Genomic DNA, 55,429 nt, shown 5'->3' with positions numbered 1-55,429 from the left:
CCTCCGCGCCGAAGCCGTACGCAACGCGCCCCACGCGCCCCATCCCACCCCCACCCCCGTCAAGGCGCAGACCGAGGACGAAGAGGCCCACCACCAAGAGAAGCCCGGCCAGGCAGACCGCTGACCCCCATCCACTGACCCCCACCGGCGCAGACGCGGACGCCCACCGGCCTCAGCGTCTGCGCCGGGCCGTTCCGAACACCGACCGCGAGATCTCCCGCCCCAACTGCGTCCCGAGCGACCGCGCAAGCGACTTGAAGATCCCGCTACCCACCACCTGGTCCACCACGGACCCCCGCTCCTGCCCCGCAGGCGCAGGAGCAGGCGCAGCCTTCTCCGCCTCAACCTCAGCGGCCGCCGCAACAGCCTCCGCCTCCCGAGCCGCCAGCTTCTCGAACGCCGACTCCCGGTCCACCGCCTCCGCGTACCGCCCGTACAGCAGCGACCCCTTCACCGCCCCGTCGAGCGCCCCCGCCTCCACCGGCCCCATCAGCGACTCCGGCGCCCGCAGCCGCGTGACGGCGACCGGCGTCGGCGCGCCCTTCTCGCTCAGTACGGTGATCACCGCCTCGCCGGTGCCGAGAGTCGTCAGCGTCTCCCCGAGGTCGTACGCCGAATGCGGAAACGTCCGGACCGTGGCCTTCAGCGCCTTCTCGTCGTCCGGGGTGAACGCCCGCAGCGCGTGCTGGACCCGGTTGCCCAGCTGGGCGAGCACATCACCCGGTACGTCCTTCGGCGTCTGCGTCACGAAGAAGACGCCGACGCCCTTCGAGCGGATGAGCCGCACGGTCTGGGTGATCGCCTCCAGGAACGCCTTCGACGCCCCGTTGAAGAGCAGATGCGCTTCGTCGAAGAAGAAGACGAGCTTCGGCTTCTCCAGGTCGCCCACCTCGGGCAGATCGTTGTAGAGATCCGCGAGGAGCCACATCAGGAACGTCGAGAAGAGCTGCGGCTTGTCCTGCACGGCGGGCAGTTCGAGGACCGACACCAGGCCCCGCCCGTCCGGCGCCGCCCGCAGGAACTCGCTCGTGTCGAACTCCGGCTCCCCGAAGAAGTCCCCCATGCCCTGCGCCTCGAAGGCGGTGAGCGCCCGCAGGATGACGCCCGCGGTGACCGTGGAGAGCCCGCCGATGCCCTTGAGCTCGGGCTTTCCCTCGTCCGACGTCAGGAACGTCACCACGGCCCGCAGGTCCTTCAGGTCGACCAGTTCAAGCCCTTTTTGGTCGGCGTAATGGAAGATCAGGCCCAGCGACTGCTCCTGGGTCTGGTTCAGCTGGAGCACCTTCGAGAGCAGCACGGGGCCGAAGCTCGTGATCGTCGCCCGCACCGGAATCCCGGTGCCGATCCCGCCCAGCGCGTAGAACTCGCTGGGAAAGCCCGTCGCCTCCCAGGTCTGCCCGACCTCCCGCGCCCGCTCGGCGACCTTCTCGCCGGCCTCCCCGGGGAGCGAGATCCCGGAGACGTCGCCCTTAACGTCGGCGAGGAACACCGGCACGCCCTGCACCGCCAGCTGCTCGGCGATGAGCTGGAGGGTCTTGGTCTTTCCCGTGCCGGTCGCCCCGGCGACGAGCCCGTGCCGGTTGAGCATGGCCAGGGGGATGCGGATCTGGGCGTCGGGCAGGCACTGCCCGTCCCACAGGAGCGCGCCGAGGTCGAGCGCGGGCCCGGCGAAGGCGTATCCGGCGACGATCTCCATGGCCTCCGCGGGCAGCGCCGCCCCCGGACCGCTCGCCCCCGGACCGCTCGCCCCCGCGCCACCGGAATCCGCACCACCGGAGCCCGCACCACCGGAATCCACGCCTCCGGGCGTCACCTCCGCGACAGAAGAAGACTCGTTAGAGGGGTTCGCGCCCCCCGTGGTGGACGGCATCGGCCGGCTCTCGCTCACTTCTGCCCCTGTTCCCGGCTCGGGTCTTTCCGAAATGCCCTCATTTACGGCGTCATTTCCCAGACTCGCACTCCGTCGCCATGGCTGCGCCCGGAGAGCCTTGCCCGGTAGGCTTTCCGTGTGATCTTCAAGCGCATCGGAAACGGCCGGCCGTACCCCGACCACGGCCGGGAAAGCACCCGGCAGTGGGCGGACGTCGCGCCGCGCCCGGTCCGCCTCGATCAGCTCGTGACGACCAAGGGCCAGCTGGACCTAGAGACGCTCCTCGCGGAGGACTCGACGTTCTACGGCGACCTCTTCGCGCACGTGGTGAAGTGGCAGGGCGACCTCTACCTCGAAGACGGACTGCACCGCGCGGTCCGCGCGGCGCTCCAGCAGCGCCAGGTGCTGCACGCCCGCGTCCTCGAACTGGGCTGACCCGCGGCCGGCAGCGGTGCCGCCGGGCGCCCGTGCCCTCATTGGCCCTTTTGGGTTGGACTGAGCCCGAGTCAATGATCATTTAGTAGGCATCACGGCGTCGCCGCACTACGCTGCGCCCATGAGCATGCTCACTCCCCCCGGCATGGGCGGCAAGTACCGCATCACGGGTTCCAAATATCCCCGTATGCGCCGGAACCGCGGCCGTCGCCGGATCGTGCTCGCGGTGGTCGCCTCCGTCGTGGCGGTCGGCCTGATCGGCTGGGGAACGCTTCAGCTCATCGACGTCTTCACGGGCGGCGACAAGGCCAGGGCGGCCGGCTCGCGCGACGACTGCGCGGCCAAGCGGCCCGGCCCCTCGACCGGGCCGTCCGCGCCCAAGGCCCTCCCGAAGCCCGGCGACATCAAGGTCAACGTCTACAACGCCACGCCCCGCGGCGGCCTCGCCAAGGACGTCGCCGCCGAGCTCAAGAAGCGCGGCTTCACCGTCGGCAAGGTGGACAACGCGCCCAAGGAGTACGACAAGAAGGTCAAGGGCACCGGGATACTGCTCGGCCCCAAGTCCGCCACCGAGTCCGCGATGCCGGTGCTCGGCACGCAGCTCGCGGGCACCGAGAGCCGCACGGACGCCCGCAAGGGCGGCGAGGTGGACCTCATCCTGGGCACGAAGTTCAAGGATCTGGCAAAGAAAGAGGACGCCGACAAGGCTCTGGCGGTACTCGCCAAACCCCAGCCGACGCCCTCGCCGTCCGACGGCAAGAAGGACTGCTGAGCCGTCCTTCCGCCCTGCTCCCCGCCCTACTCCGCGGTGCCGTACATCCGGTCGCCCGCGTCGCCGAGACCCGGCACGATGTAGCCGTTCTCGTTGAGCCGCTCGTCGACCGAGGCCGTCACGACCGTGACCGGCGTGCCCGCGAGCTCGCGCTCCATGACCTCGACGCCCTCGGGGGCGGCGAGCAGCACCACGGCGGTGACGTCGTCCGCGCCGCGCTTGATCAGTTCCTGGATGGCCGCGACGAGCGTGCCGCCGGTGGCCAGCATCGGGTCGAGGACGTACACCTGGCGGCCGGAGAGGTCCTCCGGCATGCGGGTCGCGTACGTCGACGCCTGGAGCGTCTCCTCGTCGCGGATCATCCCGAGGAAGCCCACCTCGGCGGTCGGCAGGAGCCGCACCATGCCGTCGAGCATGCCGAGCCCGGCGCGCAGGATCGGCACGACCAGGGGGCGCGGGTGGGACAGCTTGACGCCGGTCGTCGGGGTGACCGGGGTCTCGATGTCGACCTGCTCCGTGCGCACGTCCCGCGTGGCCTCGTACGCGAGCAGGGTGACCAGCTCGTCGGCGAGCCGCCGGAAGGTAGGGGAGTCGGTGCGCTTGTCGCGCAGCGTGGTGAGTTTGTGCGCCACCAGCGGGTGGTCGACGACGTGGATCCGCATGCCTTCAACAGTAACCGCGCCGCGAACCCCCCGGTCTCCCCCGCGACCGGCCGCTCCCGCCCCCGCCCGCACCTCCGGAAACACCCCGCGCTCGCATCAAACCCGCCGTTCGGGGGAAAGTGGACGTACGACCTGGGGTGGTGATGCCCATGCCGGACAGAGATCCGGGCGGCCGAGAGCCGGACCGCGAGACCGATGCCGAGCGCCGTCGCCGACGCGCCCAGTTTCTGCACGAGAGGGCCGAGGCGATCGAGCTCCGCGAGCGTGTGAAGCCGCGCCGCGCCCGGGCGGCACGCATGCGTCAGCAGATGCGCATGCGCACGTTCCGCTGGTAGCGACCACCTCTCAGGCAGGCATCGGGGAGGTGTCCGGGGAAAGCGACGCGGACACAGCGGGCGGAAGACCTCTCCTTGAGCCGTGGTTTCTGCCACGATTCCGAGTGGGCGGGGCTTGGAACAGCAATTCCCCCGCTCCCCGAACTCGCCGGGGGGACACCCGAACCGTCAACCGGCACTGTCTATGACCAGTGGGAGAGTCACGGTGTACTTCGCCGCACTGCTCGCGCGCACCGAAGACGGGTGGGAAGCGAGCGACACGGAGCTCGACGATGTGGAGACCCTGTCGGATCTCGCAGACCTGGCCCGCGAGGCCACGGCCGGGAGCGCTGAGGACGACACCGTCCTCGTCTTCATCGAACAGGAGGACGCCTGGTTCGGCGTCGTCCGCGTCGACGGTGAGGAGGACCCTCGTATCTACGTCTCGGACGCGGCCGCTGCCGCCCGGAGTTCGTACGGCGAGATCCTGCTCACCGACGAGATGCTCGGCCGTGAGCCGGGCGACGACCCGGGTGTCGACCTGGACACCCTCGACCTGGACGGCACGGAGGACGGCGAACCGACCGACTCCGACGCCGCCCCCGATTCCGCCGCCGACGACGATGCGGGGGACGACGCGGACGACGCCGTGCCCGCGGGTCCGCTCGGCGACCCGGAGCTCCTGACGGACCTCGGCGTGCCCGAGAAGGAGCTGCTCGGCCTGGAGCCCGGTGACGCCCTCAGCGACATCGCCGAGATCCTCGGGGCGGCGGAGGTGCTCGAGACCGTCCGCTAGGGCGTGCGGCCGTGCGGTCCGCCGGATCAGTGCGGTCCGCGCGGTGACCGATAGGTTCCCGGTGTGACCGACCGGAACGACCGCATCCCCCCACCCGAATCCGAACCGGAACCCGATCCCCTGCGCGACCGCTGGCGGGCGCCCATGCGGCTCGCCCTGGCAGAGGCCGAACTGGCCGCCCGGGGCGGCGATGTGCCCGTCGGCGCCGTCGTGCTGTCCCCGGACGGCACGACGGTCCTCGCGGCGGGCCACAACGAACGTGAGGCGACCGGCGACCCCACCGCGCACGCGGAGGTGCTCGCCGTCCGCCGGGCCGCCGCCGCGCTCGGCGAGTGGCGCCTGACCGGCTGCACGCTGGTGGTGACCCTGGAGCCCTGCACGATGTGCGCGGGCGCGCTCGTCCAGTCCCGGGTCGACCGGGTCGTCTACGGAGCGCGGGACGAGAAGGCGGGCGCCGCGGGCTCCGTCTGGGACGTCGTACGCGACAGAAGGCTGAACCACCGCCCCGAGGTGATCGGGGGCGTCCTCGCGGAGGAGACGGCGGGGCTGCTCACGCGCTTCTTCCGGGGGCGCTGAACCGCTCTGTCGCGGGGTCGTGAGGGGTTCCGCGGGGGGCGCTCGGAGGCCCTCGGACAAACGGATTTCTGACCACGGCCCTCTTTGGGCTAGAGTTCCTCTCGGTAGCGTGTCCGAGCGGCCGAAGGAGCTCGCCTCGAAAGCGAGTGTGGGGAAACTCACCGTGGGTTCAAATCCCACCGCTACCGCTCTTACAACGAAGGCCCCGTCCGCGAGGACGGGGCCTTCGTTGTGTTTCGGCGTTGTTCGGCGTTCTTCGGCGCTGTTCCGGCCTTGTTCCGGCGGCGACGGATAGGTCGGGGGAAGCGGCATCGGGGGGACAAGCCGCTCCCCCCGATGAGGACTGGAACCCTCAAGCCGGCGCCGTCGTCCGGGGGGAAGCAGACGGCGCCCGGCCCCGCAGTGGGGCCAGTCCCTTGCCCGCGGATTCCTGCCAGATCCGCTGGGGCACATCACCAATCCTGCCGCCCGCGCAACCGGGAGCGGCCCGGCAAAGGGCCTCTGCTGCCGGGCCGTTGGTCCTTAAAGACCTTGTGAGCACTGACCGGGTTAGACTCACCGCCGTCACAGGGGTCACACGGCGCAGCAGGTAAGGGGAGGCCGGGAGCATGGCGGTGCAGGGCAAGAAAATCGGACTCTTCGCGGTGGTCGTCTTCATCCTCTACGTGATCATCACTGATCCCGCCAAGGCTGCCGATTACGTACAGATAGGCTTCGAGGCGGTTTCGGACGCCGCCCGGAGCATAGGTGACTTCATGACGTGGGTCGCCAACGGAGGCAAGGACTGAGCGGAACGTTCCGCCACCGTCCGCCCCTCCTCACACCGCCTTCTCAGGAGTGCGCATGATCCGCCATCTGGTCCTCTTCAAGCTCAACGACGGTGTGCGGCGCGACGAGCCGCGTGTCGTCGAGGGCGTCAAGGCCTTCCGCGCGCTCGGCGACCAGATCCCGGAGCTGACGTTCTGGGAGTGCGACTGGAACATCACCGACCGGCCCATCGCGTACGACTTCGCCATCAACTCGGCGGTCGAGGACACCGATGCGCTGAAGCGGTACATCGAGCACCCGGCCCACCAGGCGGGCGTCGCCCTGTGGCGGGAGTTCGCCACGTGGGTGATCGCGGACTACGAGTTCTGACCCACCGCGCCAAGCGGCCCCTCACCGGACGGTGAGGGGTTTTTCTGCGTCTTATGGGTCAACTTGCCACTCAACACGTAGTTATCGGGTGCTTGCACACAGTGCACATGTCTTGTGATGCTATGACCGCTTTTGACGGATGAGTTGACCAGGGTCGGCTGATCTTGACTGAGCTCGACAGGACTTGATTGCGCTTGACCGAGAAGGGGTGGCGTTGACCGTGCCGGCCAGTACTGCGCCCGAAGCACCACCCGTGACCCCGCAGGCGAGCCTCCCGCCCGCCACCAGCGCCCCCAGCACGCCCAGCACCCCCAGCAGCAGGGGCGCCGACACCAGGGCCCTGACGCAGGTGCTCTTCGCCGAGCTCAAGGACCTCGAACCGGGGAGCCACGAGCACGGCCGCGTCCGCGGTGCGCTCATCGAGGCCAATCTGCCGCTGGTGCGCTACGCCGCCGCCCGCTTCCGCAGCCGCAACGAACCGATGGAGGACGTCGTCCAGGTCGGCACGATCGGCCTGATCAACGCCATCGACCGCTTCGACCCCGAGCGCGGCGTGCAGTTCCCGACCTTCGCGATGCCCACCGTGGTCGGCGAGATCAAGCGGTACTTCCGCGACAACGTACGAACCGTCCACGTGCCGCGCCGCCTTCACGAGCTGTGGGTGCAGGTGACCGGGGCGACCGAGGACCTCACCACGACGCACGGGCGCTCGCCCACGACCGCGGAGATCGCCGAGCGGCTGCGGATCACCGAGGAGGAGGTCCTGGCCTGTATCGAGGCCGGACGTTCCTACCACGCAACGTCGTTGGAGGCGGCCCAGGAGGGCGACGGGCTTCCCGGCCTGCTCGACCGGCTCGGCTACGAGGACCCCGCGCTCGACGGCGTCGAGCACCGCGACCTCGTCCGGCATCTGCTCGTCCAGCTTCCCGAGCGCGAACAGCGCATCCTGCTCCTGCGCTACTACAGCAATCTGACGCAATCACAGATCAGCGCCGAATTGGGCGTTTCCCAGATGCATGTGTCAAGACTGCTGGCCAGAAGCTTCGCGCGACTTCGATCCGCAAACCGTATCGAGGCGTAACCGTATCGAGTGGACTGCTCCGCGAGCAGTTTCCGACTGCTTTGCGAGCAGAAAAGCCCCAGACCCCCTCTTTCCTGCATCGATGTCACTCTTCTTTGTCGACATGTAACTACAGCGTGTTGCCGACATGTGACATTCTGCTGGAACCGCGTTTGCCGGAGCCCCACGTCCGGTATTCAGGTGGAGGCTGCGTTCCTCCGACGGGAACGTGTGCCGCGACCGTCCGCGACCCAAAGGGGGTGGCATGTCCGCAGACCAGGGCAGCTCGAAGGTGCTCACGCTCACGAAGAGCGAATCAGCGCCCGACGCGCTTGTGAGTTCCAGTGTTACCGGAGCTTCGAGTGCCATCGACACCCGCACCCTGTCCCGCTCCCTGTTCCTGCGGCTCGCCGCACTCGACAAGGACAGCCCGGAGCGTGTCTACGTAAGGGACACGCTGATCGAGCTCAACCTCCCGCTCGTGCGGTATGCGGCGGCGCGCTTCCGCAGCCGCAACGAACCGATGGAGGACATCGTCCAGGTCGGCACGATCGGCCTGATCAAGGCGATCGACCGATTCGACTGCGAACGGGGCGTCGAGTTCCCGACGTTCGCGATGCCGACCGTCGTCGGCGAGATCAAGCGCTTCTTCCGCGACACGAGTTGGTCGGTGCGCGTCCCGCGCCGCCTTCAGGAACTGCGGCTCGCGCTGACGAAGACGAGCGACGAGCTGGCCCAGAAGCTGGACCGCTCGCCCACCGTGCCCGAACTCGCCAGGGCGCTCGGGGTCTCCGAGGAGGACGTGGTCGACGGCCTGGCCGTCGGCAACGCGTACACCGCCTCCTCGCTCGACTCCCCGGCCCTGGAGGACGACGGCGGCGAGGGCTCCCTCGCGGACCGTCTGGGGTACGAGGACAGCGCTCTGGAAGGCGTCGAGTACCGCGAGTCCCTGAAGCCGCTGCTCGCCAAGCTGCCGCCGCGCGAGCGCCGCATCATCATGCTGCGCTTCTTCGCGAACATGACGCAGTCGCAGATCGGCGAGGAGGTCGGCATCTCCCAGATGCACGTCTCGCGGCTGCTCACGCGGACGCTTTCGCAGCTGCGGGAAGGGCTCATCGCGGACTGATCGCGCTCCCCCTGTGGCCCGGGATTCCCAGGACGCCGCAGGGGGACCGGAGTTACCGGCGGCGGCGGAGTTGCTGACGTGGTTCCTAATTGACGACCCGTCAGACACACTGGCGCGATGCGACGTGGCATACGGAACGTACTGAGCGCGTCTACGGCTGCCCTGTGCCTGGGCGGGGTCCTCGCCGCCTGTGGCGGCGGGAGCGGCGACGACGGCTACGTGGCCACGGGTCCCGCCGGCGCGGGGCCTGAGCGGGCTGCGGGCAAGGGTGTTGCCCCTACCGGGGACGTGGAGTTGATACCGCTGGACGGCGAGTCGCCTTCCGGCGAGGGTGACGGTGACGGCGGCAAGGGTGGCTCTCCCGCGCCGTCGGAGTCCGGCTCCGGCGACTCCTCCGGCAAGTCCGCCGACAGCAAGGCCGGTTCGAGCTCACCGGCCGACCCGGACGCGGGCGGATCCTCGACCGACGGCGCCAAGCCCGGTCGTACGGGCAGCAGTTCGGGAAGCGGCTCTGCGGGGCCTTCTGAGGGCGGGGCGAGCGGTTCTCCCTCCGCGCCCGGCGGCGGCTCCAGCGAGAAGCCCAGCGGGCCCGCGAAGCTCAGCGTGGGCGATCCGAAGCGTGCGCCCGCCGACGACCGCTGGTGCGAGAAAGTGACCGTCTCCTTTCGCAACACCGGGGGGTCGGCGGTGCGGTCGGGAACGGTCACCTTCGAGACGCACATCATCGGGGCGCTCGGCGTGGACTGGGCCACGATCAAGTCGACCGAGAAGCTGCCCGCGCCCATCGCCGCGGGGAAGACCGTGAAGAAGACCTGGCCTGTTTGCGTCGAGGCGTGGCGTGTGCCGCTGGGCATGCATGTGGAGACGCAGGACGTCTCCGTTAAGTGGGAGTAGCGGGTTTTTCGACTGCGGTCCGGCCGTGGCTGGTCGCGCCCACGCGGCGGAGCCGCATATGTCACAGCCCCGCGCCCCTAAGCGCCCCTCCGGGGCGCTCCGGAGCGCCCGTCCCGGCCGGGAGGTCTACTTCAGTGCCAGCCAAGCCACCCCCGCCACCACCGCGATCGCGAGTACGACACCGATGATCAGGCCGATGCGCGGGCCCGCGGGGGCTGCGGCCGGCTGCTGGGCTCGGCCCTGGGGGGTCTCGTCGACGAACGCACGGAACATCTGCGTGCTGCCGGCGGGGTCGGGGTTCTGGGGGCCCTGGGGGTTGTGTGCCATAGCGCAGGACCCTAGCGAACCATCGGGGGTCGGCCCAACCCCCGCTGACCACGGACTTTACTGGCGCGGTCCCAGAGCTTTGCCGACTCTTTAGGCGGTTGGTCCAGTTTTAGTTTGCCTGCGGCAACCAACTGTCTCTATCGTTGCCCTAAGCAACAACATAGGAGGTGTCGTGGCCGCGCAGCGTCATTACGAGGACCTGGCCCGACAGCTCAGCGCGATCGGTGCCGTGAAGCGCGGCCTCGGACGAGGCTTGCCGCACGACTGCCCGGGCGGGTCCGCCGCCGTACTCATCCTGCTCGACCGGCACGGAGAGATGCGGATGAGCAGGCTCGCCGAGCTGCTCGCCGTGGACATGTCGGTGACAAGCCGCCACGTGGCCCACGTAGCCGAGAAGGAGTGGATCCTGCGGGATCCCGACCCCGCCGACAAGCGCTCCCGGATCCTGCGCCTGACCCCCGAGGGCAAGGCAAAGGTCGATGAGCTGTCAGAGCTGTCCATCAGGACACTCACCCACTACTTGCATGACTGGTCGGACGAAGAAGTCGTCCAGCTCAGCACGCTGCTCGCGCGACTGCGCGACAGCTTCGGGGACTGCCGCGCGGCTTCGGCCCGGCTCCCCTTCGAAGAGACCACCCGTACACCCGCGTAATGAAGAGGAAGCCCATGGCAACAACCACACCATCCGGTGTGCGGGGCAGCCACGCCAAGCACGGGGCGACTCATGACGAGAACGCTCCGATGACGCACCGGCAGATCATGGAGGCCCTTTCCGGCCTCCTGCTCGGCATGTTCGTCGCGATCCTGTCGTCGACGATCGTCTCCAACGCCCTGCCCGAGATCATCGGCGACCTGGGCGGCGGCCAGTCCGCCTACACCTGGGTCGTGACCGCCTCGCTCCTGGCGATGACGGCGACCACGCCCCTGTGGGGCAAGCTGTCGGACCTCTTCAGCAAGAAGGCCCTGGTCCAGATAGCCCTGATCATCTACGTCGGCGGTTCGATCGTCGCGGGTCTCTCGCAGAGCCCCGAGATGCTGATCGCCTGTCGCGTCGTGCAGGGCATAGGCGTGGGCGGTCTCTCCGCCCTCGCACAGATCGTGATGGCCGCGATGATCTCCCCGCGCGAGCGCGGCCGCTACTCCGGCTACCTCGGCGCGACCTTCGCCGTCGCCACCGTCGGCGGCCCGCTGCTCGGCGGCGTCATCACCGACACGTCGTGGCTCGGCTGGCGCTGGTGCTTCTACGTCGGCGTGCCCTTCGCGATCATCGCGCTGATCGTCCTGCAGAAGACCCTGAAGCTCCCCGTCGTGAAGCGGGACGTCAAGGTCGACTGGGGCGGCGCCTTCTTCATCACCGCGGCCGTCTGCCTGCTCCTGGTCTGGGTGACCTTCGCGGGCGACAAGTACGACTGGATGTCCTGGCAGACCGGCGCCATGGTCGGCGGTTCCGTCGTCCTCGGCCTGCTCTTCCTGCTCGTCGAGTCCAAGGCGAGCGAGCCGATCATCCCGCTGCGCCTCTTCCGCAACCGCACCATCACCCTCGCCTCGCTCGCCTCGCTCTTCGTGGGTGTCGGCATGTTCGCGGGCACGGTGTTCTTCAGCCAGTACTTCCAGCTGGCGCGCGACAAGTCGCCGACGATGTCCGGTGTCATGACGATCCCGATGATCGGCGGACTGTTCATCTCCTCGACGGTCTCGGGCCAGATCATCACCAAGACCGGCAAGTGGAAGGCCTGGCTGGTCACCGGCGGTGCGCTCCTGACCGCGGGCCTCGGCCTGCTCGGCACGATGCGCTACGACACCGAGTACTGGCACATCGCGATCTTCATGGCGCTCATGGGTCTCGGTATCGGCATGATGATGCAGAACCTGGTGCTCGCCACGCAGAACCAGGTCGCTCCCCAGGACCTCGGCGCCGCGAGCTCGGTCGTCACCTTCTTCCGTTCCCTCGGTGGCGCCATCGGCGTCTCGGCGCTCGGCGCCGTGATGTCGACCCGCATCACCCACTACGTGAAGGACGGCCTGGCCGACCTCGGCCCGAAGGCACAGGAGATGGGCCACGGCGGCACCGGCGGTGGCGGCATCCCGGACCTGGACAAGCTCCCGGCTCCGTTCCGCACGGTCATGGAGAGCGCCTACGGGCACGGCATCGCCGACGTCTTCCTGATCGCCGCTCCGCTGGCGTTCCTCGCCTTCCTGATCACGATCTTCATCAAGGAGGTTCCGCTGCGTACGTCCGGAGCCCTTGCCCAGGCCGCCGAGTCCGCGGACGCCGGCACCCCGGCGGCCACCCCGTCGGCCGCCGCCGCCACCGCCCCGGCCACCGACGAGCAGCCGGTCATGGCCTCCGTCGGCGCGCACACCGAGACGGGCCCCGAGGGCACGCAGAAGCTCGCCGCGGTCGCCTCGTCGGCCGCCGGTGAAGCCCTGCCGCAGACCTTCGGCGGCGGCACTCCGGTCCACGGCTTCGTCCGCGGCGCGGAGAGCACCCCGGTCCCGCGGGCCGCGGTCACGCTGATCTCCCTCGCGGGACGGCAGCTGGGCCGTGCGGTCGCGCAGGGCGACGGGTCCTACGCGGTGGACGCGCCGGGCGCGGGCTCGTACGTACTGATCGCTTCGGCCGACGGCTTCCAGCCGCAGGCCTCCACGATCGTCGTCTCCGACGAGGCCCTGAACTACGACATCCTGCTGAGCGGCACGAGCGGCCTCAGCGGTGTGGTGCGGGCCTCCGACGGCAAGCTGCCGGTGGCGGGCGCGATGGTCATCGTGACCGACGTGCGCGGCGATGTCCTGGCCACCGGGCTCACCGGCGAGCAGGGCGAGTTCACCTTCGCCGAGCTGGTGCCCGGACAGGTCACCATCGCGGTGAACGCCGCGGGTCACCGCCCGATGGCGCTGCCCGTCGAGGTCGGCGCGGTCGGCGTCACCCGGGTCGAGGTCGAGCTGAACTCCGGTTCGCAGGTGCTCGGCACCGTGCGCGCCAAGGGCGGCCCGCTGAACGACGCCCGCGTCACCCTGGTGGACGCGGCGGGCAACGTCGTCGCCACCGCGACCACCGGGTCCGACGGCGCGTACGCCTTCAGCGACCTGGACAGCGGCGAGTACACGGTCATCGCGACCGGCTACCCGCCGGTGGCGACGGGTCTGACCGTCGCCGGTGAAGGTGTCGGTGACCACGACATCGAACTCGCCCACCCCGGCGAGTAGTTGCCCCCGGCCCGTGCGCGCGCTTCGAGCGGATGAGCGCGCACGGGCCGGTTGTGGAAGGGCCCCCGGACCGGCGGTGACGCACACGGCAGGGGACGGCCGTGTCACCGCCGCCGGGGGCCGCACACTTTCTTTTGAGCTTTGAGCCTTTTGAGCTCTGAGCTTTGAGCTTGGCAAGGAGTAAAACGGGATGGGACTCAGCGCTCGGATTCGGACGCGGGACGGGTGGGCGGTATCCCACGCCGTCGTCACCCTCACCGACATGACCGGTACGCAGGTGCTGCGGGCCGCGGCGGACCAGGACGGCGCCGTGCGCGACGCGACGGACCTGACGCCGGGGGCGTACACCGTGATCGTCACCGCGGTCGGCTACGCGCCAGTGGCCTCGACCGCCATGGTGACGGCGAGCGGCCGTGCCGAGGTCGGCAACATCGTGCTGGCCCGGCAGGGCGGCACCGAGCTGCCGCCGCCCGGTCCCTGGACCATCGACCCGGCGCACTCGACGGTGGGCGCGGTCGCCCAGCACCTGGGGATCACCAGTGTGCACGGCCGGTTCACGGAGTTCGGCGGGCGCGTGGAGATCGCCGAGGACGTGGAGAAGTCCCGCGTCGAGGCGGTCATCAGGTCGGCGTCCATCGACACCGGCAACGGCATGCGCGACGGCCACCTGAAGTCGCCCGACTTCCTGGACGTCGAGCAGTACCCGGAGCTGACCTACCGTTCGACCGGCCTCACGCCCGCGGGCTCGGACCGCTGGACGGTCCACGGAGAGCTCGGCATGCACGGTGTCGTACGCCCGGTCGACCTGGACCTGAGCTACCTCGGCACCGGCGCCGACCCCTGGGGCGGCACGCGCGCGGCGTTCCGGGCCACGGCCGAGCTGCGCCGGGAGGACTTCGCCATGAACTACAACCAGGTGGTCCAGGCGGGCATCTCGGCGATCGGTACGACCCTGCGGGTGGAGCTGGACATCCAGGCGGTCCAAGGGGAAGCCCTCCCCCAGGTCTAGCGGAACGTGCGGGTCTAGGGTGCGGGACATGGCACCCAACATTGCTACCAACACCACGGTCTCGATCGATGAGTTGCTCGACTTCGTCCGTCCAAGGCACCGCGCGATCCTGCTGACGGGCCGGTCGGACGGAACCCCGCAGGGTTCGCCCCTGACCTGCGGGGTCGACGACTCCGGACGGATCGTGGTGTCCACGTATCCGGAGCGGGCCAAGACGCGCAACGCCAAGCGGAATCCGCGGGTGAGCATCATCGTCCTGAGCGACGAGTGGAACGGCCCGTGGGTGCAGATCGACGGCACGGCCGAGGTCATCGACTCCCCGGACTCGGTGGAGCCGCTCGTCGAGTACTTCCGCAACATCTCCGGCGAGCACCCGGACTGGGACGAGTACCGCGAGGCGATGGTCAAGCAGGGCAAGTCCATCATCCGGATCACTCCGGAGCGGTGGGGCCCGGTGGCCACCGGGGGTTTCCCGGCGGCGAAGGCCTAGCGACAGGCTTGCGAGGGCCCAGCGGCAGGCTTGCGAGGGCCTGGAACCGCTGTTTACGGGCCGGGCTTGAGCATCGACTCGATGCCCGCGATCAGCAGGTCGAGGGCGACGGAGAAGTCCAGCTCCCACATCTCCTCGACCGTGGACCCGCCCCGCGCCTTCATCATGTCGGCGGAGCTGTTCAGGGTCTCCTCCAAGGTCGGGTGGTCGTTCACCGCACCCATGGCCTCGTCGAAATACTCCCCCGGCGTCATCCCCGCCGCCGCGCACCGCGCGATGTAGTGGCCCTGCACCGTGCCGAATCCGTACACGAACTGGAAGACCGCGGCGATCGTGCCGGCCTGTTTCTCCGTCGGCAGGCCGGTCCCGCGGACCACCTGCTGCACGCTCAGGGCGAACTTGATCCAGTTCGGGCCGATGTTGAGGAAGTTGCCGATCAGCGGCGACACCCAGGCGTGCCTGACCAGCAAAGCGCGGTACTCCTGGGCGAGTTCGCGCAGCGTCTCGCGCCACCGGTCGGGGGTGACCGGCTCCGTGCCCGGCAGCTTCATCTCCCCGGCGACCTCGTCCAGGGCCAGTTCGAGGAGGTCGTCCTTGGTGTCGACGTACCAGTACACGGACATCGCCGTGACGTTCAGGTCCGCGGCGAGGCGGCGCATGGAGAACTTGGCGAGGCCCTCTTCGTCCAGGAGGCGGACGGTGGCCTCGGTGATGCGGTCCCGGTCGAGGCCCGACGGCTGATCACTCCTGCGGCCCGAGCCGTTCCGGAGGGCCTTGCCCTCCAGCCAGACACTGGTCCGCGCGGGGCGCTTCGCGCTGTCGGCTGCCTTCGCCATGGCGCACCTTCCTGGTCCTGAGCTCTTGTACTGGTACCGGTGGTCCCACGGTGGGCGACAGACCGGAATCGGCCAGTCCGTCGCCCACCCGTCGATGCTATGCGGACGCCGTGGCCGGGTCCGTCTTCGCAGAGTCTGCCCTCTCCGCACGCTTCAGCAACGCGGCCGCCACCATGCCCCCGAGGAACACGGCCACCGCCCCCACCAGCTGACTGGTCTCCAGACCGGAGGAGAACGCGTCGGCGATTTTCGTACGTTCGGCATCGGATCCGGCGGCCGCGAGGGCGGCGGGCAGCGAGGCCGCGGAGACGGTGACGAGCGAGGCGAAGCGCGAGTTCAGGACAGCGCCGAGGACCGCTACGCCGAGGCCGTTGCCGAACTCCGCGAGCGTGCCGTTGACGCCCGCGCCCACGCCGGCCTTCTCCGGCGGGATCGCGCTCATGATCGCGTTGGCCATGGCGGGCATGGCGAACGCGATGCCCGCGCCCATCACGATGAGACCGGCCAGCATCCCGGTGTAGTTGTCGCCGCCGAACACGGCGATCGCGGCGAGGCCCGCGGAGAGCAGGGTCATGCCGATGGCGATCGTCGCCGGGGTGCTGGTCTTCTTCAGGAGCCATGCGCCCAGGCCCGTCAGGTTGAGCACGACGACGGTGACCGCGAGCGGCGCCGTGCGCAGGCCCGCCTCCAACGGCTCGTATCCGAGGACGAACTGGAGGTGCTGGGTGAGCAGGAACAGCGAGCCGCCCAGGCCGAAGGCGACCAGGATGGCGCCCGCGACGGCCCCGATGAACTTCTGGTTGCGGAAGAAGTGCATGTCCAGCATCGGGTACGGGATGCGCAGCTCCCACCAGACGAAGATGCCGAGCACGACCACGCCGACCCCGGCGGCGGCGAGCACCTGCGTCGACGTCCAGCCGTGCTCGGGCCCGGAGATGATCGCGTACACGACCGAGGCCATGCCGATGGTGGAGAGCAGCGCGCCGAGCAGGTCGGGCCGGTCGCCCTGCGGGTTCTTGGACTCGGGGACCAGCTTGACCACGGCGGCGAGCGCGATGAGCGCCACGGGGATGTTGATCAGGAAGATCGCGCCCCACCAGAAGTGGTTGAGCATGACGCCGCCCATCAGCGGGCCGAGCGCGAAGCCGAGGGAGTTGACGGTCGACCAGAGGCCGATCGCCTTCATCCGCTCGCTGTCGTCGAAGATCTGCACGACCACCGCGAGGGTGGTGGTGATCAGGAGCGCACCGCCGACGCCCATCCCGGCCCGCGCGGCGATGAGCTGCGCGGAGGACTGGGAGAGGCCCGCGACCAGCGAACCGATGCCGAAGAGGGCGAGGCCCGCGGTGAGCATCTTCTTGCGGCCGTAGCGGTCGGACGCGCTGCCCGCGGTGAGCAGCAGGCCGGACTGGACGAGCGAGTAGGCGTTGATCATCCACTGGATGTCGGCCGTGGACGCGTCCAGTTCCTTGGTGAGGGAGGGGATGGCGACGTTCAGGACGGTGTTGTCCAGGAGGACCGTGAGCTGAGCCAGGCAGATGACGCCGAGGATCAGCCAACGCTGGGGGTGCCCTTGTGAGGGGGTGGGGGTCTCGGCGGCCATCGATGCCGTCATGCCCTCTCCTTCTGCTTATACGGTGTACGTGAGCGGTGTCGTACACCGTAAAGCATCTCTCGTACGGCGTACAAGGTGGTTTCGGTGGACATGACGAGGAGGCCTTACGGCGGGCATGACGCGAGGCTTTACGGCGGGCATGACGAAGGGGCCGGCCGCAGTGTGCGGCCGGCCCCTGATCGTGCGGGTCAGGAGCTGGGTCAGCTCTTCTTCGGCTGGGTCAGGTCGTAGAAGGTCGAGCTGCCGACGGTGACCTTCTTGTAGGTGTCCTCCACCCAGGAAGTGATCTTGGAGGAGGTGCCGCTGTCGCCGCCCATGCCGCCTCCCATGCCACCGCCGGAGATGAAGTAGTGGATCTTTCCGTCCTCGACGTACTGCTTGAACTGGGCGAGCGTCGGTGACGGGTCGCTGCCGTTGAAGCCGCCGATGGCCATCACCGGGTCGCCGGTGGCGAGTTGGTAGCTCGCGGCGTTCTGCGAGCCGATGGCCGCCGCCGCCCAGGTGTAGTCCTCGGCGTCCGCCTCAAGGAGCTTCTTCGCCTTGGCGCTGACCTGGGCGCCGTCGAGGAGGCCGCCCATGCCGCCGCCTCCGCCCATGCCGCCGCGCTCGCCGGTACGGCCGCCGGGCATGGCACCTTGCTGCTTGCCGTTCTGGCCCTGGGAGTTGCCGCCCTGGCCGTTCTGGCCCGGGGGCTGGCCCATGCCGCCGCCGTTCTGACCGCCGGGCGCCTGGCCGTTCTGGCCCGTCTGACCGTTCTGGCCGGGCGGCTGCATCCCGCCACCGCCGCCACCGCCCCCGCCAGGACCACCGCCCCCGCCGGGCCCACCCCCACCAGGCCCACCACCCATCCGCCCCGCCGAAGCAGGCCCCGCGGTCACGATCGACCCGGTGTGTGCGCTGTTCACGGTGGAGAGGGTGTACGCGACCGGCCCCGCGAGGGACGCGGCGAGGCTCAGCCCCACCGCAGCGAGGGCGAACCCGCGCCCGAGCCGCGCCGCGAGCACCAGTCCGAGCGCCCCCGCGAGGCCGCCGACGAGCACCGCCCACCGCAGCCACGGCAGGTAGTCCGGGGTCCGGCCGAGCAGGACGTACCCCCACCAGGCCGTGCCCGCGACGCTCACGCCGAGCAGCGCGCCCGCCCACCACTTGGCCCGCTCCTCCCACAGGACCGTGGCGCCCATGCCGATCAGCGCCGCGATGTAGGGGGCGAGGGCGACCGTGTAGTACTGGTGGAAGATCCCCGCCATGAAGCTGAAGACGGCCGCCGTCATCAGGAGCGAGCTGCCCCAGGCCACGAACGCCGAGCGCACGGTGTCGGTCCTGCGCGCCTTCCAGGTCAGGATGATGCCGCCGACGAGCAGGATCAGCGCGGCGGGAAGGAGCCAGGAGATCTGCGCGCCGACCTCGGAGTTGAACATCCGCCCGAGCCCGGTCTCGCCCCACTGACCGCCACCGCCACCGCCGCCTCCGCCGGGGCCGCCCCCGCCGCCGACGCTGCCGGTCTCCTCGCCGTTGATGCGGCCCAGGCCGTTGTAGCCGAAGGTCAGCTCAAGGAAGGAGTTGTTCTGCGAGCCGCCGATGTACGGGCGCGAGGACGCGGGCCAGAGTTCCACGATCGCCACCCACCAGCCACCGGCCACGATCATCGCGAGCCCGGAGAGAGCCAGCTGACCGAAGCGCTTGCGCAGCCGCACGGGCGCGCACACCGCGTACAGGACGGCGAGCGGCGGCAGGATCAGGAACGCCTGGAGCGTCTTGGCGAGGAAGGCCAGACCGACCGCGACGCCCGCCCACACCAGCCACTTGGTGCGGCCGTGCTCCAGTGCGCGCAGGACGCAGTACACGGTGACGGTCATCAGGAGCGCGAGCAGCGCGTCGGGGTTGTTGAACCGGAACATCAGCGCGGCGACCGGCGTGAGCGCGAGCACCGCGCCCGCGATCAGCCCGGCCGCCGGACTGAAGCGGCGGCGCACGGCGGCGTACAGGACACCGACCGTCGCGACGCCCATGAGCACCTGCGGGGCGAGCACCGCCCAGGAGTTGAGCCCGAAGAGGCGTACGGACAGGGCCATCGGCCAGAGGGCGGCCGGGGGCTTGTCGACGGTGATCGCGTTGCCCGCGTCGAGCGAGCCGAAGAACATCGCCTTCCAGCTCTGGCTGCCCGCCTGGACGGCCGCGGAGTAGAAGGAGTTGGCGTAGCCGGACGCGCTGAGGTTCCAGAGGTAGAGGACCGCGGTCGCGAGGAGCAGCCCCAGGAAGGCGGGGCGCGCCCAGCGCGGGTCGTCGAGGCGCCCGCGCCAGAGCCGCGCGGGCAGGGACCGCGTGCCCCGGTGGGCGCGCTCACCCGGCGTCGCGAGAGGCGGCGCGGGCGGCGGCACGGGCGGCGGCACGGGCGCGTGGGAAGTCGTCGTCATCGTGCGTTCCTCGGGTCGTGTGCGTAGGTGAGCTCGTACGGGGTCTCGGGCGGCGGCGTCACGTCGGCGCGGTGCTCGGGGAAGACCCAGGCCCGAAGGAGCAGGAACCGCAGCACGGTCGCCGCGAGGTTGGCGGCCACGAGCACCGCCAGTTCCGTGCCGTGGGAGGCGTTGCCGGACGCCGCGCCGAGTGCGGCGAGCGAGCCGCTGGTCAGGGCGAGGCCGATGGCGAAGACCACGAGGCCCTGTGCCTGGTGACGCATCGCGCGGTCGCGGCCCCGCACTCCGAAGGTCAGCCGGCGGTTGGCGGCGGTGTTGGCGACCGCGGACACGAGCAGGGCGAGCGCGTTGGCCACCTGGGAGCCCGAGAACGTACGGAAGCCGGAGTACAGGAGCAGGTAGAAGAGCGTGGAGAGCGCGCCAACCACGCAGAAGCCGACGAGTTGGCGGGCCAGGCCGCGCGGCACTCCGGGCAGTTGGCGGTCGCGCGGGTCGTCCCCGAAGGGGCGTGTGAGGCGGTCGAGGGGGAGCGCGCCGACGGCGAGGGCGCGCCCGACCCGCCAGACTCCCTTGAGGTCGTCCGTGGCCGTCTTGACCAGGTGGACCGTCGAGTCCGGGTCGTCGACCCAGTCGACCGGCACCTCGTGGATGCGCAGGCCCGCGCGCTCGGCGAGCACCAGCATCTCGGTGTCGAAGAACCACCCGGTGTCCTCGACGAGCGGAAGCAGCACCCCCGCCACATCACCCCGGATCGCCTTGAACCCGCACTGGGCGTCGGAGAAGCGGGCCTGGAGCGAGCCGCGCAGGATGAGGTTGTACGAGCGCGAGATGAACTCCCGCTTCGGGCCGCGCACCACCCGCGAGCTTCGCGCGAGCCGGGAGCCGATCGCCAGGTCCGAGTGCCCGGAGATCAGCGGCGCCACCAGCGGGAGCAGCGCGTTGAGGTCGGTGGACAGGTCCACGTCCATGTAGGCGAGGACGGGTGCGTCCGAGGCGGACCACACGGCGCGCAGGGCGCGTCCGCGCCCCTTCTGCTCAAGGCGCGTGTACCGGACCTCTTCGCTCGACGCCGCGAGCCGCTCCGCCACCTCGGGGGTGCGGTCCGTGGACGCGTTGTCCGCGATGGTGATGCGGAAGGGGTAGGGGAAGGTCCGTACGAGGTGATCGTGCAGGCGCAGCACGCACGGCCCCAGATCCTTCTCCTCGTTGTAGACGGGGATCACGATGTCCAGGACGGGAACGTCGCGCCATCCGGCGGGGAGGTGGGCCCGGGCCGGCAGAGGGACCGAGCAAGCACCGCCCGAAGCAGAGTCGGTTTGCATGACACCGACATTCGCCAAGTGGTCTGTCAGGCCTGTGTGGTGAGCCTGTGGCCCGCCTGTGAGTCCCATCCGGCGCCGCTGACCTGCGGCGATGACTGTTCCGATACGGCGGGCAGCGTCACCGTGAAGACGGTACGACCCGGCACGCTGTCGACCGTCACACCACCGCCGTGCGCCGCCACGATGGCCTGTACGAGGGCGAGGCCGAGCCCCGTGGAACCCGCGTTGCGCGAGCGCGAGGCGTCGCCGCGGGCGAACCGTTCGAAGACGTGGGGGAGGAGCGCGGGGGAGATACCGGGGCCGTTGTCCTCGACCTCAAGGCACACGCCGGGTCCGGCCCGCCGCACGCGTGCGGTGACCTTTGTGCCCGGTGGGGTGTGCGTACGCGCGTTGGCGAGGAGGTTGACGACGACCTGCTGGAGTCGGGCCGGGTCGGCGAGGACGAGCGCGGGCTCGTCGGGCAGCTCAAGGGCCCAGTAGTGCTCGGGCCCCGCGGCGCGCGCGTCGCTGACGGTGTCCACGACCAGCGGTGAGAGATCAGTGCTCTGATACGAGAGCGGCAGTCGGGCACCCGGCATGCCGGGGCCGTTTCCGCCGGGGCCGTTTCCGCCGGTACGCCCGGCGTCCCGCCCCTCGTCGAGGCGCGCGAGCAGCAGCAGGTCCTCCACGAGGCCCGTCATGCGCTGCGCCTCGGACTCGATGCGCCCGAGCGCGTGCCGGGTGTCGGGCCCGGTCGATTCCCTTCCCCTCCGCGTCAGTTCGGCGTATCCGCGGATCGAGGCCAACGGCGTACGCAGCTCATGGCTGGCGTCCGCGACGAACTGGCGTACGCGCGTCTCGCTCTCCTGGCGTGCGTGCAGCGCGGAGTGGACGTGGTCGAGCATCCGGTTGAGCGCGGCGCCCACCTGGCCGACCTCGGTGTTGGGCGCCGTGTCGGGGACGCGCTCGTGCAGGGCCACCTCGCCGCTGTGCAGAGGGAGTTCGGAGACGCGGGTGGCGGTGGCCGCCACCCGCCGCAGCGGCCTGAGCGCGACGCCGACCATCACCGCGCCGGTGAGCGAGGCCGCGACCAGGCCCGCCGCCGTGACGCTGACCTCGACGATGATCAGCGTTTCGAGGGTGTTCTGCACCTTCGCCGTGGGGATGCCGACGAGGAAGTCGCCGTTGGGGCCCGTCTCGTACTTCACGCGGTATCCGCCGAGGCCGGGAATGTCGACGTTGTGCTCGTCCCTGTCGCGCGGCACGGACGCGAGCGCGTCCGACTGGGCCGCGTCGAGGTGCTTGGTCTGCGGCTCGATGCTTCCGCTGTCCGACTCGTTGCTGACCAGCGCCTCCCCCACCGAGCCGTCGTCCTCGACGACGGCCCCGATGGTGCCGATCTCCTGGGGCCCCTTGGAGACGAACCGCAGCGGATCGTTCTCCGCGTCCCCGCCCCCGGACAGGCCGCCGGGCATATCGGCCCCCGGCTTCGGCTGCGGGCCCGCCGCCCTCATCGCCACGGCGCCGAGCGAGGTGTCCAGCTGCTCGTACAGATGCGAGCGCAACGCGATGGTCGTCACCGTGCCGATCACCGCGCAGACCACGGCGATCAGCGCCACCGCCGAGACGACGAGCCGCGTCCGCAGCGACCGCGGCTGCCGTCTCCGCCTCATGAGGCGGCTGCCGCCTCGGTCGCGGGAGCGGGCTTGATCAGGTAACCGGCGCCGCGCCGCGTGTGGATCATCGGCTCACGCCCCGCGTCGATCTTCCTCCGTAGATACGAGATGTAGAGCTCGACGACGTTGGCCTGGCCCCCGAAGTCGTAGTTCCACACGCGGTCCAGGATCTGCGCCTTGCTGAGCACGCGCCGCGGGTTGCGCATGAGGTAGCGCAGCAGCTCGAACTCCGTGGCGGTGAGGTGGATGGAGTCCCCGCCGCGCGTCACCTCGTGGCTGTCCTCGTCGAGGGTGAGGTCGCCTACGGCGAGGACGGACTCGCTGCGCCGGTCGGAGGCTCCCGCTCGGCGGATGAGGCCGCGCAGCCGCGCGACGACTTCCTCCAGGCTGAAGGGCTTGGTGACGTAGTCGTCGCCCCCGGCGGTAAGACCGGCGATGCGGTCCTCGACGGCGTCCTTGGCCGTCAGGAACAGCACCGGTACGTCGGGCAGCTCACGCCGGAGGCGTCCGAGTACGGCGAGGCCGTCCATGTCCGGCAGCATCATGTCGAGCACGACGGCGTCGGGCCGGAAGGAACGGGCGGCACGGACCGCGCCGGCGCCGTCGCCTGCGCTGCGTATCTGCCAGCCCTCGTAGCGCAGGGCCATGGAGAGCAGCTCGGTCAGCGAGACTTCGTCGTCGACGACGAGGACGCGGACGGGGCTGCCGTCCGCCCTGAGCAGTTCGGTACGCCCCTGGGGCGAGGTCGTAGTCATGCCGTACAGCTTGTGCGGGCGCCGTGAGAGCAAGCTTTCGGCAACCTGTGAATTCCCTGAGAAACGGGGGAGGGCTACTTCTCGGGGTGGCTGGTCCCCCGCTCAGCAGCGGGGCTGCAACTCCGAGGGCGGCTCGAAGTGCTCGGCGTAGGGGCTACGCCTCCGCGCTGCTCGGGCTACTCGGCAGAGGGGGCTACGCCTCCGCGGGCCGCTCGGCCACGAAGGAACCGAGGCCGACCTCAGCTCGGACGAGCCCTTCCGCCTTGAGGTGGGACAAAGCTTTCTGCGCGGTCGAAGCTGCGATGCCGAACTCCGTGGACAGCTCAACTACGGAGGGCACCTTGGCACCCACGGGGTAGGTGCCATCGGCGATACGAGCGGCAATGGCCGCTGCTACCTGGCGCCAAACGGGGCGCGTTCGATCGAGTTCCGAACTCATGCAGTGGACGCTAAAACACTGCGGTACACCGTGCGACCGCGGTAGACTCCGGTAGACCTCGATGACTGAAACATCGAAAGACCCCCGCGACGGGCGCAACCGTCCGGGGGCGTGGCCATCAGCCTCAAAGGAGCTGACGACATGACCGACCTTATCCGCCGCCTAACCGCCTGGGTGAGACTCCTCCTGATCCCCCGCGCCCCGCGCCCGGCGACCGCCGCCCCCGAACTGCTGCCGACGCCACCGCACCCCGAACCAGCCCCCACCCCCCGCAGCCGCTACGGCCTAGACGCCCTGCTCCCCCTCGCCGGTGAGGCGACCCGCCCCGTACGCCAGTACCTCATCGCCCACGAACAGCACAGCCGCCGACGCGAACTGTTGCTGGCCACCCTCGGTGTGGACACCCCCGGCCCCTACTGGATCCACGGCATGGAGGTCGCCCGATGAACGACGACGCCGACGACTTCATCAGCCCCGCCCGCCTGCTCCCCTGGCCCGGCCCCGAGGGCAAACCCTGCTACTTGATCGGCGACGCCACCGGCCCCGTATCCCGCGTCGCCGACGCCATGGAGTCGGTCCAGCTCGGCATGGGCGGCGAGCTGGTGACGTACGCGCGGGACATGATCCCCAACGCCTCCGAAACCGAAATCCGCTACCTCGCCGAGCGCTTGACGGAGGCACTCCAAGACGCCCTGCGCGTAGCGGAAAGCCGAGGCCAACGGCTGCGCTGAGCCAGGGCATTGCAAGAAAGTCCCGTGACATCCAGCCGCGTACGACCTGCCACGGGACTTTCTTGCAACAGGCGCGGCGCAGCTACTCCCCCCGCTCGAACCCGTAACTCCGCTCCACCTTGGCGACATGGACGACGTACTTCTCGTACCACTCGCCCCGCCCCCGCTTCTGCGCCGTGCGGTGCTCCGTGTTGCCGCTCCACTGCTTGATGGCGTCCACGTCACGGAAGTACCCGACCGTTATGCCGAGCCCGCCGGGCGTCCGCGCGGACTCGATCCCGAGGAAACCCGGCACGGCGGTGACGAGTTCCTCCATACGGTCGGCGGTCTCGGCGTAACCGTCGTCGTGGCCGCCTTCGGCCTCGGTTCTCAGCGAGGTGAACACGACGGCGTAGTAGGGAGGTTCAAAAGGCTGGACGGGCGCGGCGGGCACGACGGAGGCGACAGGCGCGACAGGGTGATCACTCATGTCCCACAGAATTGGGCGCCGCCATCCCCCTGTCCACCCTCCGCCCGCCTTCATTGCCGTACGGGCAGAGAGACTTGACCATCCGGTCAGCCAAGAGGGGGCCTGGCTCAGAAGAGACCCCCCTGAACCACCGGCACCTCCCGCACCGGCACGGTCGTACGTTCCGCGTCCCGCGCCCCCTCAAGCCGCCACCCCCGCAGCAGCCGACTGTCGAGAACGACGAGACGCCCGCCGTCGTCGAGATACAGATCGGGCCCGGCCACCGCGACGAGATCCCCCCGCACCACGCCACCGTCGACGAGCTCGGTGACCGCGAACCCGCCGCCGGCGCCCGCAAGTCGCCCCACCCCGAACACCTCGCCGTGGTCCACGACGCCGACGCCCCGCTCCCCGAGGGGCAGCCGCTCCAGTGACTCGGGCCATCCGGCGAGCGCGAGGGAGAAGCCGTGCAGCTGCTCCAGTTCGCGGCGCCTCTCGGCCACCCCCGGCAGGGTCGCCCGTACGGTCCGCTTCCGCGCGTACGAGATCCGGTCCGGCACCCCGAGTGCGACGCGCAGCAATTCCTCGGCCCGGCGTGCCGCCATCAGGGGCCCGCGCCCCAGCCAGGCGAAGGCCACCGCCCCCTGTTCGAGGAGGCGGGCCGGGCCCCGCTCCTCGCGGGTGATGCCCACCTTCACCAGGCCCGCGCCGAACCACGCGAGGTAGACGCGGTAGGTCCGGGGATCGTCGGCGATGGTGTCGGCGGCCACCGAATGCGCCCGGTCGAGCCGCGCGCACTCGTCGCAGCGGGCCTGCGTCCCGCGCGCGGGTACGGCGGCGGCGACCGGGCAAGGGTTGCCCCGCGCGCCCACGCACTCCCGCCGCCCGAGCGCACGGAACCCCACCCGCCGGCCCACGACCAGCGGGCTGACGTCCCCCCGCTCCCACACGAGCCCGGGCCGCTCCGGATCCGCCCAGCTCAACCCCGCACTGCGCCACTCCATGGGGACAGTCTTACGCCCGCCACTGACAAGCGGCTCAGCGTCAGCCTCAGCAGCTCACGTGCTTGCCGGGTGCGGTGTGCAGGACCCGTACGAACTCCCGGTAGAGGCCGACCCGGTGCTTCACCTGCTCGGGCTTGCCCCCGTCGCACTCGGGGCCGTTGAGGCTGCGGATGGTCTCGCCGAAGCCCTTCCGCTGCATCATCGCATCGTGCCCGGTGACGGTGGCCATGCCGGTCTGGGTGTTCCAGTACCAAAGGGCGGTCATCCAGGCGACCTTCGGATCGCGCTCCACGAGTGAGGGGTTGTTGAGAAGGTCGATGCCGAGCGCGTCACCGGCCGCCTTGTAGTTGAAGTTCCAGCTCAGCATGATCGCGCCGCGCCCGTAGTACGCGGACTCGCCCGCCGGGCACCCGTAGGGCTGGGTCTTGTCGCAGAAGATCGGGTACGTGGACTCGTCCTGGGCCACGACGTAGAAGAGGCCGCCGGTCTCGTGGCTGACGTTGGCCAGGAAGGCGGCTGCCTCCTGGCGCCGCACCGCCTTGCTGCCCGTCCGCGCGAACTCGGGGTACGCACGGGTGGCCTCGACGAGACCGTCGTACGTGAAGAACGAGTTCCGCTCGGGGAACATCCGCTCGAACTGGGCCTCGCTGACGACGAACCGCGTCTTGCCCCGCTCCTCGGCGCCGCCCCGCTCCTCGGCGTTGCCCCGCGCCACGGAGTTGCTCCGCTCTCCGGTGGCGGCGACGGCTCCCGGCCCGCTCACCCCGGAGCCCACCCCGCAGGCCACCGCGAGCGCGACCAGAACGGCAAGCCCTCGTCTTCTCCACACCGCGCCATCACTCCCTGCTGCCTCGAACGTCGCCCATCCCGGGCGGGATTGGTCCGGACCATTGTGCCGTGCATGTCAATGACGCCCGTGAGAGCCGACATCGCGGGAGTTAAAATCCGGCCATGGCACTGACCATGAACGACGTGGACCGGTTCGAGGCCGCGAGGCCCCGCCTGGAGGCCATCGCCTACCGCCTCCTGGGCTCGTCGAGCGACGCCGAGGACGCCGTGCAGGACACCTTCCTGCGCTGGCAGGCCGCCGATGTCGAGCGCATCGAGGTCCCCGAGGCCTGGCTGACGAAGGTCCTCACCAACCTCTGCCTCAACCAGCTCACATCGGCCCGCGCCCGGCGCGAGACCTACGTCGGCGAGTGGCTGCCCGAACCGCTGCTGGCCGGCGACCCGATGCTCGGCCCCGCCGACACCGCCGAACAGCGCGAGTCCCTGTCGTACGCGGTCCTCAGGCTCATGGAGCGCCTCTCGCCCGACGAGCGCGTGGTGTACGTGCTGCGGGAGGCCTTCGGCTACCGGCACCGCGAGATCGCCGAGATCCTCGACATCACCGAATCCGCGGGCCAGCAGCTCTTCCACCGCGCCAAGAAGCACGTCGCGGAGGGCAGGACCCGCACCGCCGAGATCGACGAGGCCGCGGCCATGCGGATCGTCGAGGAGTTCCTCGCGGCCGCCACCAGCGGCCGGACCGAACCGCTGGTGGCGCTGCTCACCGCGGACGCCGTCGCGATCGGCGACGGCGGCGGGAAGGTCCCGGCCCGCGCCAAGGCGTTCGAAGGCGCCGTCGCGGTCGCCAAGTTCATGCGGGGCCTGTTCAAACCGAGCCAGGCCAAGCGCGCCTACGTCGGCGGCTCCCCCGAGGCCCACGTCACGACCGCCAACGGCGCCCCCGCCATCGTGGCGGTCATCGACGGCCGGGTCGTCGGCATCATGTGCCTGGAGATCACCGCCGACGGCATCGCGGCGTTCCACAACCAGGTCAACCCCGACAAGCTCGAACGCGCGACCCGGCAGTGGGCGGCCACCGACCACGGGGAACCCGCGCTGCGCGAGGCCTTCTGACCAGCGATGACGACCATGTGACGTGCTTCACATCCTGCTCCTGTCAGGAAACGGCGGGCTGCCCGGTTCAAGGGGCGCAACCCGCCGAAGAGCCGATGAAGAGCTGACAGGAGCCAGACCATGCAGTCCACGCAGACCACTCAGTCCACGCAGACCATGCCGCAGCACCGCATCATCGTCATCGGAGCCGGATACACCGGAGCCATCGCCGCCGGACGCCTCGCCAAGCGGCTGCACCGCGACGACGTCGCCATCACCCTCGTCAACACCGAACCCGACTTCGTCGAGCGCGTCCGCCTGCACCAGCTGACCGCCGGCCAGGACCTCAGGCCCCGGCCCTTCGGCGAGATGTTCGCGGGCACCGGCGTCGAGCTGAAGCTCGCGCGGGTCACGGCGGTGGACGCCGACCGCAAGACCGTCACCGTCACGGCGGTCGACGCGGCAGAACCGCGCGTGGCAGAACCGCGCGAGGAGGAACTGGAGTACGACACCCTCGTCTACGCCCTCGGCAGCGGCTGGAACACCCAGGGCGTCCCCGGCACCGCCGAGCACGCCCACCAGATCGCGAGCCGCCCCGGCGCGCTCCGCCTTCGCGAGCGCCTGGCCGGTCTCGGCGCCGGAGAGACCGTGGTCGTCGTCGGCGGCGGGCTCACCGGCCTGGAGGCCGCGACCGAGATCGCCGAGTCCCGCCCGGACCTCGACGTCGCCCTCGCCGCCCGCGGCACCCTCGGCGACTGGCTCTCGCCCAAGGGCCGCGACCACGTACGGAAGGTCTTCGGCAAGCTCGGCATCACCGCGTACGAGCAGGCGGCGGTCGCCGAGGTGCGGGAGGACGGCGTCACCACCACCGACGGCACGACGATCCCGGCCGCGGTCACCCTGTGGACCACCGGCTTCGCCGTCCACCCCATCGCACGGGCCACCACCCTGGAGGTCACCGAGTCGGGCCAGATCGTGGTCGACCGGACCATGCGCTCGGTGTCGCACCCGGACGTGTACGCGATCGGCGACGCGGCCATGGCGATGGGCCCCGGCGACAAGCCCCTGCGGATGTCGTGCGCCACCGGTACCCCCATGGCGTGGCAGGCCGCCGATGCCATCGCGGCCCGCCTGACCGGCGGGAAGATCCCGAAGACCCCGATGCGCTACTTCAACCAGTGCATCTCCCTCGGCCGCAAGCAGGGCCTGATCCAGTACGTCACCGCCGACGACCGCGCGGTCCGAGCGGCCCTGACGGGACGGCTCGCCGCGGCCTACAAGGAAGTGATCTGCAAGGGCGCGGCCTGGGGCGTCGCCAACCCGATGACGGGGATGCCGAGCCGCCCCCGCCGCGTCGTACGGGAACAGCTCCGGGCGGGCGCAGCCGTCAAGACACCGGCCTGAAGCCGGACCGGCACGCTCCCCCTCCTGTCGCGGGCGCCCCCGGGGTCACCTCCGGGGGCCGTTTTCGGCATTCGCCGGGACCTGCGCGGCGGGGAGGAGTAACCTCCCGGTCACGGAAAGTGGCCAGCCTGCGTACGCAGGCACCGGAGGATGGGGATGAGCAGGGAAGAACAGGTCGCCCGCGCTTTCGTGGAACTCGCCGACACCCTGGCGGACGACTTCGACGTCATCGACTACGTGGAGCGGCTGAACTCCCGCTGCCGCGAGATCCTCGACATCACGGACGCCGTCGTCCTGCTGGCCTCCCCGGAAGCACCGGCCTCCCCGGAAACCCGTCTGTACATCCCGGCAGCGCCAACCTCCGGCGCCCTCGGCATCCACGACACCGAGCCCGCCGAGACAGCCGAGACCGACAAGACAGCCGAGACCGCCAAGGCCGCACTGCTCGACGCGGCCCTGCGCGAAGGCCCCGCGGTCGACGGCTACCGCACCGCCGCCGCCATCGCCCCCGGTTACCTCGGCGCCGCTCCCGCCCTCTGGCGCGACTTCACCTTCCGGGCCCGCGCGGCCGGCTACACCTACGCGGGTGCCGTGCCCCTGCGGCTGCGCACCGAGACCCTCGGCAGCCTGCTCCTGCTGCGCACCGGCCACGGCCCGATGCCGGCCGCCGACCTCGCGCTGGCGCAGGCGCTCGCCGACGCCGCCGCCATCGGCCTGCTCCACGCCCGCACCCTCCGGCAGGCGTACACCCTCAACGAACAACTCCGTACGGCCCTGCACACCCGCATCGTCATCGAACAGGCCAAGGGATTCCTCGCCGCCCGCCGCGGCATCTCCCTCGCGGAGGCCTTCGACACCCTGCGCCGCCGCGCGCGCCACCACCGCGTCCGTCTCGCCGTCGTCGCCCAGGACGTCCTCGCCGACCGCGGCCTTCCCAGTGCGCCGCCCGCCGCCAGAGACCCGGGCCGGGACACACCGTCCCCATAAAGCCCCTACGTACGTACCGGGGGGTCGCCGCACGGCCTCTCGTCCAGCAACCAGTGAGGAGGCAGGATGCTCAACCCGGTCGACACCTTTCGAGTCGCCGACGCCTTCGAGCGTTGCGAGCGGCTGCGCAACAAGGCCCTGGAGACGATCGAGAGAGCCCGCCAGATGCGGTCCGAGTCGGTGGAGATGCGGCTGCGGGCAGCACAGATCCGCGCCGACCGAAAGCAGTGGCTCGCGTTACGCCGAAGCGAAGACATAGCGAGCCGCCCCGCCACGCCCGGCACACTCCCGCCCGGCGGTACGACTCCCGCCGTGCGGCTCACCACCCTGGCCGCCTTCGTGCACGCCCGCCTCGACGAGGAGGAGGCCTCCGCGGACCTCTTCCACAGAGCCGACTGCCCAGCGCCCCGGGCCCCCGGCGACAGCGGCCGGCCCCGCTGCGACTGCCGCACCCCACGCCGCATGCACCAGCAGATCGCCGACCGCCGGAGCATCGCCCACAGCAGCGAGGCCGTCATCCGCGAGGCCGATCACACCGCCCCCAACTGGCCCCACAACGAGATCAGCGCCCTCCAGGACCTCCAGACCCTCGCCCTGGCCTACGAACTGCACCACCTGTGGCAGGAGGAATGGCGCCCGTAACGCCGAAGGCCCCGTGGATCTCTCCACGGGGCCTTCGACCTGCTGTGCACTCGGCAGGATTCGAACCTGCAACCTTCTGATCCGTAGTCAGATGCTCTATCCGTTAAGCTACGAGTGCTTGATTTTTCTTTTGTTTGCCTTCGCTCCCCGGCCTTTCGGCCCGCTCGCGGCGACAGGAAGAACATTACATGACCGCCGCCGCCATGTGAAATCCGTTAGCCACACCGCTTGCGACCTGCGGAAACACGCCTCCTGGCGGGAAACGTCCGAAGCCCCGGTCCAGGGGACCGGGGCTTCGGGATCTTGCAGCGGAGGCGGAGGGATTTGAACCCTCGATGGGATTTAAGTCCCAAACCGCATTAGCAGTGCGGCGCCATAGACCGGACTAGGCGACGCCTCCAGCTTGCACCTCTGCGCGAGCGCGGGGGGTGCGTGCAGATGATGACACAGCCGAGCGGCGTGTCACCAATCGCGGGTCTTACGGTACTAGTCGGGCGGCCCGCAGAGCAAAGCGTCTTACGCGCCCGCAACGTCACGGCGTCAACGCCGTTAGACGCGGTAGAGCCCGTACGTGTTCGCGTACCCGGTATCCCGCACCCAGTGGAGCCCCGTCATGCTGCGCCGTCTGATCCTCACCGCCGCCGCGTCCGTCGCCGCCCTGTCCGCCGCGCCCGCCGTCGCCCACGCCGGCATGGACCCCTTCGACCTGTCGACGCCGTTGACCGCGTCGAGCCCCGACCGGCTCACGGTGAAGGTCACCGACGCCGGGGCAGGGAACAACGGGACGTTCGAGCTGGAATGCCACCCGACGGGCGGCACGCACCCGCGCGCGCAGGAAGCGTGCGCGAAACTCGACCAGGAGAGGTGGGGCAGCGACACCTTCGCGCCCACGCCCGCCGACGCGAACTGCACCATGCAGTACGGCGGCCCCGCCACCGCGCGCATCACCGGAACGTGGCACGGACGGCCGGTGGACGCGACGTACGACCGCAGCAACGGCTGCGAGATCTCCCGGTGGAACAACCTCGTTCCCGTACTGCCCGAGGCCGGTGCCTAGAACCCGTCGGTGCGTTTTCGGCCACGACTGTGTCCGGTTCCCGGCCCCCGCTTTATGCCACCGGCAACCCACCCGTCGTGACCAGGGGGTACGGAAGCCTCACATCTTCTGCGTGCGACCTCCCTCTCATCCGGCGTCGCGCCCGCAACCTCTCCCCGTAGACTCCCTTCCGTGACACGCCACGGACCACGCGGCAAGATGGCCCGGGCGAGTCGGCAAGCAGCAGTAACCAGGGAGGAAGCGTCGTCGTGAGCAGCAGGCCATCCCGAGGCGCTGCTCGCCTCGCAGCCATACTCGACGCGCTCCCGGACGCGCTGGTCCTCGTGAATGCCAACGGGACCGTCGTGAACGCGAACGCGATCGCGCTCGAGGCGTTCGAGACGCCGGGCACCGCCCTGGTGGGGCGCGGGCTCCTCGATCTGTTGCCGGAGTTCGACTCCCGGCTCATTCCCGGATCGATGCGCAGGCCCGATTCCATCGACGAGCGCGGGCGCACGAAGCCGACGCGCATGATCGCGCGCCGCACGGACGGCAGCGAGTTCCCCGTCGAGGTCACCAGCTCGAACCTCGAAGACATCCGGGACGCCTACGACAATTACGGCTATACCGGCGACGAGTTGCTCATGCTCGTCGTACGCGACCTTTCGGGCGCGGTGGACACCGAGGCCGAACTCGCGCGCTCCCAGCGGCAGACCGAGATGATCCTGCGCGCCGCCGCCGAAGGCGTCGTCGGCACGGACACCGAGGGCCGGGTCGTCCTCGTCAACCCGGCCGCCGCGCAGATACTGGGCTTCCGGGCCAGCGACCTCGGCGGGCAGGAACTGCACCACCTGGTGCTCCACTCCCGCGCCGACGGCGAGCCCTTCCCGTACGAGGAGTCCCCGCTCGCGGACACGCTCCGCTCCGGGCGCAAGCACCGGGTGCGCGGGCAGGTCCTGTGGTCCAAGAGCGGCGAACGGGTCGCGGTCGACCTGACGACGGCGCCCGTGCGCGACGGGGACCAGCTCGTCGGCGCGGTCATGACCTTCACCGACCGGCGGCCCTACGACGCGCTGGCCGAGGAGCACCAGGCCGCGCTCGAACAGCACGCGCAGGAGATGCAGGCCGCCACGGAGCGCCGCACGGAAGAGCTGCGGGCCGCGACGGAGCAGCACGCGGCGGAACTCGCCGCCGCCGCCGAGCAGCGCGCCGAGGAGATCGCCGCCGAACAGGAGCGGTACGCGGCGCTCGCCGAGCGCGAGAAGGACCGGTTCGAGGAGCTGGCCGAGCAGGAGAAGGCGCGGTACGACGCGCTGGCCGCGCGGCACGAACAGCTGGTCGCCGTCCTGGGGTCGTCCCTGCGGGGTCCGCTCGACGAACTGCGCCGCGAGCTTTCGGCTCTCGCCGCCGATGACGCCGGGCAGTTGTGGCCCGAGGCGAATCAGGTCCTCCATCACCTTTCGGCCGGGTACGCGCGCATCACCACGCTCGTCGACAACGTCCTCGGCTTCCAGCTGCTCGACTCCGGCGCCGATCAGCTCGCGTGCACGAAGGTCATGCTCGACGCCGTCATCGCGAGCGGTGTCGAGGGCGCGGTCGAGCTGATCGGGCCCGGACGCGCGCAGTTCGCGGTGCACGCGCCGCCGATCGAGGTCGAGGTCGACCCGGGACGGCTCGCCACGGCTCTCGCCCACCTGGTCGCCGACGTGGCCGGTATCGACGCCACGGGCAACGCGCGCGCCGGTGTGGCACCCGCGGCCGTCGCCGCGGGCGGGTACGTCGACTCGACCGTGGTGGTGGCCGCCGCCCAGCGCGGCGAGGTCGTCCGCATCGAGGTGCGGGGACCGTACGCCGGGGGAGACCCGGTGCACGAGCCGATCGTCCGCGGCATCGTGCGGGCGCACGGCGGCGTGCTCCAGACGCACGAGGTGCCGGGGATGAGCGGCACCGCGTACGTTCTAGAGGTTCCGATCGGCGCGGGGAGCGGGGCGGTTGCCGCCCCGCCCGCTGTGACGGGCGGTTCCGCCCCTTCCGCCGAGGCTGATTCCGGTGGCTCTGTCGGTTCTTCCGTAGTGGTGCCCGCGCAGGCTTCGCCCGCCACGGGTGGCGGCCGTCGCCGGGCCCGGCGGGCCGCTGGGCCCTCGGTCGACTCGTTCCTGGAGAGCGCGGTTCCGGGGGACGCCGCTTCGGCGGGCTCCGGGGAAGGCGTTTCCGGTGCGCCCGGCGGGGTTGCGCCCAGCGGGACCGGGCGGCGGCGTGGGCGGCGTGCGGCTGAGGCTGATGCCGCGCAGGCTCCGGCTGCTGCCTCGGCTTCGGGCACGGAGGCGGCTCCGGGCGGGGTTCCGGCTGCTCCGGAGGCGTCCGTACCGGCCGGGGGCGCGCAGGTTTCCGGAGGGACGGGGCGTCGGCGCGGGCGTCCCAGCGCCGCTGAGGGCGCGGGGGCTGTCGGGTCCGTGGTGACCGCTGCCGAGCATGCTGCGGGGTCCGCCGCGCTCGGGGCCACCGTGCCGCCGCAGGGTGTGCCGGTTCCGGCGGGCGGGGTGGCTCCCGCTTCCGGTCGGCAGGCGCCGCGTGGCGATGACCAGTTGGCGTTGCCGCCTGCCCTGCCTTCGGGTGGGGGCGGTGCTTCCGGCGGTGCTTCGGCTCCAGGGTCGGCCGTGGCTGTCGCCGGGCCCGGTGCCACTGCCGGGTCTTCCGGTGATGCGGGCGAGGGTTCGCCCAGGCCGACCGGGCGGCGCCGTCGTGCGCTGGCCGCCGCCAAGGAGCGGGCCGCCGCCGAGGAGGCTCCCAGCGGGCGCGTGTTCGCCCTGCCGCCCGCGTCCGCCGACCAGCAGGACGACACGGGGCAGCACGAAGCCGCCCTGCACCACCCGGCCGACGATCACACCCCGCCGCAGCCGCACCCGGCTCAGGCGCCCACGGGCCGCCGCCGGTCGGCTCCGGCGCCGGAACCCGCCGCGGAGGCTCCGGCCGCTGCCGGTCCCGCTGAGGCGGAGGCGCAGCAGACCCCGGCCGCCGGTGTTCCCTCGCAGGCCACCACGTACGCCGAAGGCACTCCCGCGCGTGGCGTCCACACGCCCGGCAGGGGTGTCGCGCTGCCGCCCGAGCGCGGGGCACAGGCCTCCAGGGCCGCGCAGCCGCTGCCCGCCGAGGCCGCGCCCGGTGACCCCAACTCGACGCAGGGGCGCGCGATCAGCGTGCGTACGCTCGGGCAGGGCGTCCCGTTCGGCCAGCAGATCGCCGAGCAGCAGCAGCGTCGACGGGGGCTTCAGCAGGGTCAGGTTCAGGGGCAGACCCAGGGTCAGGCACAGGGCCAGGCTCCGGCCGCCGCGGGTCCGCAGAATCCCCAGAGTCCCCAGATCCCGCAGGCGCCGCAGCCTCCGGAGGCCCAGCAGGCTCCGCAGACGCCTCCGGCCCAGGAGTCACAGCAGGCACCGGCTTCCGCGCCCGTGACGGACGCCCCTCAGTCCACCGCGGCCCCGTTGCCGGAGCAGGCACCGGCGCAGCCCGCGGCTCCGTCGCAGTCCACCCTCGGCGGCTCCGTCAGCGGCTCCGGGCGCCGCCGCAGGCTCTCCACTCCCCCTGGCTCAGCGGGGTCCGCAGGGGCCGCGGCCCCCGCAGGCTCCGCTGACTCCGCAGGCAACGACCGCCCCGAGACCGCTGCCCGCCCGCATCCCCCGGCGCAGGCCCAGACTCCGGGTCAGCCGCAGTCCCGTATCGCGTCCTCGTCGGAGGGCGCGGGACGCTCGTACGCGATCGGTGCGCCCGACGAGGACGCCGACGAGGGCCCGGAGCCGCTGGACGGTCCCGGCGGTGCCGTCGAGGTGGCCAACCGGCCCCAGCCGCAGCCCATGGACGACGAGCTGCCGCCCGAGCCGCTGGACAACCCGCGCCGCCTCCTGGTCTGGCCCGCGCCCGACGTCACCACGCAGCAGGCACTGAGCGACCGCGGCTACCGCCCCGTGATCGTGAACTCCCGCGAGGAGGTCGACGCCCAGATCGCGGCGTTCCCCGCGGCGCTGTTCGTGGACCCGCTGACGGGACCGATCACGCGTACGGCGCTCCAGTCGCTGCGCACGGCCGCCGTCGCCGCCGAGGTCCCCGTACTCGTCACGGCCGGACTCGGCCAGGCGACGCGCGAGGCCGCGTACGGCGCCGACCCCGCCGTACTCCTGAAGGCGCTCGCGCCCCGCGACAGCGAGCAGCACCCGCCGCGGGTCCTCGTCATCGAGGAGCACGAGGAGATCGCGCTGGCCCTGACCGCGACGCTGGAGCGGCGCGGCATGCAGGTCGCGCGGGCCGAGAGCGACGCGGACGCGGTGACGCTCGCGGCGCAGATGCGGCCGAACCTGGTGGTGATGGACCTGATGCAGGTACGTCGCCGCAGGGCCGGAATCATCGACTGGCTGCGCGCGAACGGCCAGTTGAACCGCACTCCGCTCGTCGTCTACACCGCCGCCGTCGACCAGACGGAGCTGCCGCGGCTCGCGGCGGGGGAGACGGTCCTCTTCCTCGCGGAACGCTCGACGAACGGCGAGGTACAGGACCGGATCGTGGACCTGCTGGCGAAGATCGGCACCAACTAGGCCCCCTCAACCAGACCACCCCTCGCCCGGACCAGGGTCCGGGCGAGGGGTGGTCTGGGACGGCCGTCAGAGCTTCGTGACGTCCAGTTCGCCGTCCGCGTACTGCCTGCGCAGCACCTTCTTGTCGAACTTGCCGACGCTCGTCTTCGGCACGGCCGGCACGATCGCCCAGCGCTCCGGCAGCTGCCACTTGGCGATGGTGCCCGCGAGGAAGTCGCGCAGGGCGGCGTAGTCGAGGGTCGAGTCCTCCTTCAGGACGACCGTCGCGAGCGGGCGTTCGCCCCACTTCTCGTCGGGGACGGCGACGACCGCCGCCTCCGCGACCTCCGGGTGGGACATGATCGCGTTCTCCAGCTCGACGCTGGAGATCCACTCGCCGCCCGACTTGATGACGTCCTTCGCGCGGTCGGTGAGCGTCAGGAATCCGTCGGAGGAGATGACGCCGACGTCACCGGTCTTCAGCCAGCCGTCCGCACTGAACTTGTCCTCGGGCCTGAGGGCCTCGCCCGCCGCGCCGCCGTAGTAGGCGCCCGCGATCCACGGCCCGCGCACCTCCAGCTCGCCCGCCGACTCGCCGTCCCACGGCAGGTGCTCTCCGCCGGGTCCGACCAGGCGGGCCTCGACTCCGGTCGGGAAGCGGCCCTGCGTGAGGCGGTAGGCGAACTCCTCGTCGGTGCCGAGGGCCTTGGCCGGCGGGCGGGCGACCGTGCCGAGCGGGGAAGTCTCCGTCATGCCCCAGGCGTGGCAGACCCGCATGCCCAGCTGGTCGAACGCCTCCATCAGCGAGGGCGGGCAGGCCGAGCCGCCGATGGTGACCTGGCCCAGCGAGCTGACGTCACGCGGCTTCGCGGAGAGTTCGGCGAGCAGGCCCTGCCAGATGGTGGGGACCGCGGCGGCGTGCGTGGGCCGCTCCGTCTCGATCATCTCGGCGAGCGGGGCGGGCTGGAGGAAGCGGTCCGGCATCAGCATGTTCACGCCGGCCATCAGGGTCGCGTGCGGCAGGCCCCAGGCGTTGACGTGGAACTGCGGGACGACGACGAGCGTGGTGTCCGCGTCCGTCAGGCCCATGGACTCGCTCATGTTGACCTGCATGGAGTGCAGGTAGATGGAGCGGTGCGAGTAGACGACGCCCTTGGGGTCGCCGGTGGTGCCGGAGGTGTAGCACATGGCGGCGGCCGTGCGCTCGTCGAGCTCGGGCCAGTCGTAGGCCGTGGGCTTGGCGGCGATCAGGTCCTCGTACTCGTGCACCTGAGCCTGGATTCCGGCCAGCGGCGAGCGGTCGCCGGGGCCCGAGATCACCAGGTGCTCGACGGTCGGCAGCTGCGGAAGGAGGGGCGCGAGCAGCGGGATGAGGGAGCCGTTGACGATGATGACGCGGTCGGCCGCGTGGTTCACGATCCAGGCGAGCTGGTCGGCGGGCAGCCGGAGATTGAGGGTGTGCAGTACGGCGCCCATACAGGGGACCGCGAAGTAGGCCTCGACGTGTTCGGCGTTGTTCCACATGAAGGTGGCCACGCGCTCGTCGCCGTCGACCCCGAGGTCCTCGCGCAGCGCGTGCGCCAGCTGGGCGGAGCGTTCACCGATCTCACGGAAGCTGCGGCGCTGCGGGGAGGCCTCACCCGTCCATGTGGTGACCTGCGACGACCCGTGCACGGTCGTCCCGTGCCGGAGGATGCGGGTGACGGTCAGTGGTACGTCCTGCATCGTGCTCAGCACGGCGTCCTCCCGGTGGGCGCGCGGCATTCATCCGGGGCGGCTCCCGAATGACCTACCTGGCAGTAGGGCTCGCCAGATTCTTGCCGCATACCGCACGGTATGTCACTAGGTCGGGAGAAGAAAGGTCAGCCGGAGCTGCGCCGATCACCGGCCGGAGCATGCGCCGACGGCCGCGCCGAAGCCGGGTGATCACCGGACCGGCGTGAGCTCCGGGTCCTCGCGCAGCTTGCCGAGCGCCCGCGAAACCGCGCTCTTGACCGTGCCGATGGACACCCCGAGCACCTCGGCGGTCTGTGCCTCGCTGAGATCCTCGTAGTACCTCAGGACGACCATCGCCCGCTGCCGCGCGGGCAGCTTCATGATCGCGCGCCACATCGCGTCCCTGAGCACCTGCTGCTCGGCCGGATCCGCGACCGGCGTCACCTCGGGCTCGGGAAGCTCGTCACACGCGAACTCGTCGACCTTGCGCTTGCGCCACTGCGAGGTCCGGGTGTTGAGCAGGGCCCGGCGCACATAGCCGTCGAGCGCCCTGTGGTCCTGGATCCGGTCCCACGCGACATAGGTTTTGGTCAGGGCCGTCTGCAGCAGATCCTCGGCATCGCTCGGATTCGCGGTCAGCGAGCGCGCGGTGCGAAGCAACACGGGCTGTCGTGCCCGTACGTACGACGCGAACGACGGATACGCCGAAGGACTCGCTGTCCGCGTCGCGGCCTTCGATGCGCTGGTGCACATGGGCACCATGGATACGGTCATGGCTCCACGCTAGAAGCGCCCCCTACTTCAGCGGATCGGCCGCAGGTCCCTAAGCCGTGTCCGCCTCAGGTTGTACGCGGGGTGGTAGCCCCACCTCCTGAAGGTGGAGGAGGCGGAGCACACCCCCTGAGGGTTCATCCCCGGGCGGACCGCGCTCCGTCCTAGCCGATCCGGGCCACCGGCGCGTGCACGAGGTTCCGGTCGATCTTCAAAGTACGCCCGCCGTGCCTCTCCTTCACGTTCCCCGCGTACTGGTGGATGCGCCGCTCGCGCCACGCGTTCTGCCGCAGCACGGGCTCGCGGTACAGATGCGGCCTCTTGTGCCAGCGCGCGAACCACATCGCCGACGGCAGGTCCCGCACTCCGGCCCGCCGCGCCGTCTCCATGTGCCGTACGCCGTAGTTCGCACTGCTGTAGAACCCCGGTACGTACCCGAACCTGCGCACCTCGCGGTTCCAGGCCCGCACGAAGGCCAGCGTGGCCCTGCCGCACTCCGCCTTCTTGTAGGAGTAGGCCTCCATGTCCAAGTAGAGGGCGCTGCTCGCCTTCATCCCGTACGCCCTCGCCCTGCGTACCGCGTCACGGCCCTCCTGCGTCCCCTGCCGAACCGGGTAGCGCCCCATGCGGACGTGCTTCTTGTTCTTCGCGATGACGCAGGGCGACTGCGAACCGACGTACACCGGAAGGACCTTCCACCCCATCGCCCGCACCGAGCGCATCCACCCGTGGCTCAGGTGCGGCTGGCGCGCGCACGCCCGGCCGCGGCCCCCGAAGTACACGCCCACCGCTTGGTAGTCGGAGGCCGACCAGCGCCGCATCGTGTCGACGGACGGAGCGAGGCAGGTGTCGAAGGCCCAGCCCCTGAAGACCGAAACGGCTGCCGCCTTCCTGGCGGCACGCTCTCCGGTTCCGGGTTTGTTCACCGCGCCGGTCGCCGGCGCGGCCATGGCCAGCGTGACCAAGGCGGTGGCCAGGACGAATCCCATCATCAGCTTTTGACATCGCATACGCCGAGTGAACGGCCCGACGCCCCCGCCCCGGCCGGGACACGCTCCGCGTTCAGCCGTCCGCCGCCAGAATCAACCCCGATGTGGGGACACCGGTGCCCGCGGTCACGAGCGTGCGCGCCGCTCCGGGTATCTGGTTCACGGACGTGCCCCGCACCTGTCGGACCGCTTCCGCTATGCCGTTCATCCCGTGCAGATACGCCTCCCCGAGCTGCCCTCCGTGCGTGTTCAGCGGCAGCATCTCCCCGGCCACGAAGTCCGCCGCCTCGCCGGGACCGCAGAAGCCGAACTCCTCAAGCTGCATCAGGACGAACGGCGTGAAGTGGTCGTACAGAATGCCCACGTCGATGTCACCGGGCGCGAGACCGGAGGTCCGCCACAGTTGCCGGGCCACCACGCTCATCTCGGGTAGGCCGCTCAGGTCGTCGCGGTAGAAGCTGGTCATCTGCTCCTGCGCCCGGCCCGCCCCCTGCGCCGCCGCGGTGATGACCGCCGCGGGCTTCGGCAGATCGCGGGCCCGCTCCACGCTCGTCACGACGATCGCCTGGCCGCCGTCGGTCTCCTGGCAGCAGTCCAGGAGCCGCAGCGGTTCGACGATCCAGCGCGACGCGGCGTGATCGGCGAGCGTGATCGGCTTCCCGTGGAAGTAGGCCGCGGGGTTGGTCGCCGCGTACTTCCGGTCGGTGACCGCCACATGCCCGAAGACCTCGGGGGTCAGGCCATAGGTGTGCAGATAGCGCTGGGCCGCCATGGCCACCCAGGAGGCGGGGGTCAGCAGACCGAACGGCAGGGACCAGCCGAGCGCGGCGCCCTCCGCCGACGGCTCCCGGTGCTGCACGCCCGAACCGAAACGCCGCCCCGACCGCTCGTTGAACGCGCGGTAGCAGACGACGACCTCGGCCACGCCGGTCGCCACCGCGAGCGCCGCCTGCTGGACGGTCGCGCAGGCCGCGCCTCCGCCGTAGTGGACGCGGGAGAAGAAGGTGAGCTCTCCGATACCGGCCGCCTGCGCGACGGTGATCTCCGGGTTCGTGTCCATCGTGAACGTGACCATGCCGTCCACGTCGGCGGGGGTAAGCCCGGCGTCGTCGAGCGCGAGGCCCACCGCCTCCACGGCGAGCCTCAGTTCACTGCGCCCCGAGTCCTTGGAGAACTCGGTGGCCCCTATCCCCACGACGGCGGCCTTCCCGCCGAGGCGGTCGCGTGTGCCCGCGCTCATGCCGCGCCCCCTGCCGGCGCCCCGCCCGGAACGGTGACCGCGCCCGGAACGGTGACCGTGACCGTGCCGGTGACGTGCTTGCCGATGGCGTTGGCCCCGACCACACGGACCGTGGCCGTATCGCCGTCGACCTGCTCCACCGCGCCGGTCAACACCATCGTGTCGCCCGGATAGTTGGGAGCGCCCAGCCGGATCGCCACCTTGCGCAGGATCGTCCCCGCACCGAAGTGATCCGTGATGTACCGCCCGACCAGGCCGTTCGTGGTCAGGATGTTCATGAAGATGTCGGGGGAGCCCTTCTCCCGCGAGGCCACCGGGTCGTGGTGCACGTCCTGGTAGTCCCGCGAGGCGATCGCACCGGAGACGATCAGCGTCCGGGTGACCGGGATGGTGAGCTCCGGCAACTCGTCCCCGACCTTCGGGTTCTCCCCTACGGCGGCCTTCGTGTTCTCTCCTACGGCGGCCTTCACGTTCTCCCCTACGGCGGCTCCGCCGGAATCCCGTCTCCCCGTCATGCCTTCTCCTCCCGCGCGTCCCGCGCGATCAAGTCGCCCATCTCCGCGAGGACTTCGCCTCCGCAGCCCAGGTAGGCGTCCAGCTGCCGCCCCCACAGGAAGTACCGGTGCACGGGATGGTCGAGGTCGGCGCCCATGCCGCCGTGCAGATGCTGGCCGGCGTGCACGACGCGCTTGCCCGCCTCCGAGGCCCACCAGGCGGCGGTCAGCGCATGCGTGCCGTACGCAAGGCCGGTGTCACGCCGCCAGGCCGCCTCGTACGCCGTGACCCGTATCGCCTCGGTGTCCATATGGGCGTCCGCCGCCCGCAGCTGGACCCCCTGTTTGGCGGCGAGCGGGCGCCCGAACTGCTCCCGCTCGTTCGTATGGGCGACCGCGCGGGCCAACGACCCCGCGCACACCCCGGCCTGCAACCCCGCGAACGCCGTCCGCGCGCTCGCCAGGACGTCGTCGTACGCCCCCTGCCCTCCGAGCCGCTCCGCGGGAGCCCCGTCCAGGACGAGCCGCCCCGCCGCCCAGGGCGCCGTCAGCTCCACGGGCTCGGTCTCCGCGTCGGCCACCCGCACCCTCCACAGGCTGTGACCGCCCGGCGGCTCCGGTTCGCGCACCGCCACCAGGACCTCCGTGGCATCCCGCAACCACGGCACCCAGGGCACTTCCCCGGTCAGCGTCCCCTTGGCGGCGACCGCCACGCCGCCCGGCTCTCCCTCCGCGGCGACCACCACGCCGCCCCGCGCCGGGAACGCCCCCGTCGCGACGGCCGTGCCGTCCCGCAGCCCCGGCAGCAGCCGCTCCCGCTGCTCGTCCGTGCCGTGCGCCGCCACCGCGAGCAGCCCGTAGACACAGCTCGCCGCGAACGGCACCTGTGCCGTCACCCGCCCCTGCTCCTCAAGCAGCAGTACGAGCCCGAGCAGGCCGACATCCTCCACCGCGCCCGGCAGACCCGCCGCGCACAGCGCCTTCCACAGCTCGGCGTCCGATCCCGTTCCCGCGGCTGCGAGCCGCTCGGGCGTGGACAGGTCCCCGAAGATCTCTCCGGCCAGGTCCCGTGCGGAGGCCTGCTCCTCCGTAGGCGTGAAGTCCATGTCAGACCCCGCCCCCCGCCATGCCCTCGACGGCCCGGAACACCGGTAGCTCCAACTCCGCGTCCACCTGCCGGAATTCGAGCCGCACCGGCTGCCCGATCCGCAGCTTGTCGCTGGGCACCCCCACCACGTTGCTGACCATCCGCACGCCCTCCGCGAGATCGATGAGCGCGACGGCGTACGGCGGGTCGAAGGCGGGGAAGGGCGGGTGGTGCATGACGACGTACGAGTAGACCGTGCCCTCGCCGCTCGCCTCGATCGTGTCCCATTCCAGCGACCCGCAGGCGTTGCAGCCGGGCAGCCAGGGGAAGCGCAGCACCCGGCAGCCGCCGCAGCGCTGGATCAGGAGCCGGTGTTGCGCCACGCCTTCCCAGAACCCGGCGTTGTCCCGGTTGATCACCGGTCGGGGCCGCTTGCCCCGGGGCTTCGACCGCGCGGGTGCGTACTTGAGGATCCGGAAGCGGTGCGTCCCCGCCGGTTCGCCGTCCGCCCTGACGTCCATCCGGGTGGTGACGAAGTGCCCCGTGCCCAGCTTCGTCGTCTTGCGCTCCGACACCGACTCGATGACCGCGTCGAAGGTGATCGCGTCCCCCGGCCGCAGCGCCCGCAGATACTCCTGCTCGCAGTCCGTCGCGACGACCGAGGTGTATCCCGCGCCGTCCAGGAGCGCGAACAGCTCGTCGTACGCGGGCGAGCGTCCGTCGTGCCCGGAGAGTCCGCCCATCGTCCAGGCCTGGAGCATGGTCGGCGGCGCGATCGGACTCGCCCCCGTGTAGTCCGGGTTGGTGTCCCCCATGGCCTCGCACCAGTGCCGGATCATCGGCTCGTTGACCGGGTCCTTGCCCGCCGCCGATGTGGCCGCCATCCGGCCCTCGAACGCCTTCAGCGTCTCGTACGAAAGTTCGGTCACCGCCGCCCCCTCCGCATCCCGAGGCGCATCGTCGCCACGATCTCCCGCTGCACCTCGCTCACCCCGCCCCCGAACGTATTGATCTGCGCCGCCCTGTTCATCCGCTCCAGCTCCCCCTCACCGCCACCGCCCGTGCCGAACGCCAGGGACCCGGGGGAACCCGCCCGCACCAGGCCCGCTTCGCCCGTGACTTCCTGGCACAGCCGGTACACCTCCACGGCCGATTCGGTCCCCGCGAACTTCACGCCGCTCGCGTCTCCCGGCGCCAGGACGCCCGCCCCGACATCGCCCACCAGACGCCAGTTGAGCAGGCGCGTCGCCGCGAGCCGTGCCTGCGCTTCGGCCAGTTTCGACCGGACCCACGGGGCGTCGATCCGGCGCTCGCCCGTCACCGGGTCGGGCGTGCGCGCGAAGGCGAGGGCCGCGTCGTAGAAGTCCTCGGCCTGCATGCCGATCGCGGCGAGGGCCACCCGCTCGTGGTTGAGCTGGTTGGTGATGAGCCCCCAGCCGCCGTTCTCCTCGCCGACGAGGTTCGCGGCGGGCACCCGGATCCCGTCGTAGTACGTCGCCGTGGTCGTCAGGCCGCCGACGGTCTCGATCGGCGTCCACGAGAAGCCCGGCGCGCCGGTCGGCACGAGGATGATCGAGATGCCCTGGTGCTTGGGCGCATCGGGGTCGGTGCGGCAGGCCAGCCAGATCCAGTCGGCGTTCTGGGCGTTGGAGGTGAAGATCTTCTGCCCGTCGATGATCCACGCGCCGCCGGTCACGCCGGTCACGCCGGGCCCCTCGCGCTCTCCAGCCTCACCGTGCCCACCGGGCCCACCGGCCTCCCGTACCGCCCGCGTCCGCAGCGAGGCCAGGTCCGTTCCGGCCGACGGCTCGCTGTAGCCGATCGCGAAGACGAGGTCGCCGCTGAGGATGCGCGGCAGGAAGGCGGCCTTCTGCTCCTCGGTGCCGTACTTCATGAGGGTCGGCCCGACGGTGTTCAGGGTGACCATCGACACGGGCGCGCCCGCGCGGTAGGCCTCGTCGAAGAAGACGAACTGCTCGTCGGGTCCCCGCCCCTGCCCGCCGTACTCGACCGGCCAGCCGAGGCCGAGCATGCCGTCGGCCCCGATGCGCCGCAGAAGCCTGCGCTGCCCCTGGAGATCGTCGCCCGCGGGCGGCCCGTCCGGCATCAGATCGCTGAAGTAGATGCGCAGTTCGGCGCGCAGCCGCTGCTGTCGTTCGGTGGGGGCGAGGTGCACGGCGGCGGGCCTCTCCTTCGCGTACGGGCGTCGCACCGACAAGGTTTTCTGACTGTCCGTCAGAAAACCTGCCGGTGTCAAGAGATCACCCTGGATACGAGGAGGCCACCCGGCACGCGAGAAGGAGCCCCCGGATACGACAGGCCCCGAACGCGCCTGAGCGGCGGTGCAGATGCACCGCCGCTCAGGACGTCACACACCCCATCGAGCAGGCTCCGGGGGACTGTCCCGGAGGCCCGTCACTTCACCAGAGGTTGGTGAAGTTGACCGCGGTGGTCTCGTTCGACTGGTCGAGCGCCGTGAAGCCCGAGCCGTTCACCTGGGCGGTGTTGTTCTGGTTCGAGGCGCCGGAACCGACCGCCTGCTGCTGCGTCGTGGCGGAGTTGCCGCTGTTGTTACCCCCCACGCCGCTGCCGTTGACGGACGCCACGCCCGCATTCGATCCGTCGTTCGCGAAGGAGCCGTTGTCGGCCGTCGCGACACCCGTGAAGAGCGCGGCGGCCAGGGGCAGAGCCGCGGCGGCAGCGATGACACGGGCGGTACGGATGCTTGCCATGTGATTCCTCCAGAACAGTGGGTGCGCACCGGCGTTGTGCCGGGAGCACCTCAAGAGCGTCTTTTTCCGGGTCAGTTGGCCGACCGGCCCGGGGGTCCTGCTCGACGTCGCGAGACCAGAGTTGCCCACCGAATCCCCGGCGAACCACCCCGGAAGCCCCAATTCCCCCGCAAGCGTGAGTACAAGTCGATAAACACTCCTCGCCTCTCATAGACCCGGCTCAACCGCCGAAATACGCCCCAAACCCAGGCGCCGCACGGGCTGAAGCGTTCCTTCACTCATCGAAGATCGACGGGCGCACCCGCGTTTCGCCCGCGCGCCGCACCCGCCCCCCTTTCTTTCTTCGAACACTCGTACGAAAATGAAGGCATGGCCACTATCGACCGCCATGCCACCGCACTCGTACTCGCCCACGCCCTGTCCGCCGCCGAGCGCGGCCTCGCCGTCATCCCGCTCTCCCGCACCAAGCTGCCGGCGCTCCGCTCCCCCCACCACGAGCAGCCCGAGCCGAACCCCTGCCACGGCGAGTGCGGACGCCCGGGACACGGGGTGTACGACGCCTCGACCGACCCGCGCCGCATCCGCGCGCTCTTCGCGGCCGCCCCCTGGGCCACCGGCTACGGCATCGCGTGCGGCCTGCCCCCACACCATCTGATCGGCATCGACCTGGACACCAAGTCCGGTACCGACGCCCCGGCGGCCCTGCGGGAACTGGCGCTGCGTCATCTGTTCACGATCCCGGCCACGGTCGTCGTGGCGACCCCGAGCGGCGGCCGCCACATCTGGCTGACGGGCCCGCCCGACGCCGTCGTCCCCAACTCCGCGGGCCGCCTCGCCCCCGGCATCGACATCCGGGGCGCCGGCGGCTATCTCGTCGGCCCCGGCTCACGCACCGAGCACGGCGTCTACAGCACCATGGCGGGCACCGCCCATCTCCCTCCCGCGAGCTGCCCGCCCGCGCTGCTGCGGCTGCTCACGCCCCCGCCACGGGCCCACCAGGCCGCGCTCCCGCGGATGCCTGCCCCGCGCGGCCACGGCCTCGTCCAGTTCGTGCTCGCCGCGCACGAGGGGCAGCGCAACACCCGCCTGTTCTGGGCCGCCTGCCGCGCCTACGAGAACGGCATCGGCGAGTCCCTGGCCGAGGAACTCTGCGACGCGGCGATCCAGATCGGCCTGACGGAACGCGAGGCCCTGTCCACGATCGCGTCGGCGGCACGCCTGACAGGGCATGCGTGAGCCGGAAAGGGCATGCGTAAGGGGCGACCGCCATACATGCGTAAGGGGCGCCCGCAAAGGCGGACGCCCCTTACTGCCTGGCGGCTCACTCCCCTGCGCGCCCCTAGCCGAGCAGCGAACGCACCGCGGCGCGGTCGATGTTCGTCAGAGCACGCACCAGCTTCGGGGTCAGGAAGACGATGACGAGGCCGACCAGAGACGCCCCGGCGATCTGGACCGGCGACTCCAGGTAGAACGCGTGGTGCTCGCCGCCGGAGGTGTAGTCGAAGAGGCGGTAGCCGGGCCAGTCGAGGTAGCGCGGGAAGACCCAGGAGTAGGCGGGAAGCAGCGCGACCACCCAGCCGGTGACCAGGAAGGTCACGCTGAGCACGAAGGACACCACTCGCGAAGGGAACATCACGAACTGGAAGAGCAGCGCCCGCCACCCCGCCCCGTCCGAGAGCCGCGCCCGCATCCCCGCCCACGCCCCCGCGTCCCGCGGCTTGTCCACGGCAGCGGGACCGGCGACGTCGAGCCCGAGCTGCGACCGCGCCCGCCCCCGTTCGGCGGCACCGAACCCCCGCGCCCCGGCCAGGGCGGCAGCGAGCACCGGCAGTCCGAGCACGGTGACGAAGAGGCTCACGCCGAGCGCGAACATCGTCACGGCGAAGGTGAAGCCCACGACGGCGACGGGCAGCGACGTCACGGTGTAGCCGATCTCCCGGTACGTGGCGGCGGCGAACGGCGCCCGCCAGAAGCCCGGCGGCGACCCCGCGGGGCGTACGGGGGAAGGAGCGGCGGCAGAGGGAGCGGCGGGAACGGCTGCGTACGGCAGTGTGCTGGTGCTCATGACGGGCCTCGAATCTTCGCGGTGGGGACGTGCCGGGAAGTGCTGTGCTGACGTCCTCAACATTCGCGGATCCGAACAGCCCGCGACATACGGTGACCCGCCCTCTCGGGGGTGTTGCTGGCACCACCCCCGGGGGGCAGAACGCGAAAAGGGGCACCTCTACCCGAGAGGCGCCCTTTTCGCGGTCCACGGCCTGATCACCGCGGACCACGGCTCACTTGCCGCGGTGAACGTCAGCCGTCGTAGCCGTCGAAGCCGGAGTTGAAGACCCCGTCGAGGGACGTGCCGTGGCTGTAGCCGCCCATCGAGGCGCCGCCGTAGGTGATCCCGTAGGGACCGCCCATGTTGTAGGCGGCCTTGCCCGCGTAGCCGCCCTGGGAGTGGGTGGTGCTCGGGCCGTCGTTGGCGACAGCGGTACCGGCGGCCAGGAACCCGGCGACCGTGGCCACGGCGAGGGCAGATGCGATGCGCTTCAACACGAGTTTCTCCTCTGAGACGAATCCAGTGATCCCCCGCAGAGAACGAGACCTCACTCGGCACGCACCACCTCCCAGGCACGCCGGGCAGCGCCCACGTGGAGTACTACGTTCATCCATTCATCCAAGGCGACTTGCGCGCCCCACCCGGGCCTCGCCCCGCGGACGCCCCCCGCCGCCGGACCGCCCCACGGCAAAGGCCCCTGACCATTACTGCTGGTCAGGGGCCTTCAATCTGCGCGGTGGGTGTGGGATTTGAACCCACGGTGACTCGCGCCACGACGGTTTTCAAGACCGTTCCCTTAGGCCGCTCGGGCAACCCACCCCGCACCGCCGCTCAGGGCGGTGCGGGGACAAGAGTAGCGGGTCAGCTCTCGCCCTTGCGCTGGCCCAGGACCACATCGACCTTGTGCTCCTTGCCGTCGCGCTTGAAGGTGATCTCCACGGTGTCGCCCGGCTTGTGCGTCCAGATCTGGCCGATCAGGGTCGGACCGCTGTCGATCACCGTGTTGTCGAGCTTCGTGATGACGTCACCGGGCTTGAGGCCCGCCTTGGCCGCGGGGCCGTTCGGGGTGACCGGCTTCGCGCCGCCGCCCGCGCCCGCCTCAGAGATCGTGGCGCCGCCCGAGCCCTCCTCCAGGGAGACCGAGGCGCCGATCACGGGGTAGACGGCCTGGCCGTTCTTGATCAGCTGCTGTGCGACGTACTTGGCCTGGTTGACCGGGATCGCGAAGCCCAGGCCGATGGAGCCGGACTGGCCGCTCCCGCCGAGGCCGCCGCCGCTCTCCGCGGGCTTGATCGCGGAGTTGATGCCGATGACCGCGCCGCCCGCGTCGAGCAGCGGGCCGCCGGAGTTGCCGGGGTTGATGGAGGCGTCGGTCTGCAGGGCGCTCATGTACGAGCTCTTGCTGCTCGCGCCGTCGCTGGAGGTCACCGGGCGGTCCTTGGCGCTGACGATGCCCGTGGTGACCGTGTTCGAGAGGCCGAAGGGGGCGCCGATGGCGATCGTCGAGTCACCGACGGCCACCTTGTCGGAGTTGCCGAGGGGGAGCGGCTTCAGGTTCTCGGGGCGCTCCTTGAGCTTGATGACCGCCACGTCGTACCCCTCGGCGCGGCCGACGACCTCGGCGTCGTACTTCTTGCCGTCGGAGAACGTCGCCGCGAGCTTGCCGCCGTCGGCGGCGGAGGCCACCACGTGGTTGTTCGTGAGGATGTGGCCCTCTTGGTCGTAGACGAAGCCGGTGCCCGTGCCGCCCTCGCCGTTGCCGCCCTGGGCCTCGATGGTGACGACGCTGGGCAGCGCCTTGCCCGCGATGTTGGCGACCGTGCCGCGCTCGCGCTTGAGGTCGGCCGGGGTGTTCGACGCGGAGACCGTCGTCGAGCCCGTGCCGCTGTCGTTCCGGTCGGCCGCCCAGAAGCCGATGCCGCCGCCGACGCCGCCGGCGATCAGCGCGGCCGCGAGCACGGCGGCGATCAGGCCGCCACGCCGGCCGGAGGGCTTGGACCCTTCCGGGTGCTGCGCCGTGTACGAGGCGCCCCAGCCGGAGCCGGAACCGCCGTCATGGGCGTACGAAGGAACCGCGGGCGGCGGCGGGGGCGGCCAGCTTCCGGCACCGGAGGCGTGCGGGGTGGCGCCCGCGGTGGCACCGGCGTGCGCGGGAGCCTGGTGCGCCGCCGGGTCGTCGAATGCCGCGGAGGACGGCGCGGCGGGCTCGGACGCCGGGGTGTGGGGCGCTGCGGCAGGGGGTGCGGGCTCGGCGGAAGCTGCGGGGGTTTCCACCGGCACGGGAGGCGCTGACGGGGCCGGGGGTACCTCGTTGCCCTCGTTCTCGGTGCTCACAGCTCTACTCCTCGATCCACGCTGTCGTTCTCGGTCACGGCCTGGCTGTGTCCAACTGTGCATGTGTCTGCAGTCAGCTTTTCCCATGGGCTGTCAGGGCACCATAAGCCGATCCTGTGGATCCGGCGCTCTGTGCCAACCCTTGGGCAAGCCTTCGGGTACCCCGTGATGGCACCATGACGCGGTGACCCTCGCACGACAGCACCAGATCCAGGTCGTCGCCCATCGCGGAGCCTCCGAAGACGCCCCCGAGCACACGCTGGCCGCGTACAAGAGAGCGGTCGAGGACGGCGCCGACGCTCTTGAATGCGACGTACGCCTCACCGCGGACGGGCATCTCGTCTGCGTCCACGACCGCCGCGTGAACCGCACGTCGAACGGCAGGGGAGCCGTATCCGCCCTGGAACTCTCCGACCTCGCCACCCTCGACTTCGGCTCGTGGAAGAACAATCACGGGGAGGCCGACGAGGGTCCCGACTGGGAGGACACCTCCGTCCTCACCCTGGAGCGGCTGCTCGAGCTCGTGGCCGAGAGCAACGCTTCGGGGCGCAACGTCCAGCTGGCCATCGAGACCAAGCACCCCACCCGCTGGGCGGGCCAGGTCGAGGAAAGGCTGCTCCTTCTACTGAAGCGCTTCGGTCTGGACTCCCCGCCCGCCGACGGCCCCTCGCCCGTACGCGTCATGAGCTTCTCCGCGCGCTCCCTGCACCGGGTGCGGGCCGCGTCCCCCACCCTGCCGACGGTCTATCTGATGCAGTTCGTCTCGCCGCGCCACCGCGACGGCCGCCTGCCCGAGGGCGTGCGGATCGCGGGACCCGGCATGCGCATCGTCCGCAATCACCCCGCCTATGTGGCCAAACTCAAGCGTGCGGGCCACCAGGTGCACGTGTGGACCGTGAACGAACCCGGGGACGTCGAGCTCTGCGCGGAACTCGGCGTCGACGCCATCATCACCAATCGCCCCAAGCAGGTGCTGTCCCAGCTGGGCCGCCGCTAACCGCCACCCCGCTCATTACAGGGTGTGCACCGGCGCGTTCGTTCCGTATTCGATCGTTCCGAGTGCGTCACCGCACAAGGATTGGCCGGTTTCCGGTCCAGTCCATTGGGGCATTCACACCGTGGCGTGGGGCGAAGGAGGTCTCGGGGGTGGCGTTGGTGGTGGCACGGGAGGTGCCCGCGTCGTCGAGTATGGCCGTACCTCATGGCCCGGCGGGCGTGGGGGAAGCAAGGCACCGGATGCGCGATCAACTGCGTACGAACGGGATGCCGGAGTCGGTCGTCGACGATGCCGTACTGGTCCTTTCGGAATTGCTCAGCAATGCCTGTCGGCACGGCAGGCCGCTGGGCGAGGGAATGGTCGGCGACGGAGATGTCCGGGCCGCATGGCACGTGGACAAGACAGGCCGGCTCACGGTCGAGGTGACGGACGGCGGCGGCCCGACCCGCCCGGTTCCCGCCACACCCTCGGTCACCGCGCACGGCGGTCGCGGGCTCAACATCATCACGGCGCTCGCCGACGCGTGGGGCGTGCGCGACGACACCCACGGCGAAGTCACGGTCTGGGTCGTCGTCCATGCCGGACACCGCCACGAGGACTTCGCTACGCGCGTCGCGGCACCCTCGCCCGCCGCCGCGATGTCCGAGCTCGCCTACGCGGACCCCTTCGACGACCGCGACTGAAGGCTGAATCCCGACGCCCTCCGGGCTAGCGGCTAGGCTCGCGCCCGTACGCCCAAGACGTACGAAGAGCCACGCTGTAAAGCCGCATCCGGGAGACACCCAAGATGGCCAAGAAGCGCCCTCAGACCAAGGGCAAGCAGCCGCAGCTGACGGACGGGCAGGTCCCTGTCGTCGGTGCCCGCGAACCCTGCCCCTGCGGTTCGGGCCGCCGTTACAAGGCCTGTCACGGCCGCGCCGCCGCGCACGCGGTGACCGAGCTGGTCCAGCGCCCCTTCGAAGGCCTGCCCGGCGAGGGCGACTGGGTGGCGCTGCGGGAGCTCGTCCCCGCGGCCACGGTCGAACTGCCCCTCAAGGACGGGCTCCCGGACGGCGTGCCCTCCGTCTCCCTGGCGACCGTCCTGCCGATGGCCTGGCCCGCGCTGCGCCGCGACGACGGCTCGGTCCTGCTCGGCCTGCAGAACGACACCGCGTCCGGCGACATCAGCCGCGACCTCGCCGACACACTGCAGCGCGCCCTGGCCGCCGAGCCCGGCTCCCCGGTCCAGGCCCGCCGCGCTCCGGCCGACGGGCCGCGCCTCCAGGACATCCTCGACCCGGACGGCACATTCGAGCCGATCGTGCACGCGGGCTTCGAATTCTGGGTGCCGGATTCGGAGAACGCCTCGCCGGAGGTCGCCGCGTCCCTGGAGCGGGCCAACGCCGCCGCCATCCCGACCGTGAAGCTCTCCGGAGTGGACTCCGCCTACTGGTGCGAGACCCCGGAGAAGAACCACCTGCGGTGGGTCATGCCGCACGCCGAGGAGAAGCTCCTCGACGCGCTCGCGCGGCTGCACGCGGCCGGTACGTCGAGCCTCGGGGAGGGCACCCGCCTGGTCGGTTCCTTCCGGGCGCACGGTCTGACGGTGCCGGTGTGGGACCTGCCGAGCGGAATGGGCGCCGAGGACATCGAGAAGCCCGCCGCCGAGTTCGCCGAGCGGCTCGCGACGGCGCTCGCCGACGATGCCCCGCTCACGCCGGAAGAGCGCCGGGCGCGCGGCGGTCTCACCAACCGCCAGGTGACGCTTAGCTGACCCACCAGTCAGTTGGGGGGAATGGGTGACTCCTGTCACAACTCCCCGTCGTCGCAGGTAAATCCCTGTCCGGATATCCGAGATCGAATTTGCCCAGAGCAGATCTCTTGTTACCGTTCAGGTAGCCCGGTTGCTGGTGCATCCCCCGTCGCCAGCAACCGGGCCCTTTCATGTCCGGCCGCTCTCCGGCCCGACCGGCGCTCTCAACTGGCCTGTGGCCGCACGGAATTGCTCCCGGAGCGCAGCAGCAAGGGCCCGCCGCTCCCGTCGGCGAACTCCACCACCGCCGCGTACGCCTCGCCGTCCCCCGCGGTGCGCTCCCGCGGCGTCTCGCACGCGCCCGGCTCGTCCGCGGCGCCCACCGCGCAGTGCGTCTGTACGGTGCGTCCGGCCGGTCCCATGACGGTGAGGACGGCGCTCAACTCGTCGCCGGTGGTGTTGCGGTAGTACGTGCGCCCCCAGGTGTCGCCGTCCCGGGTCATGACACAGGTCTGGGCTTCGATGCCGTTGGGGGAGGTGAGTTCGGGTCCGCACCGGGCGGCGCGTCGTGAAACCGGCTCCTCCGTAGAGGGCTGTTTCGCGTCGGGATCCGGCGCCGCCCCCGGTGCCGTGTCCGAAGCCGCGTCCGCCGAACGCTCCGACGGCTTGGCTTCGGCGTCACCGTCGCCCACGGGCCCCGCGGACGCGCCGGCGAGCGGCAGGAGAACCGTGACGGCCACGACGCCCATGAGCGCGATCAGGCGGGGGTTCATGGGCCCTGACACTAACGACGTTTGCCGGGCGCCCGGCCCGCCGCACGCCCATTTCCCCTACAACTCGGGCGCGCTCACACCCGTACGAGTGAGGGCATCGACCACGGCGTCCACCACGGCCTCGACATCGGGCACCCACGGTGCCGCCGAGCCGGGCAGCGGGGCACGCTCCCAGCGCACCGTTCCCTGTCCCGTCTCGGAGGGCGGGAGAGCGATGTATCCGCCCTCTCCGTGGAAGCGCAGCGAACCCGGCACGTAGTCCTTGGCGTACAGCAGGTCGCCCAACTGCTCCATGGAGTACGGCGCGACAAGCAGGAAGAGGCGGGCCGGGGTCGCGACGACCGGGCCGAGCCTGATGCCCGTCTGGTCGAGCGCGGCCAGGGCGCGCGCGCCGGCGTCCGCCGGCAGGCTGACGGCGCACGGCGCGCTGCCGCCGGTGGCGAGCACGATGGGCGCGTCGGGGCGGTTCGTCCACCACCAGCGCACCATGCGCTCGTCGGTCGTCGCGGTCAGCAGACCGGGGTCGAGAGGATGGGCTCCTGGCACTGTGCAGTCGGGGTCGGGGCAGGAGCAGCGGGTGCCGTCTCGCCGGTCGGTTCCGACGCCGGGCACCACGGACCACTTCCATGCCGTCGCAAAGGTCAGGGCCGCGCCGGTCAGGCCGGGACTCTGGTCGGACTTCCTGCCGGTGAGCCTGGACAGGAGCCTGCTTCGCCTTCCGAGGATCTCGCGCATGAGCGCTCGTTCCTTTCCGTTTACACGCCGAGGAACACGGCGGGCCACATCACACCATGTGTGGATCACTTCGCTGTGCGTAGAACTGGCGCATCACACCCCAGCCTGCGGCATGGGGAACCCCTGGGGGCCGAGCGTTAGCGTGGCGTGGGGTGGCGGTGCCTGGCGTTTGCTGTCCCGCGTACTTTTCGCCGCCTCCCCCACGGGAGGATGGGGCACGGTCGTCGTGAGTTAAGACGCCCGGTTCCGTCACCAGGTTCCGGGCTGATCTCAACTGCCCCTGGTCATCACCGAGTACGTACCCATCACGGCCGCTGTGACGCTCCTCCCGCGCCTGAGGGCTTGGGAGTAACCCGTTGTTGAACAATCCCAGTCGATCGCAATAGGCCCTTGCCTGAGGCGGTTTTGAGCCAAGTTACCAAGATCGCCGATAGGTCACAGAATTCCCACGGACACCAGGAATCCCATCGGGACAATGCTGGACATCCCCTAACCAGTGCGTGTAGATGTGGAGAACATTGCTAGCGGCGCAGAATGACATGGGGGTTTGCGATGCTATTGAGCAATACGCACCGGCCGGAAAGCCGTCAGCCATGAACCCTCCGCATCTTCCGAAAGTGGCCGGAATCGATTCAACTGTTCCGCCACCAGCCCACACTGCCCCACCCGCACCGCAGGTCCAGAGCGCACCGATGCTCATCCAGGACCGGCTCGCGGGCTGGATCTCCGATCTGACCACCCTCCAGGAGCTCACCGAGCGCCTGGCCCGCACGGCCACCCTCGACGAGGCCCTGCACGAGCTGCTGCGCGCCGGAGCCGCCCTCGTCGGCGCGCGCCGCGGACTGCTCGCCCTCGAACCCGCCGACGGGCTCGGCCCCGACACCACCGTCGGCCTCGGCCTCACCCGAGCCGACCTCGGCCACATCGAGACCGTGCCCCGCGCCGCCACCGCCTCCGGGCGGCTCCTCGACGCGCCGCCGGGCGCGCAGAGCGAGATCGTCGACGACGATCTGCTCGCCGACAGCGGCCTCGACCCCCGCCACCGCGAGGTGGCCGTCCGCCTCGGGTACGCCGCCAGCTACGCCCTGCCCCTGTCCACCGAGACCGCGGGCCGCATCGGCGCCGCCGTCTGGCTGTACGACGAGCCCGCGCAGCCCGACGAGCGCCGACGCCACCTCGTCGGCCTCTACGCCCGCCAGGCCGCCGAGCATCTGGCGCTCCTCACCGAGCTGGACCGCGCCCGCAAGACCGAGGCCACCCTGCGCGAGGAGCTGCTGCCCTCGCGCCTGCCACGGGTCGCCGGAGTGCAGCTGGCCGCCCGGCACCGCACCTGCGCGCGCGGGGGCGGCGACTGGTTCGACGCGCTGCCGCTG

The 55,429-nt window shown here is 70.9% G+C and carries 55 protein-coding genes and 4 tRNA genes (2 of these 59 cut by a window edge); 29 read left to right on the top strand and 30 right to left on the bottom strand.

Annotation, left to right across the window (positions count from 1 at the left end; translation table 11 throughout):
- A protein-coding gene (locus ABZ906_RS24030) for a hypothetical protein (RefSeq protein WP_361385711.1) crosses the window boundary here: on the top strand, positions 1 to 124 show its 3' portion. The gene continues 35 nt to the left of window position 1, outside the view; only the last 124 of its 159 coding nucleotides appear in the window; the start codon falls outside the window, past its left edge; its stop codon occupies positions 122 to 124.
- Positions 125 to 172: 48 nt separating this feature from the next.
- Here the strand turns inward: ABZ906_RS24030 and ABZ906_RS24025 are convergent, their stop codons facing one another.
- On the bottom strand, positions 173 to 1,696 hold the full coding sequence (locus ABZ906_RS24025; protein ID WP_361385896.1) for a helicase HerA-like domain-containing protein: 1,524 nt from the start codon (positions 1,694 to 1,696) through the stop codon (positions 173 to 175).
- A gap of 312 nt (positions 1,697 to 2,008) precedes the next feature.
- Here ABZ906_RS24025 and ABZ906_RS24020 point away from each other — a divergent pair, with 312 nt between their 5' ends.
- The gene (locus ABZ906_RS24020) at positions 2,009 to 2,305 is read left to right on the top strand and encodes a type II toxin-antitoxin system VapB family antitoxin (RefSeq protein WP_003955420.1); all 297 of its coding nucleotides are present in this window, start codon (positions 2,009 to 2,011) and stop codon (positions 2,303 to 2,305) included.
- Positions 2,306 to 2,426: 121 nt separating this feature from the next.
- Positions 2,427 to 3,077: a LytR C-terminal domain-containing protein gene (locus tag ABZ906_RS24015; protein WP_361385708.1), complete on the top strand. Its 651-nt coding sequence runs from the start codon at positions 2,427 to 2,429 to the stop codon at positions 3,075 to 3,077.
- 26 nt (positions 3,078 to 3,103) lie between these two features.
- Here the strand turns inward: ABZ906_RS24015 and upp are convergent, their stop codons facing one another.
- A complete protein-coding gene (upp, locus tag ABZ906_RS24010; protein ID WP_160505979.1) occupies positions 3,104 to 3,739 on the bottom strand; it encodes a uracil phosphoribosyltransferase in 636 nt (211 codons plus the stop codon).
- Positions 3,740 to 3,888: 149 nt separating this feature from the next.
- Here upp and ABZ906_RS24005 point away from each other — a divergent pair, with 149 nt between their 5' ends.
- From ABZ906_RS24005 to ABZ906_RS23965, 9 genes are all read left to right on the top strand, one after another.
- Positions 3,889 to 4,074, top strand: coding sequence for a hypothetical protein (locus ABZ906_RS24005; RefSeq protein WP_361193515.1), 186 nt, complete (start codon positions 3,889 to 3,891; stop codon positions 4,072 to 4,074).
- A gap of 205 nt (positions 4,075 to 4,279) precedes the next feature.
- Positions 4,280 to 4,849 (top strand): hypothetical protein, encoded by a 570-nt coding sequence (locus ABZ906_RS24000; RefSeq protein WP_361385893.1) that lies wholly within the window; start codon positions 4,280 to 4,282, stop codon positions 4,847 to 4,849.
- Between the two features lie 144 nt (positions 4,850 to 4,993).
- A complete protein-coding gene (tadA, locus tag ABZ906_RS23995; RefSeq protein WP_361193843.1) occupies positions 4,994 to 5,425 on the top strand; it encodes a tRNA adenosine(34) deaminase TadA in 432 nt (143 codons plus the stop codon).
- A 103-nt stretch (positions 5,426 to 5,528) separates the two neighbouring features.
- Positions 5,529 to 5,613 (top strand) — tRNA-Ser (locus ABZ906_RS23990).
- 420 nt (positions 5,614 to 6,033) lie between these two features.
- Positions 6,034 to 6,213 carry a hypothetical protein gene (locus ABZ906_RS23985; protein ID WP_361193518.1) on the top strand — a complete coding sequence of 60 codons (180 nt, stop codon included), beginning with the start codon at positions 6,034 to 6,036 and terminating at the stop codon, positions 6,211 to 6,213.
- A gap of 55 nt (positions 6,214 to 6,268) precedes the next feature.
- Entirely contained in the window at positions 6,269 to 6,562 is a 294-nt protein-coding gene (locus ABZ906_RS23980; protein WP_190082869.1) for a Dabb family protein, read from the top strand.
- A 208-nt stretch (positions 6,563 to 6,770) separates the two neighbouring features.
- Positions 6,771 to 7,643: an RNA polymerase sigma factor SigF gene (locus ABZ906_RS23975; RefSeq protein ID WP_361193521.1), complete on the top strand. Its 873-nt coding sequence runs from the start codon at positions 6,771 to 6,773 to the stop codon at positions 7,641 to 7,643.
- 244 nt (positions 7,644 to 7,887) lie between these two features.
- A complete protein-coding gene (locus ABZ906_RS23970) occupies positions 7,888 to 8,748 on the top strand; it encodes an RNA polymerase sigma factor SigF (RefSeq protein ID WP_361193523.1) in 861 nt (286 codons plus the stop codon).
- Between the two features lie 117 nt (positions 8,749 to 8,865).
- The gene (locus tag ABZ906_RS23965; protein ID WP_361385705.1) at positions 8,866 to 9,642 is read left to right on the top strand and encodes a hypothetical protein; all 777 of its coding nucleotides are present in this window, start codon (positions 8,866 to 8,868) and stop codon (positions 9,640 to 9,642) included.
- Between the two features lie 126 nt (positions 9,643 to 9,768).
- Here the strand turns inward: ABZ906_RS23965 and ABZ906_RS23960 are convergent, their stop codons facing one another.
- Positions 9,769 to 9,969 (bottom strand): hypothetical protein, encoded by a 201-nt coding sequence (locus ABZ906_RS23960; protein ID WP_361193527.1) that lies wholly within the window; start codon positions 9,967 to 9,969, stop codon positions 9,769 to 9,771.
- A 172-nt stretch (positions 9,970 to 10,141) separates the two neighbouring features.
- On the opposite strand from ABZ906_RS23960, the gene ABZ906_RS23955 reads away from it, so the two are divergent.
- The 4 genes from ABZ906_RS23955 to ABZ906_RS23940 all read left to right on the top strand — a co-directional run bounded on the left by ABZ906_RS23955 (position 10,142) and on the right by ABZ906_RS23940 (position 14,675).
- Entirely contained in the window at positions 10,142 to 10,621 is a 480-nt protein-coding gene (locus ABZ906_RS23955) for a MarR family transcriptional regulator (RefSeq protein ID WP_361193529.1), read from the top strand.
- A 14-nt stretch (positions 10,622 to 10,635) separates the two neighbouring features.
- A complete protein-coding gene (locus tag ABZ906_RS23950; protein WP_361385702.1) occupies positions 10,636 to 13,176 on the top strand; it encodes an MFS transporter in 2,541 nt (846 codons plus the stop codon).
- A gap of 190 nt (positions 13,177 to 13,366) precedes the next feature.
- Complete coding sequence (locus ABZ906_RS23945) at positions 13,367 to 14,185, top strand: YceI family protein (protein WP_361193535.1); 819 nt, start codon at positions 13,367 to 13,369, stop codon at positions 14,183 to 14,185.
- Positions 14,186 to 14,213: 28 nt separating this feature from the next.
- Entirely contained in the window at positions 14,214 to 14,675 is a 462-nt protein-coding gene (locus ABZ906_RS23940) for a PPOX class F420-dependent oxidoreductase (RefSeq protein ID WP_361193538.1), read from the top strand.
- A 53-nt stretch (positions 14,676 to 14,728) separates the two neighbouring features.
- Here the strand turns inward: ABZ906_RS23940 and ABZ906_RS23935 are convergent, their stop codons facing one another.
- From ABZ906_RS23935 to ABZ906_RS23905, 7 genes are all read right to left on the bottom strand, one after another.
- Entirely contained in the window at positions 14,729 to 15,511 is a 783-nt protein-coding gene (locus ABZ906_RS23935) for a TetR/AcrR family transcriptional regulator (RefSeq protein ID WP_361193541.1), read from the bottom strand.
- Positions 15,512 to 15,608: 97 nt separating this feature from the next.
- Entirely contained in the window at positions 15,609 to 17,126 is a 1,518-nt protein-coding gene (locus ABZ906_RS23930) for an MFS transporter (protein ID WP_361193544.1), read from the bottom strand.
- A 200-nt stretch (positions 17,127 to 17,326) separates the two neighbouring features.
- Positions 17,327 to 19,540 (bottom strand): glycosyltransferase family 39 protein, encoded by a 2,214-nt coding sequence (locus ABZ906_RS23925; RefSeq protein WP_361385699.1) that lies wholly within the window; start codon positions 19,538 to 19,540, stop codon positions 17,327 to 17,329.
- A complete protein-coding gene (locus tag ABZ906_RS23920; protein WP_361385696.1) occupies positions 19,537 to 20,862 on the bottom strand; it encodes a bifunctional glycosyltransferase family 2/GtrA family protein in 1,326 nt (441 codons plus the stop codon). The genes ABZ906_RS23925 and ABZ906_RS23920 overlap by 4 nt, the downstream gene beginning before the upstream one ends.
- 26 nt (positions 20,863 to 20,888) lie before the next feature.
- Positions 20,889 to 22,514, bottom strand: coding sequence for a HAMP domain-containing sensor histidine kinase (locus tag ABZ906_RS23915; RefSeq protein WP_361385693.1), 1,626 nt, complete (start codon positions 22,512 to 22,514; stop codon positions 20,889 to 20,891).
- Positions 22,511 to 23,272, bottom strand: a complete 762-nt coding sequence (locus ABZ906_RS23910; protein WP_361193554.1) for a response regulator transcription factor — start codon at positions 23,270 to 23,272, stop codon at positions 22,511 to 22,513. The genes ABZ906_RS23915 and ABZ906_RS23910 overlap by 4 nt, the downstream gene beginning before the upstream one ends.
- Before the next feature lie 193 nt (positions 23,273 to 23,465).
- A complete protein-coding gene (locus ABZ906_RS23905) occupies positions 23,466 to 23,711 on the bottom strand; it encodes a winged helix-turn-helix domain-containing protein (RefSeq protein WP_361385690.1) in 246 nt (81 codons plus the stop codon).
- Between the two features lie 141 nt (positions 23,712 to 23,852).
- Between ABZ906_RS23905 and ABZ906_RS23900 the strand changes: the two genes are divergently transcribed.
- Positions 23,853 to 24,158 (top strand): hypothetical protein, encoded by a 306-nt coding sequence (locus tag ABZ906_RS23900; protein ID WP_361385688.1) that lies wholly within the window; start codon positions 23,853 to 23,855, stop codon positions 24,156 to 24,158.
- Positions 24,155 to 24,442: a hypothetical protein gene (locus ABZ906_RS23895; protein ID WP_361193560.1), complete on the top strand. Its 288-nt coding sequence runs from the start codon at positions 24,155 to 24,157 to the stop codon at positions 24,440 to 24,442. The genes ABZ906_RS23900 and ABZ906_RS23895 overlap by 4 nt, the downstream gene beginning before the upstream one ends.
- A gap of 82 nt (positions 24,443 to 24,524) precedes the next feature.
- Here ABZ906_RS23895 and ABZ906_RS23890 read toward each other — a convergent pair whose 3' ends face one another.
- The 3 genes from ABZ906_RS23890 to ABZ906_RS23880 form a co-directional block, all read right to left on the bottom strand.
- Complete coding sequence (locus ABZ906_RS23890) at positions 24,525 to 24,911, bottom strand: antibiotic biosynthesis monooxygenase (RefSeq protein ID WP_361385685.1); 387 nt, start codon at positions 24,909 to 24,911, stop codon at positions 24,525 to 24,527.
- A gap of 107 nt (positions 24,912 to 25,018) precedes the next feature.
- Positions 25,019 to 25,894 (bottom strand): DUF2797 domain-containing protein, encoded by an 876-nt coding sequence (locus tag ABZ906_RS23885; RefSeq protein ID WP_361385682.1) that lies wholly within the window; start codon positions 25,892 to 25,894, stop codon positions 25,019 to 25,021.
- A 46-nt stretch (positions 25,895 to 25,940) separates the two neighbouring features.
- Positions 25,941 to 26,609, bottom strand: coding sequence for a chitinase (locus ABZ906_RS23880; RefSeq protein WP_361385890.1), 669 nt, complete (start codon positions 26,607 to 26,609; stop codon positions 25,941 to 25,943).
- A gap of 236 nt (positions 26,610 to 26,845) precedes the next feature.
- Between ABZ906_RS23880 and sigJ the strand changes: the two genes are divergently transcribed.
- From sigJ to ABZ906_RS23860, 4 genes are all read left to right on the top strand, one after another.
- A complete protein-coding gene (sigJ, locus tag ABZ906_RS23875; protein ID WP_361385679.1) occupies positions 26,846 to 27,796 on the top strand; it encodes an RNA polymerase sigma factor SigJ in 951 nt (316 codons plus the stop codon).
- 156 nt (positions 27,797 to 27,952) lie between these two features.
- Positions 27,953 to 29,179 (top strand): FAD-dependent oxidoreductase, encoded by a 1,227-nt coding sequence (locus ABZ906_RS23870; RefSeq protein ID WP_361385886.1) that lies wholly within the window; start codon positions 27,953 to 27,955, stop codon positions 29,177 to 29,179.
- Positions 29,180 to 29,335: 156 nt separating this feature from the next.
- The gene (locus ABZ906_RS23865) at positions 29,336 to 30,166 is read left to right on the top strand and encodes an ANTAR domain-containing protein (protein WP_361385676.1); all 831 of its coding nucleotides are present in this window, start codon (positions 29,336 to 29,338) and stop codon (positions 30,164 to 30,166) included.
- Positions 30,167 to 30,232: 66 nt separating this feature from the next.
- Entirely contained in the window at positions 30,233 to 30,808 is a 576-nt protein-coding gene (locus ABZ906_RS23860) for a DUF6221 family protein (protein WP_361385672.1), read from the top strand.
- Positions 30,809 to 30,853: 45 nt separating this feature from the next.
- Here ABZ906_RS23860 and ABZ906_RS23855 read toward each other — a convergent pair.
- Positions 30,854 to 30,926 (bottom strand) — tRNA-Arg (locus ABZ906_RS23855).
- A 191-nt stretch (positions 30,927 to 31,117) separates the two neighbouring features.
- A tRNA-Ser gene (locus ABZ906_RS23850) sits at positions 31,118 to 31,208 on the bottom strand.
- A 171-nt stretch (positions 31,209 to 31,379) separates the two neighbouring features.
- Between ABZ906_RS23850 and ABZ906_RS23845 the strand changes: the two genes are divergently transcribed.
- Positions 31,380 to 31,865, top strand: a complete 486-nt coding sequence (locus ABZ906_RS23845; RefSeq protein ID WP_361193580.1) for an SSI family serine proteinase inhibitor — start codon at positions 31,380 to 31,382, stop codon at positions 31,863 to 31,865.
- 248 nt (positions 31,866 to 32,113) lie between these two features.
- Positions 32,114 to 36,430 (top strand): PAS domain-containing protein, encoded by a 4,317-nt coding sequence (locus ABZ906_RS23840; RefSeq protein ID WP_361385669.1) that lies wholly within the window; start codon positions 32,114 to 32,116, stop codon positions 36,428 to 36,430.
- Between the two features lie 66 nt (positions 36,431 to 36,496).
- On the opposite strand, the gene ABZ906_RS23835 is transcribed toward ABZ906_RS23840, so the two are convergent.
- From ABZ906_RS23835 to ABZ906_RS23795, 9 genes are all read right to left on the bottom strand, one after another.
- A complete protein-coding gene (locus ABZ906_RS23835; RefSeq protein WP_361385667.1) occupies positions 36,497 to 38,146 on the bottom strand; it encodes a long-chain fatty acid--CoA ligase in 1,650 nt (549 codons plus the stop codon).
- A gap of 189 nt (positions 38,147 to 38,335) precedes the next feature.
- Positions 38,336 to 38,899 (bottom strand): SigE family RNA polymerase sigma factor, encoded by a 564-nt coding sequence (locus ABZ906_RS23830; protein ID WP_361193588.1) that lies wholly within the window; start codon positions 38,897 to 38,899, stop codon positions 38,336 to 38,338.
- A 161-nt stretch (positions 38,900 to 39,060) separates the two neighbouring features.
- Complete coding sequence (locus tag ABZ906_RS23825) at positions 39,061 to 39,906, bottom strand: DUF1906 domain-containing protein (protein ID WP_361385664.1); 846 nt, start codon at positions 39,904 to 39,906, stop codon at positions 39,061 to 39,063.
- 52 nt (positions 39,907 to 39,958) lie between these two features.
- The gene (locus tag ABZ906_RS23820) at positions 39,959 to 41,125 is read right to left on the bottom strand and encodes a lipid-transfer protein (protein ID WP_361385661.1); all 1,167 of its coding nucleotides are present in this window, start codon (positions 41,123 to 41,125) and stop codon (positions 39,959 to 39,961) included.
- Complete coding sequence (locus tag ABZ906_RS23815) at positions 41,122 to 41,595, bottom strand: MaoC family dehydratase (RefSeq protein WP_361385883.1); 474 nt, start codon at positions 41,593 to 41,595, stop codon at positions 41,122 to 41,124. The genes ABZ906_RS23820 and ABZ906_RS23815 overlap by 4 nt, the downstream gene beginning before the upstream one ends.
- A gap of 41 nt (positions 41,596 to 41,636) precedes the next feature.
- On the bottom strand, positions 41,637 to 42,725 hold the full coding sequence (locus ABZ906_RS23810; RefSeq protein ID WP_361385658.1) for an acyl-CoA dehydrogenase family protein: 1,089 nt from the start codon (positions 42,723 to 42,725) through the stop codon (positions 41,637 to 41,639).
- Position 42,726: 1 nt separating this feature from the next.
- Positions 42,727 to 43,590, bottom strand: coding sequence for an OB-fold domain-containing protein (locus tag ABZ906_RS23805; protein ID WP_361385880.1), 864 nt, complete (start codon positions 43,588 to 43,590; stop codon positions 42,727 to 42,729).
- A 41-nt stretch (positions 43,591 to 43,631) separates the two neighbouring features.
- Entirely contained in the window at positions 43,632 to 44,882 is a 1,251-nt protein-coding gene (locus ABZ906_RS23800; protein ID WP_361385655.1) for an acyl-CoA dehydrogenase family protein, read from the bottom strand.
- A 244-nt stretch (positions 44,883 to 45,126) separates the two neighbouring features.
- Positions 45,127 to 45,438, bottom strand: coding sequence for a hypothetical protein (locus ABZ906_RS23795; RefSeq protein WP_361193603.1), 312 nt, complete (start codon positions 45,436 to 45,438; stop codon positions 45,127 to 45,129).
- 369 nt (positions 45,439 to 45,807) lie between these two features.
- Here ABZ906_RS23795 and ABZ906_RS23790 point away from each other — a divergent pair, with 369 nt between their 5' ends.
- Positions 45,808 to 46,674, top strand: a complete 867-nt coding sequence (locus ABZ906_RS23790) for a bifunctional DNA primase/polymerase (protein ID WP_361385652.1) — start codon at positions 45,808 to 45,810, stop codon at positions 46,672 to 46,674.
- Positions 46,675 to 46,777: 103 nt separating this feature from the next.
- Here ABZ906_RS23790 and ABZ906_RS23785 read toward each other — a convergent pair whose 3' ends face one another.
- From ABZ906_RS23785 to ABZ906_RS23770, 4 genes are all read right to left on the bottom strand, one after another.
- Complete coding sequence (locus ABZ906_RS23785; RefSeq protein ID WP_361385649.1) at positions 46,778 to 47,503, bottom strand: sensor domain-containing protein; 726 nt, start codon at positions 47,501 to 47,503, stop codon at positions 46,778 to 46,780.
- Between the two features lie 233 nt (positions 47,504 to 47,736).
- A complete protein-coding gene (locus ABZ906_RS23780) occupies positions 47,737 to 47,982 on the bottom strand; it encodes a hypothetical protein (RefSeq protein WP_361193611.1) in 246 nt (81 codons plus the stop codon).
- A 237-nt stretch (positions 47,983 to 48,219) separates the two neighbouring features.
- A tRNA-Ser gene (locus tag ABZ906_RS23775) sits at positions 48,220 to 48,304 on the bottom strand.
- A 42-nt stretch (positions 48,305 to 48,346) separates the two neighbouring features.
- A complete protein-coding gene (locus ABZ906_RS23770) occupies positions 48,347 to 49,819 on the bottom strand; it encodes a trypsin-like peptidase domain-containing protein (protein WP_361193614.1) in 1,473 nt (490 codons plus the stop codon).
- Between the two features lie 184 nt (positions 49,820 to 50,003).
- Here ABZ906_RS23770 and ABZ906_RS23765 point away from each other — a divergent pair, with 184 nt between their 5' ends.
- The 3 genes from ABZ906_RS23765 to ABZ906_RS23755 all read left to right on the top strand — a co-directional run bounded on the left by ABZ906_RS23765 (position 50,004) and on the right by ABZ906_RS23755 (position 52,569).
- A complete protein-coding gene (locus ABZ906_RS23765) occupies positions 50,004 to 50,816 on the top strand; it encodes a glycerophosphodiester phosphodiesterase (RefSeq protein WP_361193617.1) in 813 nt (270 codons plus the stop codon).
- 62 nt (positions 50,817 to 50,878) lie between these two features.
- Positions 50,879 to 51,499 carry an ATP-binding protein gene (locus ABZ906_RS23760; protein WP_361193620.1) on the top strand — a complete coding sequence of 207 codons (621 nt, stop codon included), beginning with the start codon at positions 50,879 to 50,881 and terminating at the stop codon, positions 51,497 to 51,499.
- A gap of 104 nt (positions 51,500 to 51,603) precedes the next feature.
- Positions 51,604 to 52,569: a DUF5926 family protein gene (locus ABZ906_RS23755; protein ID WP_361385646.1), complete on the top strand. Its 966-nt coding sequence runs from the start codon at positions 51,604 to 51,606 to the stop codon at positions 52,567 to 52,569.
- Between the two features lie 203 nt (positions 52,570 to 52,772).
- Here ABZ906_RS23755 and ABZ906_RS23750 read toward each other — a convergent pair whose 3' ends face one another.
- Together ABZ906_RS23750 and ABZ906_RS23745 are read right to left on the bottom strand one after the other, a co-directional pair.
- Positions 52,773 to 53,321: a hypothetical protein gene (locus ABZ906_RS23750; RefSeq protein WP_361385643.1), complete on the bottom strand. Its 549-nt coding sequence runs from the start codon at positions 53,319 to 53,321 to the stop codon at positions 52,773 to 52,775.
- A gap of 57 nt (positions 53,322 to 53,378) precedes the next feature.
- Positions 53,379 to 54,056 carry a bifunctional DNA primase/polymerase gene (locus ABZ906_RS23745; protein WP_361193626.1) on the bottom strand — a complete coding sequence of 226 codons (678 nt, stop codon included), beginning with the start codon at positions 54,054 to 54,056 and terminating at the stop codon, positions 53,379 to 53,381.
- Positions 54,057 to 54,595: 539 nt separating this feature from the next.
- On the opposite strand from ABZ906_RS23745, the gene ABZ906_RS23740 reads away from it, so the two are divergent.
- Positions 54,596 to 55,429, top strand: partial view of a GAF domain-containing SpoIIE family protein phosphatase gene (locus ABZ906_RS23740; RefSeq protein WP_361385640.1) — the 5' portion only. The gene runs 588 nt beyond the window's last position; only the first 834 of its 1,422 coding nucleotides appear in the window; its start codon is at positions 54,596 to 54,598; its stop codon lies off the right edge, out of view.

The sequence above is a fragment of the Streptomyces sp. NPDC046925 genome, assembly GCF_040644915.1.
GTDB lineage: Bacteria > Actinomycetota > Actinomycetes > Streptomycetales > Streptomycetaceae > Streptomyces.
This window is presented reverse-complemented; position numbering and strand designations above follow the sequence as displayed.

Bases quoted from the DNA above. Each gene is read 5' to 3' on its own strand.
- ABZ906_RS24025 (WP_361385896.1), bottom strand. From the start codon at position 1,696: ATGGAGATCGTCGCCGGATACGCCTTCGCCGGGCCCGCGCTCGACCTC.
- ABZ906_RS24015 (WP_361385708.1), top strand. From the start codon at position 2,427: ATGAGCATGCTCACTCCCCCCGGCATGGGCGGCAAGTACCGCATCACG.
- upp (WP_160505979.1), bottom strand. From the start codon at position 3,739: ATGCGGATCCACGTCGTCGACCACCCGCTGGTGGCGCACAAACTCACC.
- ABZ906_RS24005 (WP_361193515.1), top strand. From the start codon at position 3,889: ATGCCGGACAGAGATCCGGGCGGCCGAGAGCCGGACCGCGAGACCGAT.
- tadA (WP_361193843.1), top strand. From the start codon at position 4,994: ATGCGGCTCGCCCTGGCAGAGGCCGAACTGGCCGCCCGGGGCGGCGAT.
- ABZ906_RS23985 (WP_361193518.1), top strand. From the start codon at position 6,034: ATGGCGGTGCAGGGCAAGAAAATCGGACTCTTCGCGGTGGTCGTCTTC.
- ABZ906_RS23980 (WP_190082869.1), top strand. From the start codon at position 6,269: ATGATCCGCCATCTGGTCCTCTTCAAGCTCAACGACGGTGTGCGGCGC.
- ABZ906_RS23970 (WP_361193523.1), top strand. From the start codon at position 7,888: ATGTCCGCAGACCAGGGCAGCTCGAAGGTGCTCACGCTCACGAAGAGC.
- ABZ906_RS23965 (WP_361385705.1), top strand. From the start codon at position 8,866: ATGCGACGTGGCATACGGAACGTACTGAGCGCGTCTACGGCTGCCCTG.
- ABZ906_RS23960 (WP_361193527.1), bottom strand. From the start codon at position 9,969: ATGGCACACAACCCCCAGGGCCCCCAGAACCCCGACCCCGCCGGCAGC.
- ABZ906_RS23950 (WP_361385702.1), top strand. From the start codon at position 10,636: ATGGCAACAACCACACCATCCGGTGTGCGGGGCAGCCACGCCAAGCAC.
- ABZ906_RS23945 (WP_361193535.1), top strand. From the start codon at position 13,367: ATGGGACTCAGCGCTCGGATTCGGACGCGGGACGGGTGGGCGGTATCC.
- ABZ906_RS23940 (WP_361193538.1), top strand. From the start codon at position 14,214: ATGGCACCCAACATTGCTACCAACACCACGGTCTCGATCGATGAGTTG.
- ABZ906_RS23935 (WP_361193541.1), bottom strand. From the start codon at position 15,511: ATGGCGAAGGCAGCCGACAGCGCGAAGCGCCCCGCGCGGACCAGTGTC.
- ABZ906_RS23930 (WP_361193544.1), bottom strand. From the start codon at position 17,126: ATGACGGCATCGATGGCCGCCGAGACCCCCACCCCCTCACAAGGGCAC.
- ABZ906_RS23925 (WP_361385699.1), bottom strand. From the start codon at position 19,540: ATGACGACGACTTCCCACGCGCCCGTGCCGCCGCCCGTGCCGCCGCCC.
- ABZ906_RS23920 (WP_361385696.1), bottom strand. From the start codon at position 20,862: ATGCAAACCGACTCTGCTTCGGGCGGTGCTTGCTCGGTCCCTCTGCCG.
- ABZ906_RS23915 (WP_361385693.1), bottom strand. From the start codon at position 22,514: ATGAGGCGGAGACGGCAGCCGCGGTCGCTGCGGACGCGGCTCGTCGTC.
- ABZ906_RS23910 (WP_361193554.1), bottom strand. From the start codon at position 23,272: ATGACTACGACCTCGCCCCAGGGGCGTACCGAACTGCTCAGGGCGGAC.
- ABZ906_RS23905 (WP_361385690.1), bottom strand. From the start codon at position 23,711: ATGAGTTCGGAACTCGATCGAACGCGCCCCGTTTGGCGCCAGGTAGCA.
- ABZ906_RS23900 (WP_361385688.1), top strand. From the start codon at position 23,853: ATGACCGACCTTATCCGCCGCCTAACCGCCTGGGTGAGACTCCTCCTG.
- ABZ906_RS23895 (WP_361193560.1), top strand. From the start codon at position 24,155: ATGAACGACGACGCCGACGACTTCATCAGCCCCGCCCGCCTGCTCCCC.
- ABZ906_RS23890 (WP_361385685.1), bottom strand. From the start codon at position 24,911: ATGAGTGATCACCCTGTCGCGCCTGTCGCCTCCGTCGTGCCCGCCGCG.
- ABZ906_RS23885 (WP_361385682.1), bottom strand. From the start codon at position 25,894: ATGGAGTGGCGCAGTGCGGGGTTGAGCTGGGCGGATCCGGAGCGGCCC.
- sigJ (WP_361385679.1), top strand. From the start codon at position 26,846: ATGGCACTGACCATGAACGACGTGGACCGGTTCGAGGCCGCGAGGCCC.
- ABZ906_RS23870 (WP_361385886.1), top strand. From the start codon at position 27,953: ATGCCGCAGCACCGCATCATCGTCATCGGAGCCGGATACACCGGAGCC.
- ABZ906_RS23865 (WP_361385676.1), top strand. From the start codon at position 29,336: ATGAGCAGGGAAGAACAGGTCGCCCGCGCTTTCGTGGAACTCGCCGAC.
- ABZ906_RS23860 (WP_361385672.1), top strand. From the start codon at position 30,233: ATGCTCAACCCGGTCGACACCTTTCGAGTCGCCGACGCCTTCGAGCGT.
- ABZ906_RS23830 (WP_361193588.1), bottom strand. From the start codon at position 38,899: ATGACCGTATCCATGGTGCCCATGTGCACCAGCGCATCGAAGGCCGCG.
- ABZ906_RS23825 (WP_361385664.1), bottom strand. From the start codon at position 39,906: ATGCGATGTCAAAAGCTGATGATGGGATTCGTCCTGGCCACCGCCTTG.
- ABZ906_RS23820 (WP_361385661.1), bottom strand. From the start codon at position 41,125: ATGAGCGCGGGCACACGCGACCGCCTCGGCGGGAAGGCCGCCGTCGTG.
- ABZ906_RS23810 (WP_361385658.1), bottom strand. From the start codon at position 42,725: ATGGACTTCACGCCTACGGAGGAGCAGGCCTCCGCACGGGACCTGGCC.
- ABZ906_RS23805 (WP_361385880.1), bottom strand. From the start codon at position 43,590: ATGGCGGCCACATCGGCGGCGGGCAAGGACCCGGTCAACGAGCCGATG.
- ABZ906_RS23795 (WP_361193603.1), bottom strand. From the start codon at position 45,438: ATGGCAAGCATCCGTACCGCCCGTGTCATCGCTGCCGCCGCGGCTCTG.
- ABZ906_RS23790 (WP_361385652.1), top strand. From the start codon at position 45,808: ATGGCCACTATCGACCGCCATGCCACCGCACTCGTACTCGCCCACGCC.
- ABZ906_RS23785 (WP_361385649.1), bottom strand. From the start codon at position 47,503: ATGAGCACCAGCACACTGCCGTACGCAGCCGTTCCCGCCGCTCCCTCT.
- ABZ906_RS23755 (WP_361385646.1), top strand. From the start codon at position 51,604: ATGGCCAAGAAGCGCCCTCAGACCAAGGGCAAGCAGCCGCAGCTGACG.
- ABZ906_RS23750 (WP_361385643.1), bottom strand. From the start codon at position 53,321: ATGAACCCCCGCCTGATCGCGCTCATGGGCGTCGTGGCCGTCACGGTT.
- ABZ906_RS23745 (WP_361193626.1), bottom strand. From the start codon at position 54,056: ATGCGCGAGATCCTCGGAAGGCGAAGCAGGCTCCTGTCCAGGCTCACC.